General features: G+C 55.0%; 66 protein-coding genes and 1 tRNA gene (2 of these 67 running past the window's edge). 42 read left to right on the top strand and 25 right to left on the bottom strand.

The window, feature by feature from the left end; all coding sequences use genetic code 11:
- The 3 genes from ldtC to B3X29_RS08800 all read right to left on the bottom strand — a co-directional run.
- Window positions 1-801, bottom strand: the 5' portion of a protein-coding gene (gene ldtC, locus B3X29_RS08810; protein ID WP_139156332.1) for a L,D-transpeptidase LdtC. It extends 156 nt beyond the left edge of the window; the window shows 801 of its 957 coding nt (coding positions 1-801); it begins with the start codon at window positions 799-801; its stop codon lies off the left edge, out of view.
- 152 nt (window positions 802-953) lie between these two features.
- Complete coding sequence (mfd, locus tag B3X29_RS08805; protein ID WP_290522169.1) at window positions 954-4,400, bottom strand: transcription-repair coupling factor; 3,447 nt, start codon at window positions 4,398-4,400, stop codon at window positions 954-956.
- 120 nt (window positions 4,401-4,520) lie between these two features.
- A complete protein-coding gene (locus B3X29_RS08800; protein ID WP_159339142.1) occupies window positions 4,521-5,594 on the bottom strand; it encodes an acyltransferase family protein in 1,074 nt (357 codons plus the stop codon).
- 270 nt (window positions 5,595-5,864) lie between these two features.
- Between B3X29_RS08800 and lolC the strand changes: the two genes are divergently transcribed.
- The 6 genes from lolC to B3X29_RS08770 all read left to right on the top strand — a co-directional run bounded on the left by lolC (window position 5,865) and on the right by B3X29_RS08770 (window position 11,173).
- Window positions 5,865-7,064, top strand: coding sequence for a lipoprotein-releasing ABC transporter permease subunit LolC (gene lolC / locus B3X29_RS08795; protein WP_159339141.1), 1,200 nt, complete (start codon window positions 5,865-5,867; stop codon window positions 7,062-7,064).
- Window positions 7,057-7,758 (top strand): lipoprotein-releasing ABC transporter ATP-binding protein LolD, encoded by a 702-nt coding sequence (gene lolD, locus B3X29_RS08790; RefSeq protein WP_103179117.1) that lies wholly within the window; start codon window positions 7,057-7,059, stop codon window positions 7,756-7,758. Before lolC ends, lolD begins: the two co-directional genes overlap by 8 nt.
- Window positions 7,758-9,002 carry a lipoprotein-releasing ABC transporter permease subunit LolE gene (gene lolE / locus B3X29_RS08785; RefSeq protein WP_156654291.1) on the top strand — a complete coding sequence of 415 codons (1,245 nt, stop codon included), beginning with the start codon at window positions 7,758-7,760 and terminating at the stop codon, window positions 9,000-9,002. The genes lolD and lolE overlap by 1 nt, the downstream gene beginning before the upstream one ends.
- A gap of 51 nt (window positions 9,003-9,053) precedes the next feature.
- A complete protein-coding gene (gene nagK / locus B3X29_RS08780; protein WP_103179119.1) occupies window positions 9,054-9,965 on the top strand; it encodes an N-acetylglucosamine kinase in 912 nt (303 codons plus the stop codon).
- A gap of 15 nt (window positions 9,966-9,980) precedes the next feature.
- Window positions 9,981-10,802: a Sir2 family NAD+-dependent deacetylase gene (gene cobB / locus B3X29_RS08775; protein ID WP_114387410.1), complete on the top strand. Its 822-nt coding sequence runs from the start codon at window positions 9,981-9,983 to the stop codon at window positions 10,800-10,802.
- Window positions 10,803-10,867: 65 nt separating this feature from the next.
- Window positions 10,868-11,173 carry a hypothetical protein gene (locus tag B3X29_RS08770; protein WP_159339139.1) on the top strand — a complete coding sequence of 102 codons (306 nt, stop codon included), beginning with the start codon at window positions 10,868-10,870 and terminating at the stop codon, window positions 11,171-11,173.
- 88 nt (window positions 11,174-11,261) lie between these two features.
- On the opposite strand, the gene B3X29_RS08765 is transcribed toward B3X29_RS08770, so the two are convergent.
- The 5 genes from B3X29_RS08765 to potA form a co-directional block, all read right to left on the bottom strand.
- Window positions 11,262-12,197, bottom strand: a complete 936-nt coding sequence (locus B3X29_RS08765) for a DUF6708 domain-containing protein (protein WP_159339138.1) — start codon at window positions 12,195-12,197, stop codon at window positions 11,262-11,264.
- A gap of 131 nt (window positions 12,198-12,328) precedes the next feature.
- Window positions 12,329-13,375 (bottom strand): spermidine/putrescine ABC transporter substrate-binding protein PotD, encoded by a 1,047-nt coding sequence (gene potD, locus B3X29_RS08760; RefSeq protein ID WP_103179123.1) that lies wholly within the window; start codon window positions 13,373-13,375, stop codon window positions 12,329-12,331.
- Window positions 13,375-14,163 (bottom strand): spermidine/putrescine ABC transporter permease PotC, encoded by a 789-nt coding sequence (gene potC, locus B3X29_RS08755; RefSeq protein ID WP_103179124.1) that lies wholly within the window; start codon window positions 14,161-14,163, stop codon window positions 13,375-13,377. Before potC ends, potD begins: the two co-directional genes overlap by 1 nt.
- The gene (potB, locus tag B3X29_RS08750; protein ID WP_103179125.1) at window positions 14,160-15,017 is read right to left on the bottom strand and encodes a spermidine/putrescine ABC transporter permease PotB; all 858 of its coding nucleotides are present in this window, start codon (window positions 15,015-15,017) and stop codon (window positions 14,160-14,162) included. The genes potC and potB overlap by 4 nt, the downstream gene beginning before the upstream one ends.
- Window positions 15,001-16,137 (bottom strand): spermidine/putrescine ABC transporter ATP-binding protein PotA, encoded by a 1,137-nt coding sequence (gene potA, locus B3X29_RS08745; protein WP_159339137.1) that lies wholly within the window; start codon window positions 16,135-16,137, stop codon window positions 15,001-15,003. Before potA ends, potB begins: the two co-directional genes overlap by 17 nt.
- A 248-nt stretch (window positions 16,138-16,385) precedes the next feature.
- On the opposite strand from potA, the gene pepT reads away from it, so the two are divergent.
- Window positions 16,386-17,609, top strand: coding sequence for a peptidase T (pepT, locus tag B3X29_RS08740; RefSeq protein WP_159339136.1), 1,224 nt, complete (start codon window positions 16,386-16,388; stop codon window positions 17,607-17,609).
- 88 nt (window positions 17,610-17,697) lie between these two features.
- Window positions 17,698-18,189 (top strand): REP-associated tyrosine transposase, encoded by a 492-nt coding sequence (locus tag B3X29_RS08735; protein WP_103179129.1) that lies wholly within the window; start codon window positions 17,698-17,700, stop codon window positions 18,187-18,189.
- 139 nt (window positions 18,190-18,328) lie between these two features.
- Here B3X29_RS08735 and B3X29_RS08730 read toward each other — a convergent pair whose 3' ends face one another.
- The 8 genes from B3X29_RS08730 to rluE all read right to left on the bottom strand — a co-directional run bounded on the left by B3X29_RS08730 (window position 18,329) and on the right by rluE (window position 26,135).
- Window positions 18,329-19,450: a cupin domain-containing protein gene (locus B3X29_RS08730; RefSeq protein ID WP_103179130.1), complete on the bottom strand. Its 1,122-nt coding sequence runs from the start codon at window positions 19,448-19,450 to the stop codon at window positions 18,329-18,331.
- An 89-nt stretch (window positions 19,451-19,539) separates the two neighbouring features.
- Window positions 19,540-21,003 (bottom strand): two-component system sensor histidine kinase PhoQ, encoded by a 1,464-nt coding sequence (phoQ, locus tag B3X29_RS08725; protein WP_159339135.1) that lies wholly within the window; start codon window positions 21,001-21,003, stop codon window positions 19,540-19,542.
- Window positions 21,004-21,675: a two-component system response regulator PhoP gene (gene phoP / locus B3X29_RS08720; protein WP_039028964.1), complete on the bottom strand. Its 672-nt coding sequence runs from the start codon at window positions 21,673-21,675 to the stop codon at window positions 21,004-21,006.
- A gap of 124 nt (window positions 21,676-21,799) precedes the next feature.
- Entirely contained in the window at window positions 21,800-23,170 is a 1,371-nt protein-coding gene (purB, locus tag B3X29_RS08715) for an adenylosuccinate lyase (RefSeq protein WP_103179175.1), read from the bottom strand.
- A gap of 19 nt (window positions 23,171-23,189) precedes the next feature.
- Window positions 23,190-23,819 (bottom strand): high frequency lysogenization protein HflD, encoded by a 630-nt coding sequence (gene hflD, locus B3X29_RS08710; RefSeq protein ID WP_263950977.1) that lies wholly within the window; start codon window positions 23,817-23,819, stop codon window positions 23,190-23,192.
- Between the two features lie 27 nt (window positions 23,820-23,846).
- On the bottom strand, window positions 23,847-24,956 hold the full coding sequence (gene mnmA / locus B3X29_RS08705; protein WP_159339133.1) for a tRNA 2-thiouridine(34) synthase MnmA: 1,110 nt from the start codon (window positions 24,954-24,956) through the stop codon (window positions 23,847-23,849).
- A gap of 41 nt (window positions 24,957-24,997) precedes the next feature.
- Window positions 24,998-25,471 carry an NUDIX domain-containing protein gene (locus tag B3X29_RS08700; RefSeq protein ID WP_103179178.1) on the bottom strand — a complete coding sequence of 158 codons (474 nt, stop codon included), beginning with the start codon at window positions 25,469-25,471 and terminating at the stop codon, window positions 24,998-25,000.
- The gene (gene rluE / locus B3X29_RS08695) at window positions 25,464-26,135 is read right to left on the bottom strand and encodes a 23S rRNA pseudouridine(2457) synthase RluE (RefSeq protein ID WP_103179179.1); all 672 of its coding nucleotides are present in this window, start codon (window positions 26,133-26,135) and stop codon (window positions 25,464-25,466) included. The genes B3X29_RS08700 and rluE overlap by 8 nt, the downstream gene beginning before the upstream one ends.
- A 117-nt stretch (window positions 26,136-26,252) precedes the next feature.
- On the opposite strand from rluE, the gene icd reads away from it, so the two are divergent.
- The gene (gene icd, locus B3X29_RS08690) at window positions 26,253-27,503 is read left to right on the top strand and encodes an NADP-dependent isocitrate dehydrogenase (protein WP_103179180.1); all 1,251 of its coding nucleotides are present in this window, start codon (window positions 26,253-26,255) and stop codon (window positions 27,501-27,503) included.
- A 117-nt stretch (window positions 27,504-27,620) separates the two neighbouring features.
- Here icd and B3X29_RS08685 read toward each other — a convergent pair whose 3' ends face one another.
- From B3X29_RS08685 to B3X29_RS08650, 8 genes are all read right to left on the bottom strand, one after another.
- On the bottom strand, window positions 27,621-28,748 hold the full coding sequence (locus B3X29_RS08685) for a site-specific integrase (RefSeq protein ID WP_032617595.1): 1,128 nt from the start codon (window positions 28,746-28,748) through the stop codon (window positions 27,621-27,623).
- A complete protein-coding gene (locus B3X29_RS08680; RefSeq protein ID WP_032617596.1) occupies window positions 28,729-28,974 on the bottom strand; it encodes an excisionase in 246 nt (81 codons plus the stop codon). The genes B3X29_RS08685 and B3X29_RS08680 overlap by 20 nt, the downstream gene beginning before the upstream one ends.
- 52 nt (window positions 28,975-29,026) lie before the next feature.
- On the bottom strand, window positions 29,027-31,615 hold the full coding sequence (locus B3X29_RS08675) for an exonuclease (RefSeq protein ID WP_290522162.1): 2,589 nt from the start codon (window positions 31,613-31,615) through the stop codon (window positions 29,027-29,029).
- 137 nt (window positions 31,616-31,752) lie between these two features.
- On the bottom strand, window positions 31,753-32,094 hold the full coding sequence (locus B3X29_RS08670; protein ID WP_032617597.1) for an Rrf2 family transcriptional regulator: 342 nt from the start codon (window positions 32,092-32,094) through the stop codon (window positions 31,753-31,755).
- A 3-nt stretch (window positions 32,095-32,097) separates the two neighbouring features.
- The gene (locus tag B3X29_RS08665; protein ID WP_039028967.1) at window positions 32,098-32,433 is read right to left on the bottom strand and encodes a hypothetical protein; all 336 of its coding nucleotides are present in this window, start codon (window positions 32,431-32,433) and stop codon (window positions 32,098-32,100) included.
- A 165-nt stretch (window positions 32,434-32,598) separates the two neighbouring features.
- A complete protein-coding gene (locus B3X29_RS08660) occupies window positions 32,599-32,781 on the bottom strand; it encodes a DUF1482 family protein (protein ID WP_032651367.1) in 183 nt (60 codons plus the stop codon).
- Window positions 32,778-32,900, bottom strand: coding sequence for a hypothetical protein (locus B3X29_RS08655; RefSeq protein ID WP_256369318.1), 123 nt, complete (start codon window positions 32,898-32,900; stop codon window positions 32,778-32,780). The genes B3X29_RS08660 and B3X29_RS08655 overlap by 4 nt, the downstream gene beginning before the upstream one ends.
- A gap of 276 nt (window positions 32,901-33,176) precedes the next feature.
- Entirely contained in the window at window positions 33,177-33,581 is a 405-nt protein-coding gene (locus B3X29_RS08650; RefSeq protein ID WP_032617649.1) for a helix-turn-helix domain-containing protein, read from the bottom strand.
- Window positions 33,582-33,703: 122 nt separating this feature from the next.
- Between B3X29_RS08650 and B3X29_RS08645 the strand changes: the two genes are divergently transcribed.
- Genes B3X29_RS08645 through B3X29_RS08620 form a run of 6 tightly spaced genes read left to right on the top strand, consistent with a single transcriptional unit; the run spans window position 33,704 to window position 36,943 of the window.
- The gene (locus B3X29_RS08645; protein WP_072010774.1) at window positions 33,704-33,934 is read left to right on the top strand and encodes a transcriptional regulator; all 231 of its coding nucleotides are present in this window, start codon (window positions 33,704-33,706) and stop codon (window positions 33,932-33,934) included.
- Window positions 33,935-33,936: 2 nt separating this feature from the next.
- The gene (locus B3X29_RS08640) at window positions 33,937-34,491 is read left to right on the top strand and encodes a toxin YdaT family protein (RefSeq protein ID WP_032617602.1); all 555 of its coding nucleotides are present in this window, start codon (window positions 33,937-33,939) and stop codon (window positions 34,489-34,491) included.
- Window positions 34,492-34,545: 54 nt separating this feature from the next.
- The gene (locus tag B3X29_RS08635) at window positions 34,546-35,775 is read left to right on the top strand and encodes a DUF1376 domain-containing protein (RefSeq protein WP_072250885.1); all 1,230 of its coding nucleotides are present in this window, start codon (window positions 34,546-34,548) and stop codon (window positions 35,773-35,775) included.
- Window positions 35,687-36,232 carry a replication protein P gene (locus tag B3X29_RS08630; RefSeq protein ID WP_224214518.1) on the top strand — a complete coding sequence of 182 codons (546 nt, stop codon included), beginning with the start codon at window positions 35,687-35,689 and terminating at the stop codon, window positions 36,230-36,232. Before B3X29_RS08635 ends, B3X29_RS08630 begins: the two co-directional genes overlap by 89 nt.
- A gap of 15 nt (window positions 36,233-36,247) precedes the next feature.
- Window positions 36,248-36,667: a PerC family transcriptional regulator gene (locus B3X29_RS08625; RefSeq protein ID WP_032617605.1), complete on the top strand. Its 420-nt coding sequence runs from the start codon at window positions 36,248-36,250 to the stop codon at window positions 36,665-36,667.
- Between the two features lie 3 nt (window positions 36,668-36,670).
- Window positions 36,671-36,943: a DUF977 family protein gene (locus B3X29_RS08620; RefSeq protein WP_032617606.1), complete on the top strand. Its 273-nt coding sequence runs from the start codon at window positions 36,671-36,673 to the stop codon at window positions 36,941-36,943.
- Between the two features lie 352 nt (window positions 36,944-37,295).
- Here B3X29_RS08620 and B3X29_RS08615 read toward each other — a convergent pair whose 3' ends face one another.
- A complete protein-coding gene (locus B3X29_RS08615; protein WP_032617651.1) occupies window positions 37,296-38,909 on the bottom strand; it encodes a restriction endonuclease in 1,614 nt (537 codons plus the stop codon).
- A 451-nt stretch (window positions 38,910-39,360) separates the two neighbouring features.
- Here B3X29_RS08615 and B3X29_RS08610 point away from each other — a divergent pair, with 451 nt between their 5' ends.
- The 27 genes from B3X29_RS08610 to B3X29_RS08480 all read left to right on the top strand — a co-directional run.
- Window positions 39,361-39,594 carry a DinI-like family protein gene (locus tag B3X29_RS08610; RefSeq protein ID WP_032617607.1) on the top strand — a complete coding sequence of 78 codons (234 nt, stop codon included), beginning with the start codon at window positions 39,361-39,363 and terminating at the stop codon, window positions 39,592-39,594.
- 41 nt (window positions 39,595-39,635) lie between these two features.
- Window positions 39,636-39,881, top strand: coding sequence for a hypothetical protein (locus tag B3X29_RS08605; protein WP_072010775.1), 246 nt, complete (start codon window positions 39,636-39,638; stop codon window positions 39,879-39,881).
- Window positions 39,882-40,011: 130 nt separating this feature from the next.
- Window positions 40,012-40,218 carry a hypothetical protein gene (locus tag B3X29_RS08600; protein WP_032617608.1) on the top strand — a complete coding sequence of 69 codons (207 nt, stop codon included), beginning with the start codon at window positions 40,012-40,014 and terminating at the stop codon, window positions 40,216-40,218.
- On the top strand, window positions 40,215-40,571 hold the full coding sequence (locus tag B3X29_RS08595) for a RusA family crossover junction endodeoxyribonuclease (RefSeq protein WP_032617609.1): 357 nt from the start codon (window positions 40,215-40,217) through the stop codon (window positions 40,569-40,571). The genes B3X29_RS08600 and B3X29_RS08595 overlap by 4 nt, the downstream gene beginning before the upstream one ends.
- Complete coding sequence (locus B3X29_RS08590; protein ID WP_032617610.1) at window positions 40,571-41,611, top strand: DUF968 domain-containing protein; 1,041 nt, start codon at window positions 40,571-40,573, stop codon at window positions 41,609-41,611. The genes B3X29_RS08595 and B3X29_RS08590 overlap by 1 nt, the downstream gene beginning before the upstream one ends.
- Window positions 41,612-41,624: 13 nt before the next feature.
- Window positions 41,625-42,239 carry a hypothetical protein gene (locus B3X29_RS08585; RefSeq protein WP_032617611.1) on the top strand — a complete coding sequence of 205 codons (615 nt, stop codon included), beginning with the start codon at window positions 41,625-41,627 and terminating at the stop codon, window positions 42,237-42,239.
- 283 nt (window positions 42,240-42,522) lie between these two features.
- Window positions 42,523-42,599 (top strand) — tRNA-Arg (locus tag B3X29_RS08580).
- Between the two features lie 89 nt (window positions 42,600-42,688).
- Complete coding sequence (locus B3X29_RS08575; RefSeq protein WP_032617612.1) at window positions 42,689-42,874, top strand: hypothetical protein; 186 nt, start codon at window positions 42,689-42,691, stop codon at window positions 42,872-42,874.
- 160 nt (window positions 42,875-43,034) lie between these two features.
- Window positions 43,035-43,358, top strand: coding sequence for a four-helix bundle copper-binding protein (locus B3X29_RS08570; RefSeq protein WP_072010776.1), 324 nt, complete (start codon window positions 43,035-43,037; stop codon window positions 43,356-43,358).
- Between the two features lie 529 nt (window positions 43,359-43,887).
- Window positions 43,888-44,118 (top strand): class II holin family protein, encoded by a 231-nt coding sequence (locus B3X29_RS08565; RefSeq protein WP_168192050.1) that lies wholly within the window; start codon window positions 43,888-43,890, stop codon window positions 44,116-44,118.
- A 6-nt stretch (window positions 44,119-44,124) separates the two neighbouring features.
- Entirely contained in the window at window positions 44,125-44,622 is a 498-nt protein-coding gene (locus tag B3X29_RS08560) for a lysozyme (RefSeq protein WP_197431848.1), read from the top strand.
- Complete coding sequence (locus B3X29_RS08555; protein WP_156654310.1) at window positions 44,612-45,064, top strand: lysis protein; 453 nt, start codon at window positions 44,612-44,614, stop codon at window positions 45,062-45,064. Before B3X29_RS08560 ends, B3X29_RS08555 begins: the two co-directional genes overlap by 11 nt.
- A 10-nt stretch (window positions 45,065-45,074) precedes the next feature.
- Window positions 45,075-45,368 (top strand): DUF7681 family protein, encoded by a 294-nt coding sequence (locus B3X29_RS08550; RefSeq protein ID WP_290522144.1) that lies wholly within the window; start codon window positions 45,075-45,077, stop codon window positions 45,366-45,368.
- 343 nt (window positions 45,369-45,711) lie between these two features.
- A complete protein-coding gene (locus tag B3X29_RS08545; RefSeq protein ID WP_290522142.1) occupies window positions 45,712-46,062 on the top strand; it encodes an HNH endonuclease in 351 nt (116 codons plus the stop codon).
- Window positions 46,059-46,259, top strand: coding sequence for a hypothetical protein (locus B3X29_RS08540; protein WP_032617619.1), 201 nt, complete (start codon window positions 46,059-46,061; stop codon window positions 46,257-46,259). The genes B3X29_RS08545 and B3X29_RS08540 overlap by 4 nt, the downstream gene beginning before the upstream one ends.
- Window positions 46,260-46,452: 193 nt before the next feature.
- Window positions 46,453-46,926 carry a phage terminase small subunit P27 family gene (locus B3X29_RS08535; protein WP_164529882.1) on the top strand — a complete coding sequence of 158 codons (474 nt, stop codon included), beginning with the start codon at window positions 46,453-46,455 and terminating at the stop codon, window positions 46,924-46,926.
- Window positions 46,926-48,683: a terminase large subunit gene (locus B3X29_RS08530; protein WP_085451494.1), complete on the top strand. Its 1,758-nt coding sequence runs from the start codon at window positions 46,926-46,928 to the stop codon at window positions 48,681-48,683. Before B3X29_RS08535 ends, B3X29_RS08530 begins: the two co-directional genes overlap by 1 nt.
- A complete protein-coding gene (locus B3X29_RS08525; protein ID WP_290522136.1) occupies window positions 48,683-49,987 on the top strand; it encodes a phage portal protein in 1,305 nt (434 codons plus the stop codon). The genes B3X29_RS08530 and B3X29_RS08525 overlap by 1 nt, the downstream gene beginning before the upstream one ends.
- Window positions 49,988-49,995: 8 nt before the next feature.
- Window positions 49,996-50,850, top strand: a complete 855-nt coding sequence (locus tag B3X29_RS08520) for a head maturation protease, ClpP-related (protein ID WP_290522134.1) — start codon at window positions 49,996-49,998, stop codon at window positions 50,848-50,850.
- Between the two features lie 12 nt (window positions 50,851-50,862).
- The gene (locus tag B3X29_RS08515) at window positions 50,863-52,083 is read left to right on the top strand and encodes a phage major capsid protein (protein ID WP_114317019.1); all 1,221 of its coding nucleotides are present in this window, start codon (window positions 50,863-50,865) and stop codon (window positions 52,081-52,083) included.
- A 52-nt stretch (window positions 52,084-52,135) separates the two neighbouring features.
- The gene (locus B3X29_RS08510; protein WP_290522130.1) at window positions 52,136-52,321 is read left to right on the top strand and encodes a hypothetical protein; all 186 of its coding nucleotides are present in this window, start codon (window positions 52,136-52,138) and stop codon (window positions 52,319-52,321) included.
- A 9-nt stretch (window positions 52,322-52,330) separates the two neighbouring features.
- The gene (locus tag B3X29_RS08505; RefSeq protein ID WP_247866749.1) at window positions 52,331-52,657 is read left to right on the top strand and encodes a head-tail connector protein; all 327 of its coding nucleotides are present in this window, start codon (window positions 52,331-52,333) and stop codon (window positions 52,655-52,657) included.
- A gap of 70 nt (window positions 52,658-52,727) precedes the next feature.
- Window positions 52,728-52,907 (top strand): hypothetical protein, encoded by a 180-nt coding sequence (locus B3X29_RS08500; RefSeq protein WP_247866750.1) that lies wholly within the window; start codon window positions 52,728-52,730, stop codon window positions 52,905-52,907.
- 2 nt (window positions 52,908-52,909) lie between these two features.
- On the top strand, window positions 52,910-53,242 hold the full coding sequence (locus tag B3X29_RS08495; protein WP_290522126.1) for a phage head closure protein: 333 nt from the start codon (window positions 52,910-52,912) through the stop codon (window positions 53,240-53,242).
- Window positions 53,235-53,720, top strand: coding sequence for an HK97-gp10 family putative phage morphogenesis protein (locus tag B3X29_RS08490; protein ID WP_290522124.1), 486 nt, complete (start codon window positions 53,235-53,237; stop codon window positions 53,718-53,720). The genes B3X29_RS08495 and B3X29_RS08490 overlap by 8 nt, the downstream gene beginning before the upstream one ends.
- The gene (gene gp17 / locus B3X29_RS08485) at window positions 53,717-54,082 is read left to right on the top strand and encodes a tail completion protein gp17 (RefSeq protein WP_290522123.1); all 366 of its coding nucleotides are present in this window, start codon (window positions 53,717-53,719) and stop codon (window positions 54,080-54,082) included. The genes B3X29_RS08490 and gp17 overlap by 4 nt, the downstream gene beginning before the upstream one ends.
- A gap of 47 nt (window positions 54,083-54,129) precedes the next feature.
- Window positions 54,130-54,481 carry the 5' portion of a phage tail tube protein gene (locus tag B3X29_RS08480; protein WP_290522121.1) on the top strand. 146 nt of this gene lie beyond the right edge of the window, so 352 of the gene's 498 nt are visible here — the first part of the coding sequence; it begins with the start codon at window positions 54,130-54,132; its stop codon lies off the right edge, out of view.

Below are 54,481 nucleotides of genomic sequence, written 5' to 3'. Positions count from 1 at the left end.
CGCTTTCGACAGCGGCTGATGAACCTCCACCAGGCGCACGCCGCCAGGCTCTTCTGACACCTTAATCGGCGTGTTCATGATATTCACTTTGGTACCGGGCTGGACCACACGGAACAACGTCTCGATGTCATTGTCCCGCAGGCGAATACAGCCGGAGCTGACGCGCATGCCGATGCCAAAATCGGCGTTAGTGCCGTGCAGCAGATAGACCCCACCGTAGGCCGCCAGGCGAATGGCGTGATGACCCATCGGGTTATCCGGTCCGGCGGGAACCACCGCTGGCAGATCGATACCCTGGGCTTTATAGCGGGCGCGGATGTTGGCGGTTGGGGTCCAGGTCGGATTGGCGCGTTTGTCCGACACCGTAGTGACCATGGTTGGCGTCAGGGTATCGCCCCCCAGCTGACCAATACCGATGGGGTAAACCGTGACCTCGTTTTTACCCGGCGGATAATAGTAGAGCCGCAGTTCAGCCAGGTTGATCACAATCCCTTCCCGCGGGGCATCGGGGAGGAGGGTCTGAAGCGGGATGGTCAGAACACTGCCTGCACGGGGGACGTAGGGATCGACGCCCGGGTTAGCCTGCAGCAGCGCCAGGAAACCGACGTTATATTTTTTGGCAATCGCCTCCAGCGAACCACCATCGTTTTCCACCACATGAAAACGATTTTCGCCCACCAGCCGACTACCCGCCGGGGGCAGGGGCCAGGTATTCGCCTGGGCGGGCAGGGCAAGCGCTACGGTCGCGAGGAGCGCAACCACCGATATCCAACGGGTAAAACGCGACGTTTTTATCATCACCAGAATCCATAGCAATAAAGATTATTATTATCTGAACGTTAATTGATAATTATGGCGAATGAGTGTGTCGGGAAGTCCAGGGGGATTGCAAAGAGTTGTAAATTGCGCAGGGAAAATCATGCCGGGCAACCCGATGGTAGCCCGGCACAGGGTCAGGCTACGGCATTCTCTTCAAGCTGACGCATAAAGTTACGTACCCAGTCCATGCGGGTTTTGCGCTCCGCCAGATCCTGGGTGAATTTCAGGCGCGTCGGTCCATCGAGCCGGAAGTGCTGGGGCTGTTTTTGCAGCAGGCCGATCAGCCACATCGGATCGACGTGGTTCTTCTCGGCAAACTCAATCATGCCGCCTTTTTCATTCCCCTCCAGCTTGCGGATCCCGAGCTTCTGCGCCTGCTGGCGTAAACGGGCGATATCCAGCAGGTTACGCGCTGCATCCGGCAGCAGGCCAAAGCGGTCAATCAGCTCCACTTTTATCTCTTCCAGACTGGCTTCGTCTTTGGCGCTGGCGATGCGTTTGTAGAACGACAGGCGGGTGTTAACGTCCGGGATAAAATCATCCGGCAGCAGGGACGGCATCCGCAGTTCCACTTCCGTTTGCTGGCTGGTGAGATCTTCCAGCGACGGCTCGCGCCCCGCCTTCAGGGCATCGACGGCGTTTTCCAGCAGCTCCATGTAGAGCGAGAAACCGATGGTTTCCATCGAGCCGCTCTGATCTTCCCCAAGCAGTTCGCCCGCGCCGCGGATCTCCAGGTCGTGAGTGGCCAGCGCAAAACCGGCGCCCAGATCTTCCAGCGAGGCGATGGCTTCGAGACGCTTCTGCGCATCGGGGGTCATCGCTTTCGGGTGTGGGGTCATCAGCCAGGCATAGGCCTGATGGTGCGAACGTCCGACACGGCCACGCAGCTGGTGGAGCTGGGCCAGGCCGAAGTGATCCGCTCGCTCAATAATGATGGTATTGGCGGTAGGAATATCGATACCGGTTTCGATGATGGTGGTGCAGACCAGCACGTTAAAGCGCTGGTGATGGAAATCGTTCATCACCCGTTCCAGCTCGTGCTCGCGCATCTGCCCGTGGCCGATGGCAATACGCGCTTCCGGCACCAGCTCCGCCAGACGGTCCGCCGCTTTCTGGATATTCTCGACATCGTTGTAGAGATAATAAACCTGGCCGCCGCGCAGCACTTCACGCAGGATCGCCTCGCGCACCACCAGGTTATCGTACTCACGGACAAAGGTCTTCACCGCCAGACGGCGGGCAGGCGGCGTGGCGATAATCGACAGATCGCGCATGCCGCTCATCGCCATATTTAACGTGCGCGGGATCGGCGTGGCGGTGAGGGTCAGGATATCGACATCGGCGCGCATCGCTTTGATGCGCTCCTTGTGGCGCACGCCGAAGCGGTGCTCTTCGTCGACAATCAAGAGCCCCAGATCTTTCCACTTCACGTCACTCTGCAGCAGTTTATGGGTACCGATCAGAATGTCGATCTTGCCCTCGCTTGCCTGCTCCAGGATCTGCGCCTGCTCTTTGGCGCTGCGAAAACGCGACATCATCTCGATGCGCACCGGCCAGTTGGCAAAGCGGTCGCGGAAGTTGTCGTAGTGCTGCTGTGCCAGCAGGGTGGTGGGCACCAGCACCGCCACCTGCTTGTTATTCTCCACCGCCAGGAAGGTGGCGCGCATCGCCACTTCGGTTTTACCGAAGCCCACATCGCCGCAGACCAGACGATCCATCGCCAGCGGCTGACACATGTCGCTCAGCACGGCGTTAATTGCCTGGGCCTGATCCGGGGTGGTTTCAAACGGGAAGCTGTCGCAGAAGAGCTGATACTGCTCTTTATCATGCTTGAAGGCGTAGCCCGCCTTCGCCGCGCGCTGGGCGTAGATATCCAGCAGCTCCGCGGCTACGTCGCGCACTTTCTCCGCCGCTTTTTGCCGCGCCCGCGCCCACGCATCGCCGCCGAGCTTGTGCAGCGGGGCATTCTCTTCCGCACCGCCCGCGTAGCGACTGATCAGGTGCAGGGACGACACCGGCACATAGAGTTTGGCGTCGTTGGCGTACAGCAGCATCAGGTATTCACCCTTGATGCCGCCCGCTTCCAGGGTGGTCATCCCGGCGTAACGGCCTACGCCATGCTCCAGATGGACAATCGGCTGGCCGGGATGCAGTTCCGCCAGGTTGCGGATCAGCGTGTCCGGGTTGATGGTGCGGCGGCTGTCCTGACGGCGGCGCGCCACGCGCTCACCCAGCAGATCGCTTTCGCAGATCAGCGCCAGATTATTGAGCGTATCAATAAATCCATGTTCGGCGGCGCCGATCATCAGGTAGCGTCCGTTGCCGCTGGCGTCGTCCAGGCGCAGGATCCGCTTCGGTGCGACCTTAATGCGGCCAAGCAGCTCGCCCAGCGCCTCACGGCGCCCTTCGCTTTCCACAGAGAAGATCACCGGGCCGGTAAAGGATTCGAGGAACTTACGCAGGTTATCCAGCGGCGATTTGTTCTGCGCCTGCACCGCAAGATCCGGCAGCGGCTGGTAGGCCAGGTTGGTATTGGCAGCTTTCTCCGGCAGGCTGTCGGTTTTGAGCTGCATGCGCGGCCAGCGTTTCAGCTCGCTGAACAGCTCATCGGTGCGCAGCCACAGCAGCTCGGGCTCCAGCAGCGGGCGCATCGGATCAACCCCCCGGTTTTCAAAGCGGGCGCGAGTTTCACTCTCGAAACGGCTGGCGCTGGTCTCCAGATCGCCGGTGTTGAGCACCAGCGTGTTGGCCGGGAAATAGCTGAACAGGGCTGGCAGCGGCTCGCTGAAGAACAGCGGCTGCCAGTATTCGATCCCTGACGGCAGGGTGCCTTTGCTCACCTGCTGGTAGATATGTTCGGCGTCGCGCTTGACGTCAAACTTATCGCGCCACTGGCTGCGGAAGAGCTCAATAGCGGTTTTGTCGGTCGGGAATTCGTGGGCCGGCAGCAGGTTGATGGCCTCCACTTCCTCCAGCGTGCGCTGGGTATCGGCATCAAACAGGCGCAGGCTGTCGATTTCGTCGTCGAAAAAGTCCAGACGATAAGGTTGTTCACTGCCCATAGGGTAGAGGTCGAGCAGCGCGCCGCGGGTGGCGTACTCCCCGTGCTCCATGACCTGATCGACATGGCGATAGCCCGCGCTGTCGAGCTGCACGCGCAGGCCGTCCCTCGAGAGGCGCTGGCCTTTTTTCATCACCAGCGCGTGGCCGTGCAGATAGCTGTGCGGGCAGACGCGCTGCATCAGGGTATTGACCGGCACAATCAGCACGCCGCGCTGCATGGAGGGCAGCTGATACAGCGTGGAGAGGCGCGAGGAGATGATCTCCTGGTGCGGCGAGAAGCTGTCGTAAGGCAGCGTCTCCCAGTCGGCAAGGCTGGTGACCAGCTGATCGGTGAACTGGCGGATCTCATCATGCAGACGCAGGGCGTTTTGCATGTCCGGCGCGACCAGTACCACCGGGCCCTGATGACGCTCTGCAATTTCCGCCACCAGCGTGGCGCAGGCTGCCCCGGTCAGTTCACCTAACTGGCGTTGGTCGCCCGCTTTGACGGGCAGGGAAAAACGATTTTGTTCAGGCATGGCTTTGTCAGGATCTCGTATGGGCATATCACTGATACACAATGTCTTTATTATCCTTGATCGTTTTACATTAGCAAACCGTAACCGCACGCAGCGCAAAGCCCCCCTCTCACAGGCGCGCTAGCGTGTCGCCTGAACCAGCGTCAGCCGGGCGGGTGGGGTAAAGAAAATATCACCGGCCAGCGCGCGGGAGAGGTTACGCGCCCCCAGCCCCACCAGGGTGCAGATCAGCAGGCTGGCAAACGGGTAGAAGAGCACCAGCGTCAGCTCTGCCCACACCGGCCAGGTACCGCCATTCAACTGGTGGATCATTAACAGGCTGACCCCTTCGATCAGAATGCGGTGGGTGGTGTAAATCGCAATGGTATTGGAGCCAACCACGTTCAGCACATTGTCAGGGCCCACGGCGAAGCGCTGCTCCAGGCGGTAGAACAGGGCCATAATCAGCAGGATCGACAGCAGCGACAGCGGCAGGGGAACCCCGACGAACCACAGCACGACGGAGACCGCCCCGAACGCCGCTACCGCCAGCGCGTCACGGCGCCACACCCGGCTTTGCATCCACGCCATCAGCTGCACGCCGTACCAGGCCCCGAGGCTGTAATAGATCATATTACGCACCACGCTGTTCATCCCCCACCACGGCAGCGGCATAAAGTTGATGGCGATGCTGGCGAGCGCCAGCAGCACGACCAGCGGCGTCCGCCAGCGGCTCAGCAGCTTGCAGAGCGTAAAATAGACCACCAGAGCGTAGAGATACCACAGGCTGGTGCTGGCAGTGAGCATGCCGGTGATAAAGCCGCTTAACGAGTCGGCATAGGCGGCGTTCGACGCGGTATTGAGATCCCGCTCCGGCGCCAGCCACGCATTGAGATGGGTCAACGCCTGCCACTGTAATACTCCCCACAGCGCCAGCACCCAGATAATGCTCCAGAGCCGTTTGTCCAGGCAGGTTTTCCAGTCGACCTCGTCAATGTAGCGCCGGACCAGATACCCCGAAATAAAGAAGAACACCGGCATACGGAAGGGGGCGAGATAGAGATTGAACGTTACCCAACATTTGGCGAGCAGCACCGAAAGGGGAGCATGCAGCGCCTCGAGATGGGGATAAAAGGTGATCACCGAGTGGTAAATCACCACCAGGCAGATGCAGAGTCCTTTTATCTGGTTAATCCATAGTGCTTTTTGTTTCATCGCGTTCCGGGTCCTGTTATTACCTTAATCGAGCGGGTAAGTGTGTTGCGCGGCGGGCGGGATGTAATGGGTAAGAGTCTGTATCCGGATGTTTTTCAGAAAAGCTGCAAACACCTGCGCGGGGCAGGTCGTCTTACGAAAGGGGGTATTACGCTGATTTACCGCGCTTTTTCAGACAAATGATAAGCAAAGCTTACGGTTTCAGTCATTTACCCTTAGCGGATTCGCTTATATACTCGTGGGTCTGCTATCAGCAAACAGACGGATTTCATGTACCAACCTGTCGCACTATTCATAGGCTTACGTTATATGCGTGGGCGCGCCGCGGACCGCTTCGGTCGCTTCGTCTCCTGGCTTTCAACCATTGGCATTACGCTTGGCGTGATGGCGCTGGTGACGGTTCTCTCCGTCATGAACGGCTTTGAGCGCGAGCTGCAAAATAACATTCTGGGGCTGATGCCGCAGGCGATCCTCTCATCCAGCAGCGGGTCGGTGAATCCGCAGCAGCTGCCACAAAGCGCCGTCAAGCTCCAGGGCGTAAGCCGCGTGGCGCCGATCACCTCCGGTGACGTGGTGCTACAGAGCGCCCGCAGCGTGGCGGTCGGGGTGATGCTCGGCATCGACCCGGCGCAAAAGGATCCCCTGACGCCGTATCTGGTCAACGTCAAACAGGGCGATCTGGCTCCCGGCCAGTACAACGTTATTCTCGGCGAACAGCTTGCCGGCCAGCTCGGCGTCAATCGCGGCGATCAGCTACGGGTGATGGTGCCGTCTGCCAGCCAGTTTACCCCGATGGGGCGGCTCCCGAGCCAGCGCCTGTTTAATGTGATCGGCACCTTCGCCGCCAACAGCGAAGTGGACGGCTATCAGATGCTGGTCAATATCCAGGACGCGTCGCGCCTGATGCGTTACCCGCTCGGCAATATCACCGGCTGGCGTCTGTGGCTCAACGAGCCGCTGAAGGTCGATGTGTTAAGCCAGCAAACCCTGCCGGAAGGCACCCAATGGCAGGACTGGCGCGAACGTAAGGGCGAGCTGTTTCAGGCCGTGCGGATGGAAAAAAACATGATGGGCCTGCTCCTGAGCCTGATTGTGGCGGTTGCCGCCTTTAACATCATTACCTCGCTGGGCCTGATGGTGATGGAGAAGCAGGGCGAAGTGGCGATCCTCCAAACCCAGGGGCTGACGCCGCGGCAGATCATGGCGGTCTTTATGGTGCAGGGCGCCAGCGCCGGGATTGTCGGCGCGCTGCTCGGCGCGCTGCTCGGTACGCTGCTTGCCAGCCAGCTTAATAATTTAATGCCGATTATCGGCGCGCTGCTCGACGGCGCGGCACTGCCGGTGGCCATTGAGCCGCTGCAGGTAGTGGGCATTGCGCTGGCTGCGATGGCCGTTGCCTTACTCTCTACGCTTTATCCTTCATGGCGCGCTGCCGCCACCCAACCCGCTGAGGCTTTACGTTATGAATAAGATCCTGTTGCAATGCGACAACCTGTGCAAACGCTATCAGGAAGGCACGGTGCAGACGGATGTCCTGCACAATGTCAGCTTCAGCGTCGGGGAAGGGGAGATGATGGCGATCGTCGGCACCTCCGGCTCCGGGAAAAGTACCCTGCTGCACCTGCTTGGCGGGCTGGATACGCCGACCTCCGGCGATGTGGTCTTCTCCGGCACGCCGCTGAGTTCGATGTCATCGAGCGCGAAGGCCGATCTGCGTAACCGCGAGCTGGGCTTTATCTATCAGTTCCACCACCTGCTGCCGGACTTTACGGCGCTGGAAAACGTGGCGATGCCGCTGCTGATCGGCAAAAAGAAACCGGCTGAAATCAACGCCCGCGCCAGCGATATGCTGAAAGCGGTCGGGCTGGGCCACCGCGGTAATCATCGGCCTTCCGAGCTCTCCGGCGGCGAGCGCCAGCGTGTGGCGATTGCCCGGGCGCTGGTGAATAATCCGCGCCTGGTGCTGGCGGATGAACCGACCGGTAACCTGGATGCCCGCAACGCCGACAGCATCTTCCAGCTTCTCGGCGAACTGAATGCCTCCCAGGGCACCGCCTTCCTGGTGGTGACGCACGATCTGCAGCTGGCAAAACGCATGTCCCGCCAGCTGGAGATGCGTGACGGTCGCCTGAATACCGAACTGACCCTGATGGGGGCAGATTGATGGCTTCACCGTTATCGTTACTCATCGGCCTGCGTTTTAGCCGGGGTCGCCGCCGCAGTGGCATGGTGTCGCTCATATCGGTCATCTCCACCGTCGGTATCGCGCTGGGCGTGGCGGTACTGATTGTTGGCCTCAGCGCCATGAACGGCTTCGAGCGTGAGCTGAACAACCGCATTCTGGCAGTCGTGCCGCACGGCGAAATTGAGCCGGTTAACCAGCCGTGGAATAACTGGAACGACGCCCTGAATAAAGTGGAAAAGGTGCCGGGCATTGCCGCGGCTGCGCCCTATATCAATTTCACCGGGCTGGTGGAGAGCGGCGCAAACCTGCGCGCTATCCAGGTGAAAGGGGTGAACCCGCGCCAGGAAGAGAAGCTCAGCGCGCTGCCACAGTTTATCCAGAAAGAGGCCTGGGCCAATTTTAAAGCTGGCGATCAGCAGATTATCCTCGGTAAGGGGGTGGCCGACGCGCTGAAAGTGAAGCAGGGCGACTGGGTGTCGATCATGATCCCGAACGCCAGCGCCGATCATAAGCTGCAGCAGCCGAAGCGCGTGCGTCTGCACGTGACCGGTATTTTGCAGCTAAGCGGTCAGCTCGATCACAGCTTTGCCATGGTGCCGCTGGAAGATGCGCGCCAGTATCTCGATATGGGCAGCAGCGTCACCGGGATCGCCATCAAGGTTAACGACGTCTTCAACGCCAACAAACTGGTGCGCGACGCCGGGGAAGTGACCGACAGCTATGTCTACATCAAGAGCTGGATCGGCACTTACGGGTATATGTATCGTGATATCCAGATGATCCGCGCCATTATGTACCTGGCGATGGTGCTGGTGATCGGCGTGGCCTGCTTTAACATCGTCTCCACGCTGGTGATGGCGGTGAAAGACAAGAGCGGCGACATCGCGGTGCTGCGCACCCTCGGCGCAAAAGATGGTCTTATTCGTGCCATCTTCGTCTGGTATGGTCTGCTGGCGGGGCTGCTGGGCAGCCTGTGCGGTGTGGTTATCGGCGTGGTGGTTTCATTGCAGCTGACGCCGATTATCAACGGTCTTGAGGCCCTGATCGGGCATCAGTTCCTGTCGGGCGATATCTATTTTATTGACTTCCTGCCGTCTGAATTGCACTGGCTGGATGTTTTTTATGTGCTGGTTACAGCACTTTTACTGAGTCTGCTGGCAAGCTGGTATCCGGCGCGTCGCGCAAGCCGAATTGATCCGGCGAGGGTATTAAGTGGCCAGTAATTACGTCATGATCCGGTGAGCGTTGCCGCCGGGTCAAAAGAGGAATGCACTATGTATTACGGATTTGATATTGGCGGCACCAAAATTGCCCTTGGCGTATTTGATACCAACCTGAAATTGCAGTGGGAAACCCGGGTTCCCACTCCTCACGAAAGCTACGATGAATTTTTAACCGCCATTGCCGCGCTGGTGGCCCAGGCCGATGAACGCTTCGGCGTGAAGGGCACGGTGGGCATAGGCATTCCGGGGATGCCGGAAACCGACGACGGTACGCTGTACGCCGCCAACGTCCCGGCGGCAAGCGGTAGGCCGCTGCGCGCCGACCTGACCCGCCTCCTTGAGCGCGACGTGCGCCTCGACAACGACGCTAACTGTTTTGCCCTCTCCGAAGCCTGGGACGATGAGTTCCAGCAATACCCCCTGGTGATGGGGCTGATCCTCGGCACCGGTGTCGGCGGCGGGATTGTGGTGAATGGCAAACCGGTGACCGGACGCAGCTATATCACTGGCGAGTTTGGTCATATTCGCTTGCCGGTGGATGCGCTTGAGGTGGTAGGGCGTGATTTCCCGCTCCTCCGTTGCGGTTGCGGCCAGCACGGCTGCATTGAGAACTACCTCTCCGGCCGTGGATTTGCATGGCTTTATGAACACTTCTATCATCAAAAACGTCAGGCTCCGGAAATCATTGCCCTGTGGGAGCAGGGGGATGAACAGGCTGTAGAGCACGTTGAGCGCTATCTCGATCTGCTGGCGGTCTGTCTGGGGAATATCCTGACCATTGTCGATCCTGACCTGCTGGTGATCGGCGGAGGATTATCGAACTTTACGGCCATCGCCGAACGGTTGTCCGGTCGGTTGCCGCGTCATTTGTTGCCGGTTGCCCGTGTCCCGCGCATTGAGCGCGCGCGACATGGCGATGCCGGAGGAATGCGCGGCGCCGCATTCCTCCATCTCACCCGTTAGCCATACGAGGTTTTTATGCTGTCGCGACGGTCACTTCGACTCAGCCGTTTTCGCAAAAACAAACGCCGCTTGCGTGAGCGCTTACGCCAGCGAATTTTCTTCCAGGATGTGGCAATGCCGGAATTGATGGAAAAACCAAGAGTACTGGTCCTGACCGGGGCGGGGATCTCCGCCGAGTCGGGCATTCGAACGTTTCGCGCGACCGACGGGTTGTGGGAAGAGCATCGGGTTGAAGATGTGGCGACGCCGGAAGGTTTTGCCCGTAACCCGCAGCTGGTGCAGGAATTCTACAACGCCCGCCGCCGTCAGTTGCAGTCGCCGGAGATCGCCCCTAATGCGGCGCATCTGGCGCTGGCTAAACTCGAAGAGGCGCTGGGGGATCGCTTCCTGCTGGTAACGCAGAATATTGATAACCTGCATGAGCGCGCGGGCAACCGCAACGTGCTTCATATGCACGGTGAATTGCTGAAGGTGCGTTGCTCCAGCAGCGGCCAGGTCTTTAGCTGGACCGGCGATGTCACCTCCGATGACAAATGCCACTGCTGTCAGTTCCCGTCGCCGCTGCGCCCGCACGTGGTGTGGTTCGGCGAAATGCCGCTGGGAATGGATGAGATCTACAGCGCCCTGGCGATGGCGGATCTGTTTATCGCCATTGGCACCTCCGGGCATGTCTATCCGGCGGCGGGATTTGTCCACGAAGCGAAGCTGCACGGGGCGCATACGGTGGAGCTGAACCTTGAGCCGAGCCAGGTGGGCAGCGAGTTTGAAGAGAAAACCTACGGACTGGCGAGCGAAGTGGTGCCGCAGTTTGTGGATAAGCTTCTTAAGGGATTGTAAGTGGTTCACTGCGCGAAGAGCAGACGCTTTTCGCGCAAATTTCAAGGGAACGACAGGAACAGGTTATGGATAACCCGCTAATTGTATCGGCCATTATTTTTATTGTGGCGGTAGGGATAGGGCTGTGGAGCCAGTGTTGCCTGCCTCGCCTTTCTGACAGCAGAAATATCCTGTTCATTCTCTTTTTATACCTCGGCATTGTCTCCGCTGGCTCGTGTATATTTAACCTGGTATACCTGCTGTTTACCGGACAACTTGCGCATGGCGATGTGCAGCAGTTCGGCACGATTGTTACGCTGGTCGTGCTGTGGAAACCGCTGATGTATGTGATTGGCAAAATTGATGACGCGTTGCAAAAAATATCGGAGTAAATAGTTGAGCGGGGCGAATTAACGCCAGATTACCCGCAAAGCCCTGACGACAACGCAGGACCTTACGCAGTTAAAATAAATAATTAATCTATTGTTTATCTGTTGTTGATTCGCTCTGCGCCTCATCAGACCACGGCGTCTCCGGCAGCCTGCGCATAATTTGCCTCATTGCCAGAGCGTCCAGTAAAATGGTTGGCACCATAATAAAAGAAATGAGCCAGAAAAAAGGATTCCTGACGGGGAAAATGGTTGTCCATTTATCCTGTTCATTGACTCGCGACAACATCCGGCTGCTCAATCTCGTCACGCAATATTTAAAGGAGTAGTTATTTTCTATCGATATTAAATGAACGGGTGTCATCAGGCCATTCATATAGTTTCTGCACCACGCCCAGGATTCCGCATAACTCAAAAGAGTATCTGCGATATCGGTAGAGAAGCGAGAGACTTGATAAAATAAAGGCGCGTTATCATCGCTGATGATTATCCAGTTTTTTTTCCCGTCAGTCGAGGGTGCTTGCCACTTATACCATGTCCGGGAACCCGCGGTTCCGGAACCGTTACTAAAATGGGCTTCAATGTCCTTCCAGTCATAAATCAGCGTTTCGACAGGCCATTTCGCAAAGATATTACGCGTGGGACGATACGTTTGAACATACACCCGTTGGCGCTTGCGATTCAGCCTGACGATTAACGTTTTGGGGTGGGTAATGACGACACGCAGTGCGTGGATGCTGCTATAGAACATCAGGATAAGTATAATCTCAACCAGAATAAATACGGGAGAATACCCAATAATTGGGCCAATAAATAAAATAGATAACAGAAATGGGAATATGGTCAGAAGCGGCATCGTTACGCCAAGCCATTCGCTTCTGGGGACGTTTTTTATGATATCGCAATAAATATCATTGACGGCGACTACACCGAATAGCGGCGGCGCTTTTCTCTGCGTTTTTTTGACATAATGCGTCCTTTTATGATGTTGCCTGTAATCCTTTAAATCAGGAAACTCAATGCCCATGTCTTGTTAACGGTAGTAAAAATAATGTCGATGCAGAAAAAAGAGAATAAAGAAGATTACTGTTCAGCTTCATATGTACTTATCCTTGTACCATTGAGTTATGCCGGGTCGAAACCCGGCATAGTATTGCATTAACGACCTGCCTTCAACTTCTGGTAATACTCTTCATACAGGCGGCTGGCGTCGCCCACATCGTTCTGCCACTCGCCTTTACTGATGGTCTGCGCATCCGGGTAGAGCGACTTGTCATTTGCAACGGTCGGGCTCAGCAGCTTGCGGGCGGCGAGGTTTGGCGTCGGGTAGCCGATGGTCTCTGCCACCTGTTTTGCCACATCCGGGCGCAGCAGGAAGTTAATCAGCTTCAGGGCACCGTCCACGTTTTTAGCATTGGCCGGAATAGCCAGGCTGTCCATCCAGAAGATCCCGCCCTCTGCTGGCCACACCACTTCCAGCGGCGTACCGGCCTGACGCGCGACGTATGCCGACCCGTTCCACACCATCCCCACGTTGACTTCCCCTTCCATATACGGGTTCGCCGGATTATCGGAGTTGAAGGCGGCCACGTTAGGCATCAGTTTTTGTAGCTCATGGTAAGCCGCTTCAATCTCTTTCGGATCGGTGGTGTTGCCAGAGTAGCCCAGCTTACGCAGCGCAATCTGGAACACTTCGCGGGCGTCGTCGGTCAGCAGCAATTCACCTTTATAGTCTGGTTTCCACAGGTCAGCCCAGCTCGTCACCGATTTAGGATCCATCGCTTCGCTGTTGATCCCGATCGCCGTTGCGCCCCAGATGTACGGAATAGAGTAATCGTTATTTGGGTCAAACGGCTTGTTGAGCATCTCCGGATCGAGGTTTGAAAAATTGGTTAGCTTCGATTTGTCGATCTTCTGGATCATGCCCTCTTTGCGCATCTTGTCGACGAAATAGGTCGACGGGACCACCAGGTCGTAGGCGCCATCTTTATAGGTTTTGAGCTTGGCATACATGGTTTCATTCGACTCGTAGGTCGAGTAGATAACCTTGATGCCGGTCTCTTTAGTAAACTGCTCCAGCAGGCCTGGCGGCACATACTCGGTCCAGTTATAGAAGTAGAGCGTTTTACTGTCGTCCGCGTGCGCAGCGCTAATACCCATTGCGAGAGCGCCTGCCGCGAGCAGGTGGCGTGACCATTTTTTCATTAATACGTCCCCTGAGATTTTGTTTTATCACGAGCAATAAGCTGACTGGCGATCACCAGGACCAGCGATAACATCAACAGTATGGTCGCCAGCGCGTTCACCTCCGGTGAGACGCCAACTTTCACCATCGAATAGATCTTCAACGGCAGAATTTCATAGCTCGGCCCGGTGACGAATGACGAAACCACTACGTCATCCATCGACAGGGTAAAGCTGAGCAGCCATCCCGCGGCCACGGCGGGCATCGCCAGCGGCAGGATAATTTTGCGCAGGATGGTCATCTCGCTGGCACCCAGATCTTTTGCCGCCTCCAGCATCCGCACGTCAAAGCCTTTCAGACGGGAGTAGACCGTCACCACCACAAACGGCAGGCAGAAGGTGATGTGTGAGAAGAGCAGGGACCAGAAGCCCAGCTGTACCCCCAGCAGCATAAAGAGCACCAGCAGCGAGATAGCCATTACGATGTCCGGAGACATCATCACCACAAACAGCATGCCGCTGACGAAGGGTTTACCGCGAAAACGGTAGCGATAGAGCGCCACCGCCGTCAGGGAGCCAATCAGGGTGGCGAGGGTGGCCGAGAAGATCGCCATCGTCAGGGAGTGCTGCGCCGCCTGCAGCAGGCTGTCATTATTCACCAGCAGGCTATACCACTGGGTGGTAAAACCCTGCCAGTTAATGCCAAAGCGCGAGCTGTTAAAGGAGTTCACGATCAGGATAATGATCGGAATGTAGAGGTACGCATAAATCGCGGTCATAAAACCGCCGCGGAGCAGTCGACCGATCATTCAAGTTCCCCTTTACTGTTAAGCAGCCGCGACGCGCGCCAGTAGACCAGCAGCATCAGGCCCATCACCAGGGTCAGGGTGATACTGGTGGCCGAACCGAACGGCCAGTCGCGAATATTGAGGAACTGGCTCTTGATGACGTTACCGATCAGCAGGTTTTTAGCCCCGCCCATCAGGTCGGAGACGTAAAACAGCCCCATCGCCGGCAGCATCACCAGCAGGCAGCCGGCAATGATCCCCGGCATGGTCAGGGGGATGATAATGCGGATAAAGGTCTGGAGTTTGCTGGCGCCAAGATCCCTTGCCGCCTCCAGCAGGGGTTTATCCAGCTTCTCAATGCTGGAGTAGAGCGGCATTACCATAAACGGCAGCAGGATGTAGACCAGCCCCACAATCACCGCGCCGGGAGTGAACATGATGCGGATCGGGGTGTCAATGACGCCCAGCCACAGCAGAAACTCGTTCAGGTAGCCTTTGGTGCTGAGAAAGATCTTCAGGCCGTAGATGCGAATCAGCGAGTTGGTCCAGAAGGGCACAATCAGCAGGAACAGCAGCAGCGGTCGCACTTTCGTCGGCAGCTTCGCCAGGAACCAGGCAAAGGGATACCCCAGCACCAGGCAGGCGACGGTGGCTATCAGCGCCATATTGAGCGAATGGAGCAGGACCTGGAAATAGAGCGGGTCCAGCAGGCGCGCGTAATTTTCCAGCGTAAAGACCAGCGAGACAAAATGGGCGTCGTCACGGGTCAGGAAGCTGGTCGCGATGATCATCAGGTTGGGTAAAAAGACAAATAACACAAGCCAACCGACGATAGTGGCGATCACCACATTCTGGAATTTACTTGTGTTCTTCATCAGCCAGCACAACCTCCCAGCTTTCAACCCAGTTAATGACCATTTTTTGATTGAGCGAGTGGTCGAAATCGGGATCGTCTTCGTTAAAGAATTCGCTGACCATCACCATCTTGCCGTTTTCCAGCTCAACGACCGACTCAAGCGTCATGCCTTTGTAGTTGCGCTCGCGGATATAGCCGATTAGCCCTTCGACTTCGGTTTCGTCGTGAATCTCTTCAACGCGCAGATCTTCCGGACGCAGCAGGACGTTCAGCTGCTGTCCCGGCTCAACGGCAAAATTGACGAAGATGTTGCAGGCGCGGCCCTCGACGTTAGCCAGCACCCGCTGGTCGTCAAGTCGTTCAATAACGGTAGCATTGAAGATGTTGATTTCCCCAATAAAGCTGGCGACAAACAGGTTTTTCGGCTCTTCGTAGATCTCGCGCGGCGTACCGTCCTGCTCGATTTTGCCCTCGCGCATCACCACGATGCGATCGGACATGGTCAATGCCTCTTCCTGGTCGTGGGTGACAAAAACAAAGGTGATCCCGAGCTTACGCTGCAGCGCCTTTAATTCGTTCTGCATCTGCTTGCGCAGCTTGTAGTCGAGTGCGGAAAGGGACTCATCCAGCAGCAGCAGGCGCGGTTTATTAACCACGGCACGGGCGATGGCGACACGCTGTTGCTGTCCACCCGAAAGCTGGTGCGGTTTACGCTGGGCGAACGCTTCAAGCTGAACCATGCGCAGGGCCTCGGTGACGCGTGGCGTGATTTCGCTGGCGGGCGTTTTTTGCATCCGCAGGCCAAAGGCGACGTTTTCGAAAACCGTCATGTGCGGGAAAAGTGCGTAACTTTGAAAGACGGTATTGACGTGGCGGTGTTCAGCAGGAACCAGGGTAATGTCCTGGTTGTCCAGATGGATGTGACCGCGATCGACGTTATCCAGCCCGGCGATAAGGCGAAGCACTGTCGTTTTACCACAGCCTGAAGGGCCAAGTAGTGTAAGAAATTCGCCGTTGTTGATCGTTAAATCCAGGTCGGAAATGACGGTTTTTCCGTCAAAGCTTTTACGAATTCCGGCCAGTTGCACCAACGGTGACAGTGAAGCTGGTTGTGTATTCAATTTTTGATTCAGTCCCATATCGACGCTGCAAATGCTTATCGCAGCGGGGTTTGTGGTTAACCACCTTGGTGAAACGTAATGAGGGCGGACATTCTACGGGAAAGCGCTGCAATCGCCAATCCTTGTTACCCATTGATAAGCTACATTTATTAGCAAACGATGAGAGAAACGGAAATATTCTCGTTTACGGGATAAAAGTGACCTGACGCAATATTTGGGTTTTGCTGCTTACTGATAATGTTGTCACGAAAAGTGAGGGTGACTGCATGGATAAATTACTTGAGCGTTTTTTACAGTACGTATCGCTGGATACCCAATCTAAGCCGGGTGTCCGCCAGGTGCCAAGCACCGAAGGGCAGTGGAAGCTGTTGCAGCTGTTAAAAAGCCAGCTGGAGGAGTTGGGGCTCGTTAACGTGACCTTAAGTGAAAAAGGGACGGTGATGGGCACACTACCTGCGAATGTGAGCGGTGATATTCCTGCCATTGGTTTTATTTCCCATGTCGATACCTCACCGGATTTTAGCGGTAAAAATGTCAATCCGCAGATTGTTGAGAATTATCGGGGCGGTGATATCGCCCTTGGCGTCGGTGACGAAGTGCTGTCGCCGGTGATGTTCCCGGTATTACACCAGTTGCTTGGCCAGACCCTGATCACCACCGACGGCAAAACGCTGCTGGGGGCTGATGACAAAGCGGGCGTTGCCGAGATCATGACCGCGCTGGCGGTGCTGAAGAACAACAACGTGCCGCACGGCGATATCCGCGTGGCCTTTACCCCCGATGAAGAGGTGGGCAAAGGGGCGAAGCATTTTGATGTTGAGGCGTTCGATGCCCGCTGGGCCTACACCGTCGATGGCGGCGGCATGGGGGAGCTGGAGTTCGAGAACTTCAATGCGGCGTCGGTGAATATCCGCATCGTTGGCAACAATGTCCACCCAGGCACCGCGAAAGGGGTGATGGTGAACGCGCTGTCGCTGGCGGCCCGCATTCATGCTGAAGTTCCGGCGGATGAAAGCCCGGAAAAAACCGAAGGCTATGAGGGCTTCTACCATCTGACCAGCATCAAAGGGACGGTGGACCGCGCGGATATGCACTACATCATCCGTGATTTCAACCGCGAAGGGTTTGAAGCGCGCAAACGCAAGATGATGGATATCGCAAAGAAGGTGGGCAAAGGACTTCACCCGGACTGCTACATTGAGCTGGTCATCGAAGACAGCTATTACAATATGCATGAAAAGGTGATCGAGCATCCCTACATCCTTGAGGTGGCACAGCAGGCGATGCGCGACTGCGACGTCGAGCCGCAGCTCAAGCCGATCCGCGGCGGCACCGATGGCGCGCAGCTCTCCTTTATGGGGCTGCCGTGCCCGAATCTGTTCACCGGGGGATATAACTACCACGGCAAGCATGAGTTCGTGACCCTGGAAGGAATGGAAAAAGCGGTGCAGGTGATTGTGCGGATTGCGGAGCTCACCGCAAAACAATAGTCGCCGTTTGACGCCTTACCCGGTCTACGCGTAGGCCGGGCAAACAACGTGCCGCCCGGCATTTCCACACATGAGGAGGGAACCTCATATGTCAAACTACCGTCGACATTATGTGCCAGGCGGAACCTGGTTTTTCACCGTTAACCTGCAAAACCGGCGCAGCGATCTGCTGACGCGACATATCGATACGCTTCGTGCGGCAACGCAAGGTGTTAAACGCCGCAAACCCTTTCTGATTAATGCCTGGGTGATCCTGCCGGAACATATGCACTGTATCTGGACGTTACCCGAAAATGACGCGGACTACTCCGGCCGCTGGCGAGACATCAAAAAGACCTTCACCCGCGTGCTGGGGATGCCAGGCATCTGGCAGCCACGCTTCTGGGAACATACCATCCGGGACGACAACGACCTGCGGCGACATACGGATTACATCCATATCAACCCGCTGAAGCATGGCTATGTGACGCGCGTGAAAGCGTGGCCCTATTCCACCTTTCATCGTGATGTACGGGAAGGGATATACCCGGAAGATTGGGCTGGGGAGATAGAGGATTTTGACACCGGAGAGCGGCGATAAAAAGCCGGGTGGCGGCTACGCCTTACCCGGCCTACGGTTGCGATTTTGTAGGCCCGGTAAGCGAAGCGCCACCGGGCATTGTCACAGACAACGTTGTAGGCCGGGCAAACGCAGTGCCGCCCGGCAACCCACTAACGTCTCAGTCCTCGAAGAACCAGTACCCGCTGTTCACCAGGGCGGCCATCATCGCGAGGAACGACGGATCGTCCAGCGCATCGCCGAAATGATCGGCAGTCAGCACCATATGGCTGGCAAGGGCCTCCAGTGCCGGACGGTGCGGGGAATCCAGCTGCTCGCCATTGACATACACCGCTTCGCCAATACGTAACACCCGCAATCCACCCAGACGCGCCAGCTTGTCGCCCTGCTGAAGGGCATCGTAGATTTCATCCGGCTGATACGGCGGCTCCGGCAAGGAGACGTCCAGCTCGTGTCGGGACTGGCTGATAAACTCCCCGAACCACTGGTTGAAATGTTCCGGCTGGTTGATCATCTCCAGCATCATTCCGCGCAGCTGATCCAGCTCCTGCGGCAGAATATCGGCCGGATGTTCGCGGGAAGGGACCGCCGGATCGCTGAAACGGTGGCTGCCCAGTTCGCGCTGCAGAACGTAATCGGCAAACCCGCTGATCATCTCGCGACCGCTTGGGGCGCGGAAACCAACCGAATAGTTCATTGAGTTCTCAAGGGAGTAACCCTCATGCGGGAAACCCGGTGGAATATAGAGAATATCGCCCGGCTCCAGCTCTTCGTCGATGATGCCGACAAACGGATCGACCTGCAGCAGGTCGGGGTGCGGACAGTGCTGTTTCATCGGCACCTTTTCACCCACGCGCCAGCGGCGGCGGCCGGTACCCTGGATAATAAACACATCGTACTGATCCAGATGCGGGCCAACGCCGCCCCCGGGCACGGAGAAGGAGATCATCAGATCGTCCATCCGCCAGTCGGGCAGGGCGCGGAATGGCAGCATCAGGGCTGCGGCGGGCTGGTGCCAGTGGTTAACCGCCTGCACCAGTAACGACCAGTTGCTCTCACCCAGGTGGTCGTAGCTTTCAAACGGGCCGTGGCTCACCTGCCATTTACCGTCCTGATGGCTGACGAGACGACTGTCGACTTCGCTCTCCATGGCCAGGCCAGCCAGCTCATCGGGAGAGATCGGATCGACGAAATTGGTGATGCCGCGTTTCAGGACAACCGGACGTTTTTGCCAGTAACGTTCGATAAAGTCGGGCCAGTTAAGGGCTAATTGATAATCCATATTTATATTCCGCAGGCTTTTAATGACTCGGATTATAACGGAAGCTCGGCAGCCTGCGTGTGAGAATCACGCTTTTTTCACCCTGGCGTTTAACTATCGTCGCTTGTCAGATGCTGGCGACCAAAAATTACCTCCATTCGGGCACCGCCCAGCAGGCTGTCGCTGGTTTCGATTCTGCCGCCATACTGCTCCACAATGTCCCGGGCGACCGAAAGACCGACCCCCTGACCCGGGCGCAATGTGTCGGCGCGCTGGCCGCGATCGAAGACCTGGTCACGTTTGCCCTGAGGGATCCCGGGGCCATCATCCTCAACGATAATATGCAGCTGGTCCTCTCCCTGACGGGCAGAGACTTCAACGAACTCCAGGCAATATTTACAGGCGTTATCCAGCAAGTTGCCCATCACTTCCATAAAGTCATTTTTTTCGCCGACGAAACTGATTTCCGGGGAGATATCGAGAGTAATGTTCACCCCCTTGCGCTGGTAAACTTTGTTCAGCGCCGAGGTCAGACTGTCGAGCAGCGGGGCGACGGGGTGCAATTCCCTGCTCAGCAGGGTGCTGCCGGTGCGCATGCTGGCGCGGTGCAGGTAGTAACCAATCTGCTGCGAGATACGGCTGATCTGCTCCAGCATCACGGGTTCTGCCTCCTCGGCGCTCAGCTTCGCGCTGCGCAGGGATCGCATCGTGCTCTGCATGACTGCCAGCGGGGTTTTCAGGCTGTGGGTCAGATCGGTGAGGGTGGTGCGGTACTTATCGTAACGTTCGCGCTCGCTTTTCAGCAGACGGTTAAGATTGCGCACCAGACTGGTGAGTTCCCGGGTGGTGTTCGGGTCGAGTTTTTCACGGTGATGTTCTTCCAGCTCGCGCACCTCTTTCGCCAGCGACTCGATAGGGCGCAGGCTCCACCAGGCGGCCAGCCAGAGCAGGGGGATCACCAGCAGCAGGTTGGCAGCGAGCACGTAGACGAACCAGTTCCACACCATATAGGAGCGTTTAAGCTCAACCGGAATGGTGTCGATGACCACAATGGTCAACTGGGGCATCTGGAGGGTCGCGGGGTAGATATTTACCGCCACCGAGTGGGTCAGCTCGCTGTCGTCGTCATCCTCGCGGATCTCGGCCAGCTCCCGCTGCATGTTCCGATCGTTACCGACCAGCACGCTGGTGGCATCAACATTGGCTTCCAGCTCATGAAAGCCGTTGGCTCTTAACCACTCCGGGCGGATGCTTTTAATCAGCCACGGCACGTCGCGCTGGGCCCACAGCAGCTTGCCTTTTTCATTATAAATCAGCGACATGGTTGGGCTCTGGCGATCCAGATGCTCCGGCATATCGATGCTGATTTTATTGTCTTCCCATCTGGCGAGGGTATAGAAGAGATTGCTTTCGCCGCGCAGCAGGCGGAAGGTGGTTTTGTCGAAACTGACGCTGTAGCCCACCAGCGCCACCATGCCGTAGGCCAGGGAGAGCACCAGCACCACTACTGCTGTCGCCAGCAGGAATCGAAACCGCAGCGACAGCGGCAGAAAGTGACGAAACAGTTTTTTCATTTAACGTAATTCGAAAAGATAGCCCTGCCCGCGCACGGTGGTGATGACATCCTCCGGGTACTGCGCCTGAATTTTCTTACGCAGACGGCCCATCAGAACATCGATGGTATGGCTTTCGCGCAGCTCCGCATCAGGGTAGAGCTGGAGCATCAGGGAATCTTTGCTCACCACCTTGCCGCTGTTACGGATCAGCGTCTCCATAATGGTGTACTCAAAGGCCGTCAGCTTAATCACCTCGTCATTTATCGCCAGTTCGCGACGGGAGAGATCGACCTGGAACGGCGGAATGGAGATCACCTGCGAGGCCAGACCGCTGTTGCGGCGCATCAACGCCTGCATGCGGGCGGCAACCTCTTCAATATGGAAGGGTTTGGTGACGTAGTCATCGGCACCGGCGCTGAGCACTTCAACCTTATCCTGCCAGCCTTCGCGGGCGGTTAACACCAGCACCGGCAAAGAGACATCGTGGCTGCGCCAGCGGCGGATCAGCGACAGACCATCTTCATCAGGCAGACCCAGGTCAACGATGGCGATATCGGGCAGATGTTCATTGAGATAGTAATCGGCTTCTTTGGCATCTTCAGCATCATCCACCTGATGCCCCATTTCCTGAAGCTGAACTTTCAGGTGATGACGTAGCAACGCATTATCCTCAACAACCAGTACGCGCATCATCGCTTCTCCCTAATATGAATGGTCAGAGTAGTTTAACGCTGATTATGTTGCGGAGGGGATAAACATTTCGTAAACCGGGGGAAAGGAACCCTCTTTCCGGGCGGAAAGAGGGTAAAAAGCGTTATTTCAGCTCATCAACCATCGCGATAGCGCGACCGATGTAGTTTGCCGGGGTCATCGCTTTCAGACGGGTTTTCTCCTCTTCTGGCAGGGCCAGACCGTCGATAAACTGCTTCATGCCTTCGGCATCGACGCGCTTGCCGCGGGTCAGCTCTTTCAGTTTTTCGTACGGCTTCTCGATACCATAGCGACGCATTACGGTCTGGATTGGCTCCGCCAGTACTTCCCAGTTGTGATCCAGTTCGTCGAGCAGACGCTCGCGGTTCACTTCCAGCTTGCTCACGCCCTTCAGGGTGGATTGATAGGCGATCAGCGCGTAGCCAATGCCCACACCCAGGTTACGCAGCACGGTGGAGTCGGTCAGGTCGCGCTGCCAGCGGGAAACCGGCAGTTTGCTGGCCATGTGCTGCAGCAGCGCGTTTGCCAGGCCCAGGTTGCCTTCGGAGTTTTCGAAGTCGATTGGGTTGACCTTGTGCGGCATGGTGGATGAACCGATTTCGCCGGCGATGGTCTTCTGCTTGAAGTGGTTCAGGGCGATGTAACCCCAGATGTCGCGGTCGAAGTCGATCAGAATGGTGTTGAAGCGCGCGATGCAGTCAAACAGCTCGGCAATGTAGTCGTGCGGCTCAATCTGGGTGGTGTACGGGTTCCACTGGATCCCCAGAGAGGTGACAAACTCTTCGCTAAACTGGTGCCAGTCCACTTCCGGGTAGGCGGCGATGTGGGCGTTATAGTTACCCACGGCGCCGTTGATTTTACCGAGGATCTCCACCTGCTCAAGCTGGCGGTACTGACGTTCCATACGGTAAGCGACGTTCGCCATCTCTTTGCCGATGGTGGACGGAGTTGCAGGCTGGCCGTGGGTACGGGAGAGCAGCGGGATATCGCGATACTCCACCGCCAGGGCTTTCACCGCGTCGATGATTTTGCGCCAGTAAGGAAGTACGACTTCTTCACGCGCGGTAGAGAGCATCAGCGCGTGGGAGAGGTTATTGATATCTTCTGAGGTGCAGGCGAAGTGAATAAATTCTGACACCGCGTGCAGGGCCGGAACGCTTGCCACTTTCTCTTTCAGGAAATACTCAACCGCTTTCACGTCGTGGTTGGTGGTGCGCTCAATGGTCTTAATGCGTGCGGCATCTTCTTCATTGAACTCTGCGACGATTTTATCGAGGTAATCGTTTGCCTGGCTGTCAAAAGCAGGAACTTCCTTGATTGCTGCCTGCGCGGCCAGCTTTTGCAGCCAGCGTACTTCAACCTGTACACGGAATTTCAGCAGACCATATTCGCTGAAGATCCCGCGCAGCGCGCTGACTTTATCGCCGTAGCGTCCATCGACAGGGGAAACGGCGGTCAGTGAGGATAATTCCATAGTTCGCAACTCCGGGAGGTTAACAATGAGCAAGAATTTGTTTTGCCTGAGTGGTCAGGCGATTACGAGAAAACATGAGCTGCAGGCGGCCACCGCCGACCTGTTGCCACAGTACCGCGGCACGAATACCGGCGAGCAGGGAGGCGCGTACTTTGGCCTGCACCTGCGGGCTTTGCAATACGGCAGGGGAGCCGGTCACCTGGATACGCGGCCCCAGTGGGCTGATGACATCCACATAGATGCCCGCCATGGCGCCGAGTAAGGTATCGGACTGCAACTCGAAATGGTCCAGCTGGCGCTGCAGGCCGGTAATGCGCTCGCCGAGGGTATCCATCGCCCCTTTGGCGGCATTCAGCTTGCGCTCCAGCACCATCATGCTGAGGGTATAACGCGTCAGTTCGGCGTTAAGCCCCTGACGGTTGCTGGCATTTAACACGCCGAGCAAGGTTTCCAGACCAAGACGAAGATTCGCTTCGCTACCACCAAACACGCCGAGGGTGGAGCTGGGGTTCAGATCCACGACGCTGTTGAGCGAAACGTGCAGCGCGTCAGCATCGCAGTGACCCTGATGCGCCAGCTGTTGCACCAGACGGGCAGACTGGCAAATTCCTGCCAGCGCCAGGGTGATGTCATAATAGTTCTTCGCCACACTTGCTCCTTTCTGTGTGTTATCGCATTAAACCGCGGTCAGCGGCAGGCGTTGTTCGATGATACCGCCGCCAAGGCAGATTTCACCGCTGTAGAAGACAGCAGACTGACCCGGGGTCACGGCGGCGACCGGCTCGTCGAAACGCACCTCAATGCGTTCATCATCAAGCGCAGTCACGGTGCAGGGGATATCGGTCTGACGATAGCGGGTTTTCACCGTGCAGCGCAGCGTGCCTTTCAGCGGCTCGCGGTCGACCCAGTGCAGCTGTTGGGCAATCAGCCCGACGGACATCAGACGCGGATGGTCATGACCCTGGGCCACAATCAGAATATTGTTTTCAACATCTTTATCGACGACGTACCACGGATCTTCGCTACCCTCTTTGATACCGCCGATACCGAGGCCCTTACGCTGGCCCAGGGTGTGATACATCAGACCCTGGTGCTCGCCGATGGTATCGCCATCCACGGTCACGATCTTACCCGGCTGGGCAGGGAGATAGCGGCCCAGGAACTCACGGAATTTGCGCTCACCAATAAAGCAGATCCCGGTTGAGTCTTTTTTCTTCGCAGTAATCAGATCCAGCTCTTCGGCGATTTTACGCACTTCTGGTTTTTGCAGCTCGCCCACCGGGAACAGGCTTTGGGCAATCTGTTCGTGGCCGAGGGTATAGAGGAAGTAGCTCTGATCTTTGTTACCGTCGAGCCCGCGCAGCAGCTGGCTTTTGCCGTCGACATCCGCGCGGCGCACGTAGTGGCCGGTGGCGATGTAGTCAGCACCCAGATCTTCAGCGGCGAACTCGAGGAAGGCTTTAAATTTGATCTCTTTGTTGCACAGAATATCCGGGTTTGGCGTGCGGCCGGCTTTGTATTCAGCCAGGAAATGCTCGAACACGTTATCCCAGTATTCTGCGGCAAAATTGACGGTGTGCAGTTCAATGCCGAGCTTGTCGCATACCGCCTGGGCATCAGCCAGATCCGCGGCGGCGGTGCAGTATTCCTCGCCATCGTCCTCTTCCCAGTTCTTCATGAACAGGCCTTCAACCTTATAGCCCTGTTGCAGCAACAGCCAGGCAGAGACGGAAGAATCGACGCCGCCGGACATGCCGACGATCACTTTTTTTTGGCTTTCAGACATTGGAATACTCACGACATTGAACTTCAAGGCGGCGTATTCTATCACGCGCCCCCGGCATTGACACCCTCTGTAAACGGCCAGTTAAATTCGCCGATGGTCTCCAGCGGCAGACGCTGGCCGGTCAGGTAGCTGCGAATGCTCTCCGCAACCAGCGGGGAGCGCAGATGTGTTGCGTTAAGGATGGTGTCGGCATCCACCCACAGGCAACGATCGATGTCGCTGTCGTGCGGCTCAGTGGCGCACGTTTCGTTAAGCTCAATGGCGAACAAAAAACGGATAAACGGCGTTTTGTCCGGCGCGATCCATTGATGGAGGCGGATGAAATGCTGCGGCCTGGCATGAATGCCGGTCTCTTCCCACAGCTCACGCTGCGCCGCCTGGACCAGCGTCTCGTCGGCTTCCAGGTGGCCCGCAGGCTGGTTCCAGAGCGCTTTGCCGTTGATGGTCTCTTCCACCACCAAAAATTTGCCCTGGGCGTGGACAATTGTGGCCACTGTGACATGCGGTTTAAACATGAGGCTCTCCTTGTTCGGTAACGTCCCGCCACTCACCGTTGGCGAGGTTATCCAGCGTGTAACTGCCCATGGCGTAGCGGATCAGGCGCAGCGTCGGATGGCCGACATGCGCCGTCATGCGCCGTACCTGGCGGTTACGGCCTTCATAAAGGGTGACTTTGATCCACGAAACGGGAATCGATTTGCGCTCGCGGATCGGCGGATTGCGCGGCCAGAGCCACTCTGGCTCATTCACCAGCTCAATGCCTGCGGGCAGGGTAGGGCCGTCGTTCAGCGTAACGCCGTTACGCAACGCCGTTAACGCCGCGTCGTCCGGGACGCCTTCAACCTGCACATAGTAGATTTTGCCGGTGCGTTTGCCGGGCTGGGTGAGCCTGGCCTGGAGCTCGCCGTCGTTGGTGAGCACCATCAGCCCTTCGCTGTCGCGATCGAGTCGGCCTGCGGCATAGACCCCCTGAACGGGGATGTAATCCTTCAACGTGCTGCGTCCGGCTTCGTCGGTAAACTGCGGCAGGACATCGTAAGGTTTATTGAACAAAACGACGCGTGTTGGCGCGCGTTGCTTGCGCGGTCTGGACGCTTGTCGGGTGCTGAATCGTTCAACCCGGTGATTTCTAAAAGAAGTTTTCTGCATGGTATTTTCAGACGTTATCAATTGCCGCATTATAGCCTAATAACGAATGCCTTTCATGGCGCCAGACATTCAGGTACTATCGGTGGGCTCATTACAAATTATTAACATAAGATCAGTAACAACCAGAAGCGCTCGAAGGAGAGGTTAATGGAAAGCAAAGTAGTTGTTCCGGCGGAAGGTAAAAAGATCACCCTGCAAGACGGTAAGCTGAACGTTCCAAACAATCCGATTATCCCGTTCATCGAAGGTGACGGTATCGGTGTTGATGTAACCCCAGCGATGCTGAAAGTGGTGGATGCCGCTGTTGAGAAAGCCTATAAAGGCGAGCGTAAAATTTCCTGGATGGAAATTTACACCGGTGAAAAATCTACCCATGTTTACGGCCAGGACGTCTGGCTGCCAGCTGAAACGCTGGACCTGATTCGTGACTACCGCGTTGCCATCAAAGGCCCGCTGACTACCCCAGTTGGTGGCGGTATTCGCTCCCTGAACGTTGCTCTGCGTCAGGAACTCGACCTGTACGTCTGCCTGCGCCCGGTACGTTACTACCAGGGTACCCCAAGCCCGGTTAAACACCCAGAACTGACCGACATGGTTATCTTCCGTGAGAACTCCGAAGATATCTATGCGGGCATCGAGTGGAAAGCGGACTCCGCAGAAGCCGAAAAAGTAATCAAGTTCCTGCGCGAAGAGATGGGCGTGAAGAAAATTCGCTTCCCTGAACATTGCGGTATCGGCATCAAGCCGTGTTCCGAAGAAGGCACCAAGCGCCTGGTTCGTGCAGCGATTGAGTATGCAATCACCAACGACCGTGACTCTGTGACCATCGTTCACAAAGGCAACATCATGAAGTTCACAGAAGGTTCGTTCAAAGACTGGGGTTACCAGCTGGCGGCGGAAGAGTTCGGTGGCGAGCTGATCGACGGCGGCCCATGGCAGAAGATCAAGAACCCGAACACCGGCAAAGAGATCATCATTAAAGATGTCATCGCCGATGCGTTCCTGCAGCAGATCCTGCTGCGTCCGGCTGAATATGACGTTATCGCCTGTATGAACCTGAACGGTGACTACATCTCCGACGCCCTGGCGGCGCAGGTTGGCGGTATCGGTATCGCACCAGGCGCGAACATCGGTGACGAGTGCGCCCTGTTCGAAGCGACCCACGGTACCGCACCGAAGTATGCTGGCCAGGATAAAGTGAACCCAGGTTCTATCATCCTCTCCGCAGAAATGATGCTCCGTCATATGGAATGGTTCGAAGCCGCAGACCTGATCGTTAAAGGTATGGAAGGCGCGATTAACGCTAAAACCGTAACTTACGATTTCGAACGTCTGATGGAAGGCGCTAAACTGCTGAAATGTTCAGAGTTTGGTGACGCGATCATCGAAAACATGTAATCCGGATTCCGGGTTGTATGCGAACGGGAGCCTGATGGTTCCCGTTTTTTATTATTAGCTTTTGAACGGTTATCAAAAATTTATCAAAACAAGTTATCAAAACCCCACCCCAAAATCCTATATCGCGATTGTCGTCCAGTCCTTCCCGCGGTCGTCGTTGTAGCGATCGGTCTGCTGCTGTGACTTGTGACCGAGCAACTTTTTAGTGTCAATTCCCTGTTCCTTATAAAGACGTTCCGATAGCGATCGCTGCTCATGGAATGTCGCCGGCGTTCCTTCCCTCCAGTCGATCCCTGCCTTATCCCTGGCCTTACTAAAATTCATTGTGAGCGTGTTCGCTTTAACCTGGGCGCCACGCTCTGCTTGCGAAGTGGCCCTGAAAAAATGGACGAGGTAAGGGCTTACCGCGTAATCCCGACAGCGCGATATAACATCCCGCAAACTCCAGTTAATGGCGTTCAGGCGGAGCGATAACGGGATCGCGATTTTGCTTCCCGTTTTCTCCTGAATAATGTGCAGCTGGTCATCCCAGACATCGCTAAATTTCATTCTCGAAATATCACCTAGGCGTTGGCCGGTTACTAAAGCCAGCAACATAGCATTACCCATATACTGGTGGTTTGCGTCTGCAATCTCGAATATCCGCTGCCATTCCTCAAGGCTAAGTCGCTGCCGGGTGATTCTACGTCTGGGCTTTTTAGTGGCTGATGCAGGATCGTAACCCGGGGGAACTTCACCTGCGTGTTGCGCCTCTTTAAATATATCGACCAAAACGGTTCGAATAACCTGAGCCATTCTCGCCTGACCCGCCGCAATATATTCATCAAGAATTTGGGCGATATCGCGTACATCAACGGATGGCAACAATTTCATACCAACACGTTCACGCAGAAGAGCCGCTGGCTTATTTTTTTGTTTAAATGTGTTTAATTTAATGTCACCTGAAGCCAGGCGCTCTTCCTGAATTTTCCAGTATCGGTCGAGCCATGTTGAAACCGTGATCGCTTTGCCTTTGCTTGTGGCGATCCTGTCACTGATTGCCAAAATCTGCCGGGTTCTCTGTTCTGCCAGGCGCGCGTTTGCCTCAGTAGCAATCGCAATAGCCTCCAATTCGTCGGTGCCCAGCGCATGGAACTTGCCGGTGATTGGATGTTTATAGCGCCAGTAAACCTTGTTCACCTTCCTGCTGTAGAGAGGGTATAGGTTCGGAACAGAGACATTGTTTTTACGTGGTCTGGCAGCCATCGTTCAAAATCCTTTGCAGCAATATGGAGTCGTTCTTCTTAACTACCGGTGCGGCCAGTTCACCTACCAACTCAGCATCTTCACGAACGCGCCATAAGCGGCCCTGCTTCATTGCTGGTGGAGAGAACTGGTTCTGTTTCGCATAACGTCGAAGTGTCGACACGCTTGGAGGGTTGCTTCTGTATTTTTCAGCGGCCCACTCTTCGAGAGTTAACATCTGGATCATATGCTTTACCTCATAATGGCCCAGTAACGGGCCATTGGCTGAAATATTCTAATCAGATTGCTGTCAGGCGCTGCCAGATAGCCGAAACGTATTTGACCTGATGACGGGCGTCCGCCAGAGCGTTGTGCTGATCACCCTCAAAAGGGATTTCATAACGAGAGTTCAGCCCAACAGCTTTGCCCAGTTCGACGACGGTACGCACGTCACGGTAGTTCCAGTGCGGGATCGGGAATGGCGTGTCGGCCAGTTCGAATGCTGCCTCCAGAAGTGAACAATCAAACGAACTACCATTCCCCCAGAGCTGAACAGTCCTCGAGCCGTTAGCCGCGTTTTCAGCAATGAAGTCGAGGAACAGCTCCAGTGCCTCCAGCAGACCGACCGTATCATCCACCACGATTGCAGATCTGGCTTCCGATGATTGCTTCAGCCACCAGAGGATGGTGCTGGCGTCCGGCCTGGCACCGAAGGACATCGACGATTCGAGGTTAATCACCTGGTAAAATTCAGCGCCGGTTTTCCCGCTGGACGGGTCAAAGAATACGGCCCCGATTGAAACGATCGGCGCGCCCGGCTTTTTGCCCATGGTTTCGAGATCCACCATCAGGTGCGTGAACATGGTTTTCGTGTTTGAGGTATCAGGGCCCAGCTCCTCTTTCAGACCCGATTCCATCGCTGCATAGGTTGCGTCTCCAGCCACGGCGCCACAGTCTGGGCAGCCACTACAGCCGGTGCAAACAGTCTCAGCTACGGCATCTGTTTGCGGATCAGCTGCATCAGCGCTTTCGCCTGGTGGAACCGCGCCAATATTTTCTCCTTCCGTCGGGTCAGTCTCTTCCATCTGCACATCGCTGGTGGTCTCCTCATTAACCGATGAACGGTCATCATTTTCTGATTGTTTTTCGTTCATCAGGTCATCGATGGCGAATACGCCTCCGCCGAGGTTCGCGACCTGCGGCTGACTGTTGGCCTCATCCGCACGACGGCGTGCTCCCTCTTCACGTACGCGTTTCAGGTTTTCCTCGTGAGTGCAGAGGGGGGCTCGAGAAGATTTTTCATCTGCAGGATTGATGGTTATTTCATTCACAACCGGAGCGGCGGAGGCTGCTTGGATCGGCAGCAGTTCGGTTGCAGAATTAAATTCAGCCGTCATTGTCCGGTTAACGAACTCAAGGTGAGCAGCAGGCGTCAGGTGGATATTCTCCGGCGCGATGCGCACCAGGTTGAAGATGGCCGCGCGGTTCACTGCCAGAACGCCGGGCTGGTTGCGCAGGATTTTGCTCCACGATTTCCATGGCTCTTCCTTTTTCGCGATGATTTCTTTGGCGCGGCGTGCGATGCTCACCGGAATTTCACGATAGTTGAAGTCCATCGGCAGCAGGGCGCTGGCGATCTCCAGATCGAGGGTTTCCAGAGTGTGATGCGCGCCTTCACCGCGATCAGTTACATACCCGCCGTCGGCATTGGTGCCAGCGTCGGTGCGCTGCACGAGGTTAATGCGGTTACCGGCAGCCCATTCACGCGTCAGGATCCCACGGTCGATATATGGGGTAGCTACCCAGGCCTTTGTGAACTGCAAAAGCAGGCCCAGCTCATGGCGCTTATCCATGCTGAACACTTTGCGAATTGCGTTCGTGTAACGCCACAGGTCTTTGGTATCGAAAGCCTTAACTTCCGGGAAATTTTCAGCGGCGAGCAGCAGATCCTGGATATAACCATTATCCGTATCCATTTCCAGCGCGTGCAGTTCCGCATTCTCGCTGCGGGTGATGTGGTGGCGCAGTTCGTCCACCGTCAGCTGGGCCAGCAGCTGTTTGCGGAATGGCATTTTGCAAACGGGGTAGTGGGCTCCTCCGGTATCGTGTTCGCTGATCTGCAGGCCATGTTCATAAAGGGGTTTAGGGGCCTCATCCCTGGCTGGAAGCTTGCCGCTCTTCCAGTCCTCAACCAGCTGATTGCGATCTTCGGCTTTAATCCAGCCCGACATGAAGGCAGCCAGCAGCGCGGATTCGTGTTCTTTGTCCTGCGGGAAAACGTCTTTGACGGCCTGCACCAGTTTCCACTCAGCATGCAGGCTGAGATCGCCAATATCAGCAACGTCATTTTTGGCCTGCAGCATGTTCTGGAAGTAAGCATTCACCTCATCGGTCGCCAGTTCGTTGGCGACAATCTGCTGCTCCTGGCTGATCTCCGAAAGGTACTTGTCACCCAACAGATGGACGGCGAAGCGGACAGCCGGGGTGCGATTTTCAAGCAGGGAGGTGTTGTCGGCGACTGCTGTGTCAGTAGAAGTTACAGGCGCGGCAGGCAGATCTGCATCGCTGGTGACCACCGGGGTGGGGGTGGTTTCACCCTGAGTTGCGGCGCCGGGGATCACCTTCCAGGTGCGCTGGTCGTCGGCCAGGGTGTAGCGCTTGCAAAACTCAAAGCAAACAACGCCTTCTTCGGGCAGATCATCCACAACCGGCATGTCTGTACGGATCGGCTTGAGGTAGTCTTTCCCGCGGCCAGTTTCAATGCCTGCATCTTCGAGTGCAACATCCAGTGCAAGATTGGCGCGGGCTTCTGTTTTAAATGTCCCCCAGTAGACGGCGTCAGGTTTGCCTGATTTTTGGGTAGCCTTAATATGATTAAAAAATTCCATCTTGGAGCCTCGTTTGGGTGTAAGATACCCAACAGCTAATGAGCGCTGCTTAGGTAGTGGTCATTGGTCAAAACTCGATTCCGGAAAGCTTTGGTCGGCTGACCGGGTACTTAACCCGCCTTGCGCGGGTTTTGTGCTTATTGGGCGCCGGGCTTATTCGCCAGCTGAGAGATAAGCACTCCATCAAGTGCATCAAGCACCGGGTCGAACGTGGTATTCGACGGGATCTTGCTGACTGCGCGGATGACTGCTGAAACTGAGATATCACCTTCACGAAGGCTATATCCGCCGCCCGGGCCTCTGTGCGAGGTGACCAGCTTGCCGCTGCGCAGTCGCTTAAAAATTTGCTCCAGGTAGGAAACTGAGAGCTTCGATTCTTTACTCAGTGTGGCGAGGGGCACTGGCTTGCCGCAGTAGATTCTTTCCAGAACCGCAACAGCCTGGACAGACGCCATGACTCGTTTCATTCCAAATTCCATGGTCTATCCCTTCACCGGATCCCGGCCGTAGCCAGGGTTATCTTCAATGGCATCCTGCAGAACCTGAATCGCTTCGCCGTATGGAAGGGTCAGTGCCAGCTTAATCGCCGTCCCGAACGTCTCCGCTACCAGTTCAAACTTCTGAGCCAGGCGGTTCGCTTCCTCGGTCTGCTCCTCCACTGCCTCCATTTCAAACTGGTGCTCCTGCCAGACTTCATCCATAACGTCTTCTTCAACTTCACCGCGCAGCGCTTCTTTAACTTCAAGAACAGGCAGGATGCCGATTAACTCCTCTGCCGGTGCGGTGCTGTATCGCAATGCCAGTTCGTTCGCTGACATAAATCCTCCGGAAAAAAGGCCCGCCACGTGCGACGGGCAAAGAGAACTTTTCCAATTTAACCAGAACAGGTCATCGACTCCTGTCTGGTTGAGATGGCGGGATTACCATCACGATGCCATGTGCACCTGGCATCAGGCTGGCAACAGCCATTGGTCGAAACTCGATTAAAAATGTAACGCTGGCTGTTGGTCGTCAGCCGGTTTGTACGGGTAACACTGTCCTTTCACGTGCTGCTCTGCGGCAGCTGCTTCACAAACCGCCTCGGTGTTATAAACGCCGAGCATGATGTCTGAGCATTCCCCCGTGAGGGCGCAGACGGTAACGATTAAGGCGAAAAACGAGGTCATGCGTTGAGCTCTGGATTACCTTTCTGCGCCATGAAGTAGCAGAACTTGCGGATCAAGACTTCAACGATGTTGAGGCGAATAGCCTGCTGTCTTACTGGGTTACGTGCGTAGTCGATCATGGTTATCTCCTTGTTGCCCTTTGCGTCTGGCCGACGGAACGGTAAAGCCTGCTGCGCGTTAGTTTTTGTCATCTCATCCGGTGTTTCATATGCCGCCGGCAGCTACTGCGTGGGCGTCCTGCCTTGATGACTGAATTTGTGAAATCAGACTACAAATAAATTTGTCATCAGTCAAATTGATTATGACATATTTTATTTCAATGATTGTTTTAGAAGAGGTTTTAGGTTGGCGAGATACAAAAAAAAAGCCGCTAAAAGCGGCGTTTTTGTTCTGTCTTAGTCTTTGTTCGGCGTCGGTTCTATTTTTCTTTTGCTCAAGAACTCTGCCATAAATCTATCGAGCTCTTCGAGACGATCACTAGCCAACTGAACGAAGCGTGTTTGCTCTACCTCTGGGAGTTGATCAAACACCTCTAACAAAGCAGCCTGCTTTTCAGTTAACACAGTTTTGCTGGCTGTAGTGGCCTTAAGTTGAGCCTCTTCTTCATCAGTCATAAAGAACCAATACAGAGGTTTTCCAAGGGCTTGAGGGAATAATGCAAGCTTTTCCTTGCGAGGAAAGTTACCTGTATTGCACCAGTTACTGACTGTTTGAGAATTGACGCCAACTCTCCTGCCTAACTCAGATTGAGATATGCCAGCTTCCTCAAGAGCTCTTAATAGTCGTTCTTCGAAGTTCATATTCGGATCCAAATTAAACCTATCAGCAAGCATACAAAGTTTCTTTTCAGTTGTGACTGATTAAGTTTCTTGACATTGACAAATTATTTATCAATCATGTGATTCCTAAACTGGGAGGAACCATGAACGAAGCTATTCAACAAAAAATTATTTCTTTGTGTGGAAGTCAGTCTGAACTAGCTCGCCGCTTGGGTAAGAATTCGCAGACAGTATCAGTCTGGTTTCGTACTCAAGTTGCCAGCACTGAAGTTCTTAATGCCTGCAGGGCTCTGGACTGGCAGGTAACTCCGCACGAGTTGCGCCCTGATCTCTACCCGAACCCCACTGATGGTTTGCCTCAAAAGGAAGCCTAATCATGCAATCAGTAACGTTTGAACATCTTAACCGACAGAACGCCGCTCCGCTGAAAACTCGGAATCAGATTGAGCATCGGCGCCGGGACTCAACGCGCCATCGCGCGATTCTGTCTGCCGTTCGTGAGTGGGAGGCAACTATCCCGGGCCAGGCGCAGGACGTTGTTACGCAGCTGGTGGCCGAGCAATGGGCCAAGGATGGCGGGCGAGGGATCACTGTGAACAAACAGAACCTTTATCGCTACCTAAAAAACGAAACCAACTCCAGCAAATACACGGGTTATGTCATGCAACTCGCAAACGCGATCAGCGTGGCAATGCCCATTGAGATCGCCAGAAAGCATGGCCTTCGACAGGGTAAAACCGATATCGAGCTGGTGGCCGATGCAATAAAAGAGACCGGCGAGCATCACCAAGCAAAGTTGCTGGGCTTGCCGAACGCGAAGCAAGCGAAGGAGGGTTTTGAAAACCTCCTTGCCAACGCTGCATTGTTACCAGGGGAACTAGCTGGCGTGATGATCGCCCACCTTCAGGCATTAGCACCACTTTTTACGTAATCGAGTTTTGACCAATGACCATACGACCCGGTACGCCGGGCAACAGGAGTAAACATGGCAGCGCTGCCCTATATGCAACTCTACATTGCTGATTACCTGGCGGACACCATGCATCTGTCTACGGAAGAGCACGGCGCTTACCTGCTGCTGATGTTCAATTACTGGCAGACAGGTAGACCCATCCCTAAAAACAGGCTGGCGAAGATCGCTCGCGTGTCGGATTCGCGCTGGGCTGAGCTTCACACCGTTCTTGCAGAGTTCTTTGAGGATGATGGCGAAAGCTGGATCCACCTGCGGATTGAGCGCGATATCGAAACAGTGCTCACTTCCCCTCGCGGGAAAAAATTGCCCGGTGGAGATTCACTGAAGGGTTTTAACGGTTATGTCTATTTTATCAAAAACCCCGCCTCGGGATTGATAAAAATTGGTTACTCCAAAAATCCATGGGCGCGTCTTTCCGAACTACGTAGGAACTACGGTAGTGAATTGGCCGTAGTAGCTACGATAAAGACCGTAGAAAAATCGGAAACCACAATCCACGCCGCCTTTGACCAGTATCGGGTTGAGGGTGAGTGGTTTACTGAAAGCGAATGTATTAAAGCGGTCATTTTGGCTGTTGTAGCAGGGGAAATAACGACTGTAGATGCTACGCGTAGCTACGTAGATAACTACTGTAGTGCTCCTACGGCTACTACAAATACAGATCCAGATAAAGATACAGATCTAAAAGAAAACCCCTCTCTTAGCGCAGGAAAAAATAAAAATTCAGGAGGGGTGATACCACCAACTGAATCAACACCACCGCGATATCTGGATGGCCTTGATGAGCCGATCGGCAAATTCACAATGACCAGCGTGTGGCTGCCATCCAGAGATTTTCGCCAGCGCGCTGCGATGTGGGGGATCGCATTGCCTGAACCTGTTTATCTCCCGACAGAGCTTGCAGAGTTCGCATCGTACTGGGAATCCGAAGGGAAAGTATTCACGCAGGTCCAGTGGGAACAGAAATTCGCACGGCACATCGTGCTGGTGAGATCCAAAAAACAACCGGAAACCGGAGGTAAGGACAATGCAGGAGTTCGGGGAGAGCCTACAGCATCCAGGGCTGTTCAGCAGATTCAGTCAGCCCACGCAAAGTGGAGACGCCGCAATGGACTTGATGGCGACGGAAACGGCCTGGCACCTGTGGCAGGTCATGGGGGAAATATTCTCGAACCGGTGGACGCAGAAGAATGGGGCCGAACCTTCGGCGCTCTGGATAGCCCAGATAGGTTCGATGACTGAAAAGCAAATCAAGATGGTCTGCCAGCAGTGCATGGAGCGCTGTGCAGGTGGGAACACGTGGCCGCCGGATCTGGCTGAGTTCGTATCGCTCGTTTCAGAAAGTGGCGCAAACGCCTTCGGCCTTACGTCCGACAGTGTCATGGGTGAGTATCGCCGCTGGCGCAATGAGTCCTATCGGTTTTCAGGCAGCGACAAATATCCGTGGACGCAGCCGGTGCTGTATCACATCTGCATTGAGATGCGCAGAACGGGCGTGGAGCGTCAGATGACCGAAAGTGAGCTTAAGAAACTGGCGGAAAAATTGTTAACGAAATGGAGTAAGCATGTCAGTAACGGCCTGTCGGTACCGCCGATTCGCCGCCAGCTTGCAGCACCGCAGCACCCGGCAGGGCCAACTCCGGCGCAGCTGCTTATGGAAGAGTACAAACGCCGCAAAGCGGCAGGTTTAACCAACTAAATCGAGTAATGACCAATGACCAAACCATTAACCCAGAAAGACCAGGTGGCGATTTTTGTGCGCTATCAGCCGAACTGCGCCGTCGGCGATGTTTCCGAAGCGCTGGATATGTCAGGTGCAACAGCAGGCAGACTGCTTCGCGAGCTGAGTGACGATGGGGTGATCACCCGATCCCGCAACAGCGTTCAGTACATCTACACGGCGGTGCCGCACGCCGATATTCCGGATGCAATACTCCCGTGCATGGAGGAGAAAAGCGACCCGGTGAAGATGCAGGCGGCTGAGCAGAAAGCGAAGGCGCTGGAAGAAAAGGGGCTATGGCGTCGCGCCGCAGCGGTGTATTCGGACATGTTCGGGATCGCCTGCAGTGCTGTCGAAGTTGCCCGGATCGCCAAACGGCGTAAAGAGTGCCTGCGCATGTCGGGGAGGGCTTAACTGATGCCGAGACCAAAAACTCACAGGGAGCGCACCCTGTTTATCGCCTGGATTATCGAGATGGTGAAAAAGCATGGCCATGCTACGACCAATGACGTAGTCGCCATGTTCGGCCTGCACCGCAATACTGCCGAGAAATACATCCGGGCTGCCGTGAAGCAGGGCCATCTTATTCGCCACGGACGCTGCGGCGTCTTTCGCGACCAGCGGGCAGTTATTGACTTTGACATGGAGCGTTACACCCATCGTATGACGGCGAATGAAACTAAAGCTTGAGAATTAACTATCACCAAGCCGCCCGGAAAGGATTTTTAGGGCGGCTATAAGCGAAGAGCGGACGTTCGCTAAATCTTGAAATCATTAGGAATGTGCGAAGGCACATAGATCTCCATGCTCGCTTCCAAAGTAGCGTTATCTACTCTCTAAAGAGAATATGCGGATTTGAGGGGTATTTACAGGTATTGCGATATAGTAATCAACGGGGCGCAGGCTAGTTTAATGGGATAACAAAAAGGGCAGGAAATTCTGCCCTAAGTTAATATCCTTGAATTATTCGACTAGAAATCTTGTGCTGAATTTCTAATTTCAAACATTCGCGATAAACATTAGACCGAGTCTGGAACAGTAATTAAAAATTGGGGTTGATACGTGCTGATACCCCAGCATGCTCTTTTAAGAGGTAGAGAAGTCCACCTCCATCTATGAGTTCGATTGGTTTGTCTTCGCAGAAACGATATGCATCTTTACCGTATTGACTTGTACACACCAGAATACCTTTGTTAGCACCTTCATTCATCATTGTTCCATAAAGATCTCTTACAGAACTAACACCGACAGTGTCTTTATATCTCTTAGCCTGAATCACCACTTTGCCACCGAGTATCGGGCGTGTGTCGAATGCCACCGCATCAACGCCACCGTCTTTTGTACCTCTGGTGAGTTTGGTATCTAGTCCCATTTGGGTGAAAAGATTTGATACTAATACCTCAAATTCTGACGGTGAAAGTTCCATAAGGTTTGGTCGTGTTTCAAGGGCAGATAAAGCATCACCTTGTTCAATAAAGCGTTTATCAACCATGTTGAATTCGATAATAGGCTTTACTGCCTGAAGTTCATCTGGCCGCCCTGAAACTTGTGCACCTAAACTTCTAAGGCATGCACTCTTTTCGACCCTTTCGAGTTTTATTTGCATAAAATCGTCCTTGTAAGCACGGGCAGATACTAATGTGACTTTAGTGTCATGCCCGCTTGTAGGATCGATCGTTTCGATTACACCGTTAAAAAGAACTGATGTTAAAGCAGATGCCTTGTCAGCTTCGAAAAGCTCATGCATTGTGCGGAGTGTGATCGCGGCGATTATGTTTTGATAGAGTTCTTTGATCTCGCCAATCTTTCGCGCCTTGGCATCAATGGCATCTCTCGTTTTGACATATCTGTATTCCAACTCGCGCGGTACTATTGCAATATCAGGTAAGTTGTATTCAACCAACAACTCCTTACTGTCAGGTAAATAGGCCAACCTAAAGGCTTGTGGGAAGCCGTTCTCAGGATATTCAGACCGTGTCAACACCATTTCGCAATATGCCAACACGCTGTCAGGATCGCAGTTGAGGTAGTCTTGCTCAAACAGGTCAACTTCGTCGTGCTGACTTTTTATTTCTTCGAGGTAAGCAGTTCTTCGGGCCTGATAATCAGCAACTAAAGCATCAAGCTCAACTTTCTGGCTTAAAAGTTTAATTGAATGATCTTCCTTACTTTTATTGAAAGATTCTTCTGCCTGCTGCAATTCTCGATAATATCTGTTCTTTACCCACGGGAAAATAGTCTTCCATGCAGCTGGAGCATGCACAACTTTTATCTCTGGCTCCGGGTCTGGTAAGAGATGCTTAGGTGTTTTGAAGTCTTCGAATTTTGGGTGTTTTTTCAGCGCCGAAAAATCAATTGAATCATCAAATTCGAGAGTATGTTCCAGAAGTGTTGAAAGCGCGGAAATAGTCTCGTTCAGCTCAGCGTTAAGATCGGAAACTTCATCTTGACGTTCTTCCAAATACATGGCTTTTGCTAACTTATCAGCCTCCTTTTGCTCGCGAAGTCTCTGAGCATTATCACGTTTTATTTCGCGCTCTATTCGGCGAGCCTCGGCAAACTGATGGCGCTCTGCTCTCTTACGCTCACGCTCTGCTGCTGCTACGGCTCTGCCTGTAGCACGTATAAAACCTTCAAATCCTGATCTCCGTCCCATCCCAATCCCCAACATAAAGTTCAGTTTGCAACAAGGGAAGTTGCCTCAAGCAACCGTCCATCTAATTAACCTGTAATTAATCTACTTTATTAGCACCAACTCAATCTATAACATTTTAAAAAAGCAATTAGCCCACATCTTAAAATATGCAGGTTTCTTTTCGCTTATCCAATCAACGGAGTGCTGGTCATGATCACTAACTGATTGAGTGCTGTTTTATCAACGTCCGCTTCTGGCACAAAACGGAAGTTACTCTTCCCTTGTAAGCGGGACTCTGTTGGGGCGTATTGAACTTTACAGACTTAAACGAGCGCTTTGCACACAGTGCGGCAAGCGGGCTTATGCTCTCATTTTTCATAATTCTTATCGGCATTTTGTGTGCCTAAAGCATTGATCAAAACGGCCCATAGGTATACTGTGTATTCATACAGTTAATGCAGCGGAGGCTATTATGAGAGTTGAGTTAAGCATTGATAGAACTAAAGAACTTCCTAAGGGCGCTGTCCCGGCTCTGGAAAAAGAACTGTTAACACGACTGCAGGATCAGGTAGGCGATTGCACCCTGGTTATACGACGAACAGGCTCAGATGGGTTAAGTGTTCTGGGCGGTGAAAAGGACGCGAAGAAGAAGGTAGAAAAGATCTTCCAGCAGACCTGGGAAAGCGCTGACGACTGGTTTTATTAATTCAGCATGTAATTAGTTTCCTGGGTGGAAGGGGAGGTTTGGTGAAACAAAAAGAAGAATTTCCAAAAAAGGGTTATGCAGTCATCAGATGTCACGATGGGGTTATCGTTGCACGACTGCACTCATTTCCTGAATGTGACCGTGCGCTGATGTACAGGCGAGGTGATGTGGTGTCGTTTACGCCGCTTCTGGATGATGAGATTGTAGGGTCGCCAACTCTCTTTACGCAGATGCTGGAGCGGGCAGGTTACCGTGTTTCGCTTAATTCTGTTAAACTCCCGTCATAGGCCTGAACAACCTATACCTGCTGCGCCACTGGAGAGATACCATGGCGCAAAAACCTTCCAAACAAGCACTTAAACTGGTTCCTTTCGGAATCAGCGATTTCTTTTTGCCTGCGCACTTACTGGTGACGGCATGAAGAAAACTAGCTTCATTCACACCCAGCTCACGACGAAAGAAGTGGACGAGCTCGAGGCCCGCTATCGCGCTAATGACGTGCGGACTGTGCGCAGCCTTGATTTCGATCTCATCCACTGGACGCTCACCGCTTATCTGCCCGAGGCAAACAGAGCCCCGCGTCAGGATAAGACCTTCCAGCAAAAGCTCTGGAGGGAATCGTGAAGACCTACAACATCACCCCGATGGGCAAACCCAGAATGACCAGGGCGGATAAGTGGAAAAAGCGCCCGGAGGTTCTCCGGTACCGTGCATTCTGCGATCACGTTCGGCTGCTGGGCGTCGAACTGCCGGAAGCAGGCGCGCACATTACGTTCATCCTCCCGATGCCCCCGAGCTGGAGCAAGAAGAAGCGCCAGGAGATGGCAGGGAAACCGCACCAGCAGAAACCCGACAAAGATAACCTGGAGAAGGCCCTGATGGATGCCATCTATGCGGATGACGCCCATATCTGGGATTCCCGCGTGACGAAGCGCTGGGGTGAGTTAGGGCAGATCATCATCGGGGTGATCGACTGATGCGCGCCTTGCTGAAACCGGTTATTGCCCGGGAGCTGGGCGTTGTGCTGCTGAAGCCGGGCAGCGAGCTGATGCCCATGTTCATCTCAGGGCGCGTGCTGGTGGAGAGCCAGCCTGCCAGCATGGCCAGCTTTGAGACCGGGCGAGTGCCAGACCTTCGCCAGCCGCTGGCGGCCAACCCGGCGCTGCGTCCGTTCTTCCTCCACGAAAAGGTGATCACCGCTGCTGGTGGGCTGGCTGGCCTGGAATACTGGTTGCTGCGCCACGGCGGCGGCACCTGCCAGTACCAGCACAGCAATTACCACTATCACGAACTGACCACCATGCGGCACGAGCCCGGCGCGATCCTTCTCTGTGGCCACTGCGACAACCGGCTGCGCGAGCAGTACACCGAACGTCTGGCGGAACTGGCGCGTCAGAACGTCATCGACTGGGTGCTGGACATCGCCCGAGTAGCGCTGGCGCTCGACAAAGCCCGTGAACTATCACTGGCTGAATTGTGCTGGTGGGCTGTTCGTGCCGGTGTCACCGACGCGCTGCCTGAATCCGTTGCCCGAGATGCATTGCGCCTGCCGGCGGAGAAACAAACGTACCGCGAGAGCGAGATCGTACCGTCGGTACCGGCCACCAGCATCATCGCCGACAAGGCCCGCGCGCTACCTGCAGCACCTGCAACACCTGCAGGCGCTCCACCAGCCATTAAGCCAGTTGTGGGCGTGCTTGTGGATCCAGAATCACCGCAGACCCTGATGAAGCGGCCAAAGCGGACCCGTTGGGATAAACCCAAATACCTGGCATGGGTTAAGACACAGCCCTGTGAGTGCTGCGGCAGACCGTCAGATGATCCACACCATCTCATCGGCTGGGGCCAGGGAGGCATGGGAACGAAGGCGCACGACAGTCTCGTGATCCCCCTGTGCCGCCAGCACCATACCGAACTACATAACGATCCGGTGAAATTCGAGCGTAAGCACGGTACTCAGCCGGAAATGATAATCAGAGTGCTGGACCGGGCCTTTGCGCTCGGCGTTCTGGCTTAAGGAGCAGTACAGGATGACACCACGTCAACGCCGCATTCATATCGAAGGTCTGGGTAAAGCAGCTGCAGCACCGAGGAAAAGTTACCTCGGGAAGTTCACGCCTCTTAAAAGTGTTCAGTCTGCCTGGATCAAATCCTTGCTGACGGTCTGGGGGGAATGCGTAGGCGGTAAAACCCGCGCGCAATACCGCCTGGAGAACTGCAGCCAGTTCTGGTCTGAGGTAAAGCAATCAGAGTGGTCAGACACTCAGCTTACGCGCATTACTGAGGCGCTGGGGCAGGCAAGGGAAGAGGGGTTCCGTGGCGTACAGGCAGCATTGCGCGCCCGGTCCATTCTGTGGCCGGTAACCCTGTCTGAATTGATAGAAGAGAGCGAGCGCCATGATGATGCCGACTTTATCGAACAGATCATGCTGAAAACCTTTGACCAGCGCGATCCGGTTTATGTGGTCGGCCTGCAGTTTTACACCACCCGCAAGAAGATATCCGACATCACCCGGGAATTGCAGCACGTGGCCCCCTGGCTTACTGACGGAGAAGCGCGTAAGCGGGTGCGCTGGTGCCTTGAAATCTTCCAGGCGAAGGTATTTCTGGCTGTTCGCCGACAGATAGAAGCCGAGCAAAAGTGAGATGTATGTTAAATATTTTTAAGAAGGAGTTGAAAACGGGCCAGAAAAATGAATAATCCATTCATGCTTGGCAGAGCTGCGCCACGATGGCAGCGACGAAAAGCCTTTATCAAACAAATTCTGAAACCTCGCTTTGGCGGGGTTTTTTATTGCCTGCATTCCCCATCCCGTCGCTTGGGAGAGTGCTATAATGATCTTGAAACATAATTAGAGTGACGCGGGCAAACGCCCAATGTGTATACAACGGCATTTACGACCAGCATTCACTGCTGGTCTTTTTTTTCCGCCATTAGCTCAACCGGAGAGAGCACGGAGCTTCTACCTCTGTGGTTCGGGGTTCGAATCCTCGATGGCGGACCATTGCATCGCTTCATTCTTAATTAAGTATTTCTCACACCAGCCCGTAACCACAATGGCTAGACTCTCCTCACAGTGAGGGAGGGAATGGCATGATAGAGGGATTTTACTGGATACAGCACAATGGCAGAGTTCAGGTTGCCTACTATACCCATGGAGAAACGGAAGATCTTGAAACGGGTAAGACCGTAATCGGTATTTGGCACCTGACGCAGGGTGATCCCATTTGTGATGACGGCGAAGCAGAAGTTCTGGAAGGTCCTCTTACACCATCATGATCTCGTCGGTCGTTCCGGGTTTGATGAAGGTGGTCGTTATTCGAATGCGTTCCCTGTAATTACAATTTAGGCGAATTTGGAATAACGCTCCTATTAACTGGCATCATCGCACTCCTGTAACCAGACTTAGTTTTCTGCTTACGACTGAAAGGAGCGAACTATGCCAGTTAACCATGCTGAATGCATCGAAGCCTGCTACAAATGCGCGGCTGCCTGTGATTATTGTGCTGCTTCATGTCTGAAAGAAGAACAAGTGGATATGATGCGTGAGTGCATAAGACTCGATATGCAGTGCGCGAATATTTGTCGGCTCGCAGCGCAATTTATGACCTTTGATAGTGAATTTGCCAGATCGCTATGCCGGGTCTGCGCAGAAGTCTGTCAGAAATGCGGTGAAGAATGTGGGAAGCACGAAGCAGAACATTGTCAGAAATGCTCTGAAGCCTGCCTTCGTTGTGCAGAAGCGTGCCGCTCGATGGCTTAATGGAGCTTTCTCCCAGTTTTCTGTTTGAGCATCGACACTTAGAATTCTGACAAATTTTTGCTATGGTTATGAGTCAGGTGAATCCCCCTATGCGGCGGGGCAATCCAGTTAACTGCTAAGTGCAGATATGCTTGCGGCTCGTATAACTGGTAACGAGTCACCGGGAGGCACCCGGCACCTGTCTTATTCTCCATTTCTGAGTTAAATATCGCCTGCTAGTAAAGCAGGCTTTTTTATATGCGCTTCGTTAGTAGTGCTATTATTTAATCGTGAACCAAGCCATAACCATTAACCGGACATCCTGACCGGCCAGTATCGCTGCTCGACACAGCTACTATTTGGATGATGGCGACGTATCACGCCTACCTACTTAAATTTCCAACTCATTTAGGCCTGCGTAAAAGCGGGCCTTTTTTTATTTCAGGTTCCCGGAACCCCCCATCAATCGTCTTGTCGTTAATTCGTCCGGAGAGCCTGATCCCTATCCACACTACACCCGCGAACCAGCGAGGTGAGAGAAATGTCCCGTATGAGCAAACTTGTCACCGGAGTCGCCCTCGGCACCTCAGGAGGAACCATCCTGAACGGCGTCCTCACAAAACTGAGCCCTGACGAATGGAGCGCCATCGGCGTACTGGCTGGTATTGCCGGGATCATCGTTACAGGGCTCATTAACTGGTACTTCAAACGCAAGGTCGCCAATGCACAGGTAAAGGCGCTTGAGAAGTATGGCCCAGCAGTCAAAGTCGGAGATGATTAAATGCCAATGACCAGTAGCCTGCGTAACAAACTCATCGCCGCTGCTGGTGGCGGTGCAATGCTGATCGCCTCGCTGTTTCTCGGTGGGCAGGATGGTGTCGAAGGGCGGAAGTATGAAGCCTATAAAGACGTCGCCGGGGTGTGGACTGTCTGCGATGGCCATACGGGCCGGGATATCGTAAGAGGGAAGAAGTATACCGATCGCGAATGTGACCAGCTGCTGTGGGAAGACCTCCAGCCAGCCAAGCGAACGGTAGATAACCTGGTCAAAGTACCGCTGGGCGAATATCAGCGTGCTGCACTTTACAGCTTTGTTTTTAACGTTGGGTCTGATGCGTTCTCTAAGTCCACGCTGCTGCGCAAGCTGAACAAAGGCGATCACGACGGAGCGTGCGAAGAGATGCGGCGCTGGGTTTACGCTGGTGGCATGAAGTGGAAAGGCCTCCAGAACCGAAGAGAGATGGAGCGATCGATGTGCCTGGCGGAGAGTAAACATGACCTCTAAAGCCTGGCTGATAATCGGCGTGGAACTGCTTTTATCCTTCTTTGTTATTTATTTTCTGATTGGCCAGGTAGGCAATGAGAAGAAGCGTGCTGACAACGCCGAACAAAACCTGAAACTGGCGAACTCCACCATCACCGATATGCAGGTGCGCCAGAGTGATGTTGCTGCGCTCGATGCCAAATACACTGGAGAACTGCGGGATGCAAAAGCCACTATCGATCAGCTTGAGCGCGATGTTGCTTCTGGCAAGCGTCGGCTGCAGCTCAACGCCAGATGCACCACGAACGGAACGACCACATCCTCCGGCATGGATGATGGCACCGGCCCCCGACTTACTGACTCCGCTGAACGGGATTATTTCACCCTCAGGGAGCGAATCGAAACCGTCAACAAGCAACTGAGCGGTCTGCAGGCGTATGTGCGCGAGCAGTGCCTTAACTAACGAGGAAGATATGAGCGAAGCAAAACCGCAGGATGGAAGCACCGTAAAGGGGTACCGCACGTTAACACCTGGCGACATTGAGCGTATGAACCGCCTGAAAGGAGTAAGCCGCCATTTCTGCAGCCTGCTCGATACCGAACGCGGAGAGCTGCTGGCTGTCCGTCATGGGCCAGCAATGCTGAACACTGAGCAGGCACGTGAGATTGATGACGCTATACACAGCCTGTCTATTGCCCGCACTAAAATGCAGGAAGCCTGTATGTGGGCTTGTCGTGCTGTTGCCCGGCCTGACGCTGACTGTTAGCCATTCCAAAGCTCATCTGCGGATGTGCTTGATAATGGGAAAAGAAGCCCTCAAAGGAAGGGAATCCAAATTCTTTTGAGGGCATGCAAATGCATATTCGTTACACCTTGAATTTAGCAGCGTGACATTAAGTGGGTATGGGAAGTTTCCCATAAGCGAAGCTGCCAGGTTGGAGTGTTCAGCCACATCAAAAAAACAGTGAGCCACTGGGCTGGTGGTTCTCTATTGCTATCACCATGGGCAGACCCATCGTAATGGCTACAGGGGATAAATCGAAAATATACCCTATAGGGAATAAACCACAGCCTCGCTCACGCGGGGCTTTTTTATTGGAGCCAACAATATGCCTGCAGCTATCCCTCGCGCCTGTCGTAAGCGCGGGTGCTCCGGCACCACCACTGACCGTTCCGGCTACTGCGAAACCCACCGTAACGAAGGGTGGCAGCAGCATCAGCGCGGCCTGAGCCGCCACCAGCGTGGCTACGGCAGTAAGTGGGACATCATCCGTGCCCGCATCCTTAAGCGTGATCGACACATCTGCCAGCAGTGCCTGCGCAACGACAGACCTCGTCCGGCTGAAACCGTCGACCATATCATCCCGAAAGCTCACGGCGGCACAGACGAAGACAGCAATCTCGAATCGCTGTGCTGGCCATGCCATAAACGCAAGACCTCGACGGAGAGAACCCGATGAGCTATACGCGTTGCACCTACTGCGGATCGACGCTGCACACCGTAGCGAATTGCCCAAAGACATGGGGTGGCTCAGCCCGCCGTGCGAACCTGCGCTGCGGCTACTGCGGTCAGTCGGGCCATAACTCCAGCGCCTGCCCGCACAATGCCAGTAGCGCGCGGCGCCGCAACCTCAGTGATGACTTCCATCTTGACTGATGTAATGCGAAATGATTTCAAACTTAATCATTTTGATGTGAATGATATTGATTATCACTACCGGGGGAGGGCGGGTCAAAAGTTCAGGCCCCTGCCTGCTAAGGACCGCCGCCTAACCTCTTTTCGCATCGCCGCAGGTTAGAAAACTTTTTTATGGGGTCCCCCATCCGATGATTAATAGGAGTTTTCGATTATGTCAGGACCACCGAAAACCCCGACCCATCTGCGTCTGGTGAGGGGTAACCCATCAAAACGTCCGATCAATAAAGACGAGCCGCAACCCCCGGCAGGGGTACCCCCAACTCCGAAGCATTTCGACAAGCAGGCGAAGTACTGGTTTAAGCGAATGGCTGAAGAGCTTGATGCCGTCGGCGTCGTTTCTCAGCTGGACGCCCGTGCACTCGAACTGCTGGTCGAGGCGTACACCGAGTACCGGCACCACTGCGACACGCTGGAGATCGAGGGGTATACGTACCGGACTGAAACGCAGACCGGGGATGTGCTGATTAAAGCGCACCCGGCGGCAATCATGAAGGCAGATGCCTGGAAGCGTCTCCGTGCCATGCTGGCCGAGTTCGGCATGACGCCTGCCAGTCGGTCGAAGGTCAGCACCAAAACGCCGGATGCGGTTGATCCGCTGGCTGAGTTCATGAAAGCGAGGGATTAATGGCTAAGGTTGCAGAGGGTATCCGCTACGCCGAGCGCGTCGTGGCGGGGGAGATTATTGCCTGTGAGTTTGTCCGGCTGGCATGCCAGCGTTTTCTGGACGATCTGAAAAACGGCGAGGCGCGTGGGATCTTCTTCAGCGAACCCAGGGCGCAGCACATCCTGAATTTCTACAAATTTATACCCCATGTTAAGGGCGCGCAGGCCGGTCAGCCCATCGACCTGATGGACTGGCATATTTTCATTCTCATCAATATCTACGGGTTTGTGATCCCGCTGGTGAACGAGGAGACCGGCGACGTGGTGCTGCGCAACGATGGCAGCGGCCGCCCGGTTATGGTGCGGCGGTTCCGCACCGCTTACAACGAGGTGGCGCGTAAGAATGCGAAATCCACACTTTCCTCCGGCGTCGGCCTGTATATGGCAGGTGCAGATGGCGAGGGCGGCGCTGAGGTTTATTCGGCGGCCACAACCCGCGACCAGGCGCGTATCGTGTTTGAAGATGCCAAAAACATGGTGAAGAAAGCGAAAGCGACACTGGGCCGCCTGTTTGAGTTCAACAAGCTGGCGATCTACCAGGAGCAGAGCGCATCGAAGTTCGAGCCCCTTTCCAGCGACGCGAACAACCTGGACGGCCTGAACATCCACTGCGGCATTGTCGACGAGCTGCACGCCCATAAAACTCGTGACGTCTGGGACGTGCTGGAGACAGCAACCGGTGCGCGCCTGCAGTCGCTGCTGTTCGGCATTACCACCGCCGGCTTTAATAAAGAAGGCATCTGCTATGAGCTGCGCGATTATGCCATCAAGGTACTGCGCGGTTTCAACAGCGATGTGGAAGGAGCGGTTAAGGACGATACCTTCTTTGCCATCATCTACACCTTGGACGAAGGCGACGACCCTTTCGATGAAACGGTCTGGCAGAAGGCGAATCCGGGCCTCGGCATCTGCAAGCGCTGGGACGATCTGCGTCGCCTGGCGAAGAAGGCCAAAGAGCAGGTGTCCGCCCGAGTTAACTTTTTCACCAAACACATGAATATCTGGGTTACGGCAGAGTCTTCCTGGATGGACATGCTGAAGTGGGAAAAATGCGAACTCATCGCGCCGGCACATGAACTGAAAACCTATCCGCTCTGGGTGGGGGTCGATCTGGCGAACAAAATCGATATCTGCGCCGCGGTAAAAGCCTGGCGTTCTCCCGACGGGCACGTTCACACTGACTTTAAATTCTGGCTGCCGGAAGGGCGGCTTGAGAAGTGTTCCCGGCAGATGGCCGAGCTCTACCGCAAATGGGCGGAACTGGACAAGCTCATCCTGACCGACGGGGATGTGATAGACCACGCACAGATCAAGGAAGAACTTCAGGCGTGGGTGGCCGGTGAAAGCCTGAAAGAAATCGGTTTTGACCCGTGGAGTGCCACGCAGTTCAGCCTGGCGCTTGCCGAGGAAGGCCTGCCTCTGGTGGAGGTTCCACAGACGGTCCGTAACTTCTCCGAAGCCATGAAGGAAGTCGAGGCGCTGGTTTACGGTGGACGGCTCCATCACAGCAATCACCCGGTGATGAACTGGATGATGTCGAATGTGACGGTTCGGCCGGATCGTAATGACAATATCTTCCCCAACAAATCGACCCCGGAAGCCAAGATTGACGGCCCGGCGGCGCTGTTTACCGCAATGAGCCGTCTGCTTGTTAACGGTGGCAACGACCAGCAGGACCTGAGTGGATTCTTTGACAACCCCATCATGGTAGGTTTCTGATGAAGAAAAGTAAGCAGCCGGGCAAGGTAAAAAGCGCCTTGCTCAACTGGCTGGGCGTGCCCATCAGCCTGACTACCGGAACGTTCTGGCAGGAGTGGTATGGCACGAGCAGCAGCGGCAAGGTGGTCACGGCAGATAAGGCGATCCAGCTTTCGGCCGTCTGGGCCTGCGTCCGGCTCCTGAGCGAGTCGGTGTCCACGCTGCCGGTAAAGATTTACACCCGACAGGCTGATGGCTCGCGCAAGCTGGCGCAGAACCATCCGGTATACCAGGTGCTTTGTCGCCGTCCGAATCTGGAAATGACGCCGTCGCGCTTTATGTTGATGGTGGTGGCCAGCATCTGCCTGCGCGGAAATGCCTTTGTCGAGAAGCTGTTTATCGGCAGCAAGCTGGTGTCGCTGGTGCCACTGCTGCCCCAGAACATGGTGGTGAAGCGGCTTGATACCGGGCGGCTGGAATACACGTACACCGAGGATGGCAAGAAACGCGTTATTCCCGAAAAGAACCTGATGCACATCCGTGGGTTCGGCCTCGATGGTGTCTGCGGCATGATGCCGATGAGGACGGGTCGGGATGTAATCGGCTCCGCGATGGCGGTTGAAGAATCTGCTGCAAAGATTTTTGAACAGGGCCTGCAAAGCTCCGGGTTTCTCTCATCGGACAATGCGCTGGACGAAGATCAGCGGGAAAGACTTCGCGGTTATATGGCGAAGTTTACCGGTTCCAAAAACGCCGGAAAAATCATGGTGCTTGAGGGCGGCCTGAAATATCAGGGGGTCACCATGAACCCTGAAGATGCTCAGATGCTGGAAAGTCGCTCATTCAGTATTGAGGAAATTTGCCGCTGGTTCCGCGTGCCGCCGTTTATGGTCGGGCATACATCAAAGCAAAGCAGCTGGGCGTCGAGCCTCGAGGGAATGAACCTCCAGTTCCTGACGCATACGCTGCGCCCGCTGCTGGTGAATATTGAGCAGGAGATCTCCCGCTGCCTGCTGAACGGTGAAGAGGACCTCTTTGCCGAGTTCTCAGTAGAAGGCCTGCTGCGCGCAGACAGCGCTGGCCGGGCGGCGTACTACACCAGTGCGCTGCAGAACGGCTGGATGTCCCGCAACGACGTGCGCCGTCTGGAGAATATGCCACCTATCGAGGGCGGCGATATTTACACGGTGCAGCTCAACCTGACCCCACTCGATGATCTTAAGCAGAACAGCCAGGCTGCACAGGCATTCGCGCTGCGGCAGGTCCATAACCACGTATTCCCTGATATTCCCTTCGAACAGTCACCGCTGAAGAAAGCGGCTTAGGAGCATCCATGACCATTAAAAGCCTTCCGGCTGCGCCGGAGGGGCGGCCTTTTGCGCGCGAAAAACCTGATCTGCCGGCTGCGGCAATGGAGCGCTGGAACGGTGGCATCCGCGCCGCCCGCGAAGGTGACAACAGCATTTCCATTTTCGACGTGATCGGCGCTGATTACTGGGGAGAAGGTGTAACGGCCAGCCGCATTGCGGGTGCGTTGCGCTCGCTCGGTGGTGCTGACGTGACGGTTAACATCAACAGCCCCGGCGGCGACATGTTCGAGGGGCTGGCCATATACAACCTGCTGCGAGAATACGACGGCAAAGTAACCGTGAAGGTGCTTGGCCTGGCGGCATCGGCAGCATCGATTATCGCGATGGCCGGTGATGACGTGCAGATCGGACGAGGCGCTTTCCTGATGATCCATAACTGCTGGGTCTATGCCATGGGCAATCGCCACGACCTGGCGCAGATCGCTACGGATATGGAGCCGTTTGATAAAGCGATGAGCGATATCTACCAGGCGCGCAGCGGTCTTGATGCCGACACCGTCGATGCAATGATGGACGGCGAAACCTATATCGGCGGCAGCGAAGCGGTGGAAAAGGGCTTTGCTGACAGCCTCCTCTCAGCTGATGAAATTGCTGACGACGACGACAGCCCGGCAGCGGCGCTGCGCAAAATTGATGCCCTGCTGGCCAAAACCAGTACGCCGCGATCGGAGCGGCGAAAACTCCTTAAAGCCTTATCCGGCAGCAAGCCAGGCGCTGCTGCCACCCCTGAAGGTACGCCGAGCGCTGCCACCATCGAAAACGAAACTATTGACCGACTGGAAGCCGCGCTCAGCGGCCTGAAAGCGGCTGCCCAGTAAAACGGAGATGTTATGTCTGATGTAAATGAGATTCTGAAAAAAGTCAGCGCCAGCATTGAAGAGGCGACCGGCAAATTCAATGCCAAGGCAGAAGAAGCTCTGAAAGAAGCTAAGAAAAATGGCGAGCTGTCAGCGGCAACCAAAGATACTGTCGACAAAATGGCAGTGGAATTTAATGCCCTGAAAGATGCTGAGAAAACGCTTAAGGCGGCGCTCGGCGAACTTGAGCAGCAGGTTGCTCAGATGCCGCTGGCGAATGCTGCAAAGGTGATCGAGACCGTTGGCCAGACCGTTATCAGCAGCGAAGCACTGAAAGCGTTCGCGGCAAGCGTTGAAGGCGGGAAGCGCGTCAGCGTTCCGGTGAATGCTGCGCTGATCTCCACTGACGTGGCAACCGGCGTGGTTGAGCCGCAGCGCCTGCCGGGTATTGATACCGCGCCGAAGCAGCGCCTCTTCATCCGGGATCTGATTGCGCCGGGCCGCACCTCTGCACCGGCCATCTTCTGGGTGCAGCAGACCGGATTCACCAATGCGGCGAAAGTCGTGCCGGAAGGTACCGCCAAACCGTACAGTGATATTCAGTTCGCCACGCAGATCACTCCGGTGACCACCATCGCGCACATGTTCAAGGCGTCCAAACAGATCCTGGATGATTTTGCACAGCTGCAGTCCACTATCGACGCTGAAATGCGTTACGGCCTGAAATATGTCGAAGAGCAGGAGATTCTCTTCGGCGATGGTACCGGCGCGCACCTGAAAGGCATCGTCCCGCAGGCGTCTGCTTATGACGCTGCCTTTACCGTTGAGCAGCAGAACGGCATCGATGATCTGCGCCTCGCAATGCTGCAGGCGCAGCTGGCGCGCTTCCCGGCTTCCGGCCACGTCCTGCACTTCATCGACTGGGCGAAGATTGAACTCACCAAAGACACGCTGGGCCGCTATATCCTGGCGAACCCGGCGGCCCTGACCGGGCCAACCCTGTGGGGCCTGCCGGTGGTGGCGACCGAAGCTGCCGCATTCCAGGGCAAGTTCCTTACCGGTGCATTCAACGCCGCTGCCCAGCTGTTCGACCGTGAAGATGCCAACGTGGTGATCTCCACTGAGAACGCCGACGACTTCGAGAAAAACATGATCTCGATTCGCTGCGAAGAGCGCCTGGCGCTGGCGGTGAAACGCCCGGAAGCTTTCATCTACGGATCCTTCACTGCACCTGCTGCTGGTGGCGGTGCGTAATCCTTAACGGCGGCCTGCGGGCCGCTTTTCTTTTTCCTCAAAGGAGGCAGTCATGAAGCTGATCGCTATCAAGCCCATCTACTTTGAAGGCAACGTGCTTACTGAAGGCACCGGGTTTGAGACGCTGGAACAGCACGGCCGCGACCTTGTGGCCAGCGGTTACGCTCAGGAGCCTGGCGAGAAAAAGCCGGAACCTGAGAAAGACCCGAAGCCGAAAGGAAATGGCAAGACCAAATAAGGAGCGGGCATGCTGACCAAAGAGCAGGTTAAAACACACTGCAGGATCGATACCGACAATAATGCGGAAGATGGCTGGATTGAAACCAGCATCAAAGGGGCGACCCGGTACGTTCAGAGCTGGACCCGCCGCCGGCTTTACGAAAATGCAGCGGATCCACTATACCAGCTTGACCCTGACGGACTGCTTTATGGTGAAGATATCGAGATGGCCATGCTGATGCTTATTGCGCACTGGTACGCAAACCGGGAAGCAGTAATCACCAGCGGTACCTCTTCAACCGTTGATCTGGCCGTTGAATCGTTGCTTCAACCGTACCGTATTTATGGTGTCTGAGGGCAATTTATGACCTGCAGTGGATGCGCCGCCCGGCGCGAGTGGCTAAAAAAATGGATGAAAATCGCCTATGAACGAGCAACAGGTAAGCCAGCTGCTGGCAGCAATGGCAGCCCAGACAGTAGCGATGAACCGACTGGCGGAGTCAAACGAGGCTCTGGCGGCGGTGATCTACCAGTCAATGGTAGTAGAAGAGAGTGATGCTGAACTTCCACAGCATACTTATCTCAGCGGCAAGCCAAGGGGGTGATCATGCAGGCGGGGAAGCTCAATAAACGAATCACGCTTCAGAAGCCTGTTAAAACGCAAAGCCCGGTTACCGGCGCGGTGGTTAATGGGTGGGCTGACCTGGCCGAGCTGTGGGCTAACGTTACCGATTTGTCTGCGCGAGATTTTGTGGCCGCGCAGGCGGGACAGAGCGAGGTAACCACAAGGATCACTATCCGCTGGCGTGATGATGTCACGGATAAGCACCGCATTCTTTACCGTGGCCGCGTTTACGATATTCAGGGCGTGCTGGAAGACGATAAAAGCGGCCGGGAATATCTGACGCTGCCATGCTCGCGAGGGGTTAAAGATGGCTGACGGCATTGATTTCAGCATCATCGGTGTTGAAGCGTTGTTGGGGAAACTGTCCTCCGTCAGTGACGATCTGCGCCGTCGCGGCGGGCGTGCTGCTCTCAGGCGCGCCGGTAACGTAATCGTCGAAAAAGCAAAAGAGAACGCCAAACGTATCGATGATCCGCATACCGGACGCAGCATAGCTGATAACGTGGCTATGCGCTGGAACGGACGCCTCTTCAAGACTACCGGCAACCTGGGTTTTCGGATCGGCGTGCTGCATGGTGCGGTCCTTAAGAAGCATCCCGATCTTGGTGAGAATGCGCCCACGCCACACTGGCGACTGATTGAGTTCGGTACCGAGAACGTGCGGGCGCAGCCGTTTGTGCGCCCGGCGGCCGAAAGCAGCGTCGGTGAGGTGGTGAGCGTCTTTGCCACAGAATACGAAAAGGCTATTGACCGCGCTATCAAGCGCGCGGCGAAAAAAGGAGTGCCTCCATGATTGCGCCGATCTTTAGCGTCTGCGCCGCCAGCCCGCCAGTGGTGACGCTGCTGGGCGGCGACACGTTGCGCCTTTACCCGTTCGGCCAGCAGGATGACAACGTGGTTTATCCCTACGTGGTGTGGCAGAACGTGACCGGCTCTCCGGAGAACTACCTGGCCCAGCGTCCTGACGCAGACTCCTTCACCCTGCAGGTTGATGCGTATGCCGACACCGTGGACGAGGTGATCGCTGTTGCCGCCGCGCTACGCGACGCTATCGAGCCACACGCGTATATCACGCGCTGGGGTGGGCAGGAAAAAGACCCCGAAACCAGACGCTACCGCTATTCGTTCGACGTCGACTGGATAGTGAAGCGATAACTCTCTCACCGGCCCTGAGCCGGTTTTTTTATGACCGGAGATAACCCATGTCTGTATTAACTCAAGGCACGCAGCTCTATGTGCTCGCCAATGGCGCAGTGAGTGAAGTGGAATGTATTACAGCGTTTTCACCTGGCAGTAACCCTGCTGACCAGATTGAGGATACCTGCCTCTCTGAAAAGAACGATCGTACTTACAAGCGCGGGCTTCGTACCCCGGGCGCAGCATCCCTCACGCTGAATGCTGATCCTAAAAATGCCAGCCATATCATGCTCTATAATCTGTCGATTTCCGATGATGAAGCCGATCAGGATCTGACCTTTGCAATCGGCTGGTCCGATGGTGAAGCCGCGCCGACAGCAGCTACCAACGGAGCTGCCGGGGCGGTAGACGGACTGG

Origin of the sequence: Leclercia sp. UBA5076, assembly GCF_002416465.1 — a bacterium.
In the GTDB taxonomy this organism is placed as follows: Bacteria; Pseudomonadota; Gammaproteobacteria; order Enterobacterales; family Enterobacteriaceae; genus Enterobacter.
The sequence above is the reverse complement of the archived record's forward strand: the minus strand, read 5'-3'. Positions and strand labels throughout refer to the sequence as shown.

Bases quoted from the DNA above. Each gene is read 5' to 3' on its own strand.
- mfd (WP_290522169.1), bottom strand. From the start codon at position 4,400: ATGCCTGAACAAAATCGTTTTTCCCTGCCCGTCAAAGCGGGCGACCAA.
- B3X29_RS08800 (WP_159339142.1), bottom strand. From the start codon at position 5,594: ATGAAACAAAAAGCACTATGGATTAACCAGATAAAAGGACTCTGCATC.
- lolC (WP_159339141.1), top strand. From the start codon at position 5,865: ATGTACCAACCTGTCGCACTATTCATAGGCTTACGTTATATGCGTGGG.
- lolD (WP_103179117.1), top strand. From the start codon at position 7,057: ATGAATAAGATCCTGTTGCAATGCGACAACCTGTGCAAACGCTATCAG.
- lolE (WP_156654291.1), top strand. From the start codon at position 7,758: ATGGCTTCACCGTTATCGTTACTCATCGGCCTGCGTTTTAGCCGGGGT.
- nagK (WP_103179119.1), top strand. From the start codon at position 9,054: ATGTATTACGGATTTGATATTGGCGGCACCAAAATTGCCCTTGGCGTA.
- cobB (WP_114387410.1), top strand. From the start codon at position 9,981: ATGCTGTCGCGACGGTCACTTCGACTCAGCCGTTTTCGCAAAAACAAA.
- B3X29_RS08770 (WP_159339139.1), top strand. From the start codon at position 10,868: ATGGATAACCCGCTAATTGTATCGGCCATTATTTTTATTGTGGCGGTA.
- B3X29_RS08765 (WP_159339138.1), bottom strand. From the start codon at position 12,197: ATGGGCATTGAGTTTCCTGATTTAAAGGATTACAGGCAACATCATAAA.
- potD (WP_103179123.1), bottom strand. From the start codon at position 13,375: ATGAAAAAATGGTCACGCCACCTGCTCGCGGCAGGCGCTCTCGCAATG.
- potC (WP_103179124.1), bottom strand. From the start codon at position 14,163: ATGATCGGTCGACTGCTCCGCGGCGGTTTTATGACCGCGATTTATGCG.
- potB (WP_103179125.1), bottom strand. From the start codon at position 15,017: ATGAAGAACACAAGTAAATTCCAGAATGTGGTGATCGCCACTATCGTC.
- potA (WP_159339137.1), bottom strand. From the start codon at position 16,137: ATGGGACTGAATCAAAAATTGAATACACAACCAGCTTCACTGTCACCG.
- pepT (WP_159339136.1), top strand. From the start codon at position 16,386: ATGGATAAATTACTTGAGCGTTTTTTACAGTACGTATCGCTGGATACC.
- B3X29_RS08735 (WP_103179129.1), top strand. From the start codon at position 17,698: ATGTCAAACTACCGTCGACATTATGTGCCAGGCGGAACCTGGTTTTTC.
- B3X29_RS08730 (WP_103179130.1), bottom strand. From the start codon at position 19,450: ATGGATTATCAATTAGCCCTTAACTGGCCCGACTTTATCGAACGTTAC.
- phoQ (WP_159339135.1), bottom strand. From the start codon at position 21,003: ATGAAAAAACTGTTTCGTCACTTTCTGCCGCTGTCGCTGCGGTTTCGA.
- phoP (WP_039028964.1), bottom strand. From the start codon at position 21,675: ATGCGCGTACTGGTTGTTGAGGATAATGCGTTGCTACGTCATCACCTG.
- purB (WP_103179175.1), bottom strand. From the start codon at position 23,170: ATGGAATTATCCTCACTGACCGCCGTTTCCCCTGTCGATGGACGCTAC.
- mnmA (WP_159339133.1), bottom strand. From the start codon at position 24,956: ATGTCTGAAAGCCAAAAAAAAGTGATCGTCGGCATGTCCGGCGGCGTC.
- B3X29_RS08700 (WP_103179178.1), bottom strand. From the start codon at position 25,471: ATGTTTAAACCGCATGTCACAGTGGCCACAATTGTCCACGCCCAGGGC.
- rluE (WP_103179179.1), bottom strand. From the start codon at position 26,135: ATGCGGCAATTGATAACGTCTGAAAATACCATGCAGAAAACTTCTTTT.
- icd (WP_103179180.1), top strand. From the start codon at position 26,253: ATGGAAAGCAAAGTAGTTGTTCCGGCGGAAGGTAAAAAGATCACCCTG.
- B3X29_RS08685 (WP_032617595.1), bottom strand. From the start codon at position 28,748: ATGGCTGCCAGACCACGTAAAAACAATGTCTCTGTTCCGAACCTATAC.
- B3X29_RS08680 (WP_032617596.1), bottom strand. From the start codon at position 28,974: ATGATCCAGATGTTAACTCTCGAAGAGTGGGCCGCTGAAAAATACAGA.
- B3X29_RS08675 (WP_290522162.1), bottom strand. From the start codon at position 31,615: ATGGAATTTTTTAATCATATTAAGGCTACCCAAAAATCAGGCAAACCT.
- B3X29_RS08670 (WP_032617597.1), bottom strand. From the start codon at position 32,094: ATGGAATTTGGAATGAAACGAGTCATGGCGTCTGTCCAGGCTGTTGCG.
- B3X29_RS08665 (WP_039028967.1), bottom strand. From the start codon at position 32,433: ATGTCAGCGAACGAACTGGCATTGCGATACAGCACCGCACCGGCAGAG.
- B3X29_RS08660 (WP_032651367.1), bottom strand. From the start codon at position 32,781: ATGACCTCGTTTTTCGCCTTAATCGTTACCGTCTGCGCCCTCACGGGG.
- B3X29_RS08655 (WP_256369318.1), bottom strand. From the start codon at position 32,900: ATGATCGACTACGCACGTAACCCAGTAAGACAGCAGGCTATTCGCCTC.
- B3X29_RS08650 (WP_032617649.1), bottom strand. From the start codon at position 33,581: ATGAACTTCGAAGAACGACTATTAAGAGCTCTTGAGGAAGCTGGCATA.
- B3X29_RS08645 (WP_072010774.1), top strand. From the start codon at position 33,704: ATGAACGAAGCTATTCAACAAAAAATTATTTCTTTGTGTGGAAGTCAG.
- B3X29_RS08640 (WP_032617602.1), top strand. From the start codon at position 33,937: ATGCAATCAGTAACGTTTGAACATCTTAACCGACAGAACGCCGCTCCG.
- B3X29_RS08635 (WP_072250885.1), top strand. From the start codon at position 34,546: ATGGCAGCGCTGCCCTATATGCAACTCTACATTGCTGATTACCTGGCG.
- B3X29_RS08630 (WP_224214518.1), top strand. From the start codon at position 35,687: ATGGGGGAAATATTCTCGAACCGGTGGACGCAGAAGAATGGGGCCGAA.
- B3X29_RS08625 (WP_032617605.1), top strand. From the start codon at position 36,248: ATGACCAAACCATTAACCCAGAAAGACCAGGTGGCGATTTTTGTGCGC.
- B3X29_RS08620 (WP_032617606.1), top strand. From the start codon at position 36,671: ATGCCGAGACCAAAAACTCACAGGGAGCGCACCCTGTTTATCGCCTGG.
- B3X29_RS08615 (WP_032617651.1), bottom strand. From the start codon at position 38,909: ATGGGACGGAGATCAGGATTTGAAGGTTTTATACGTGCTACAGGCAGA.
- B3X29_RS08610 (WP_032617607.1), top strand. From the start codon at position 39,361: ATGAGAGTTGAGTTAAGCATTGATAGAACTAAAGAACTTCCTAAGGGC.
- B3X29_RS08600 (WP_032617608.1), top strand. From the start codon at position 40,012: ATGAAGAAAACTAGCTTCATTCACACCCAGCTCACGACGAAAGAAGTG.
- B3X29_RS08590 (WP_032617610.1), top strand. From the start codon at position 40,571: ATGCGCGCCTTGCTGAAACCGGTTATTGCCCGGGAGCTGGGCGTTGTG.
- B3X29_RS08585 (WP_032617611.1), top strand. From the start codon at position 41,625: ATGACACCACGTCAACGCCGCATTCATATCGAAGGTCTGGGTAAAGCA.
- B3X29_RS08575 (WP_032617612.1), top strand. From the start codon at position 42,689: ATGATAGAGGGATTTTACTGGATACAGCACAATGGCAGAGTTCAGGTT.
- B3X29_RS08570 (WP_072010776.1), top strand. From the start codon at position 43,035: ATGCCAGTTAACCATGCTGAATGCATCGAAGCCTGCTACAAATGCGCG.
- B3X29_RS08565 (WP_168192050.1), top strand. From the start codon at position 43,888: ATGAGCAAACTTGTCACCGGAGTCGCCCTCGGCACCTCAGGAGGAACC.
- B3X29_RS08560 (WP_197431848.1), top strand. From the start codon at position 44,125: ATGACCAGTAGCCTGCGTAACAAACTCATCGCCGCTGCTGGTGGCGGT.
- B3X29_RS08555 (WP_156654310.1), top strand. From the start codon at position 44,612: ATGACCTCTAAAGCCTGGCTGATAATCGGCGTGGAACTGCTTTTATCC.
- B3X29_RS08550 (WP_290522144.1), top strand. From the start codon at position 45,075: ATGAGCGAAGCAAAACCGCAGGATGGAAGCACCGTAAAGGGGTACCGC.
- B3X29_RS08545 (WP_290522142.1), top strand. From the start codon at position 45,712: ATGCCTGCAGCTATCCCTCGCGCCTGTCGTAAGCGCGGGTGCTCCGGC.
- B3X29_RS08540 (WP_032617619.1), top strand. From the start codon at position 46,059: ATGAGCTATACGCGTTGCACCTACTGCGGATCGACGCTGCACACCGTA.
- B3X29_RS08535 (WP_164529882.1), top strand. From the start codon at position 46,453: ATGTCAGGACCACCGAAAACCCCGACCCATCTGCGTCTGGTGAGGGGT.
- B3X29_RS08530 (WP_085451494.1), top strand. From the start codon at position 46,926: ATGGCTAAGGTTGCAGAGGGTATCCGCTACGCCGAGCGCGTCGTGGCG.
- B3X29_RS08525 (WP_290522136.1), top strand. From the start codon at position 48,683: ATGAAGAAAAGTAAGCAGCCGGGCAAGGTAAAAAGCGCCTTGCTCAAC.
- B3X29_RS08520 (WP_290522134.1), top strand. From the start codon at position 49,996: ATGACCATTAAAAGCCTTCCGGCTGCGCCGGAGGGGCGGCCTTTTGCG.
- B3X29_RS08515 (WP_114317019.1), top strand. From the start codon at position 50,863: ATGTCTGATGTAAATGAGATTCTGAAAAAAGTCAGCGCCAGCATTGAA.
- B3X29_RS08510 (WP_290522130.1), top strand. From the start codon at position 52,136: ATGAAGCTGATCGCTATCAAGCCCATCTACTTTGAAGGCAACGTGCTT.
- B3X29_RS08505 (WP_247866749.1), top strand. From the start codon at position 52,331: ATGCTGACCAAAGAGCAGGTTAAAACACACTGCAGGATCGATACCGAC.
- B3X29_RS08500 (WP_247866750.1), top strand. From the start codon at position 52,728: ATGAACGAGCAACAGGTAAGCCAGCTGCTGGCAGCAATGGCAGCCCAG.
- B3X29_RS08495 (WP_290522126.1), top strand. From the start codon at position 52,910: ATGCAGGCGGGGAAGCTCAATAAACGAATCACGCTTCAGAAGCCTGTT.
- B3X29_RS08490 (WP_290522124.1), top strand. From the start codon at position 53,235: ATGGCTGACGGCATTGATTTCAGCATCATCGGTGTTGAAGCGTTGTTG.
- gp17 (WP_290522123.1), top strand. From the start codon at position 53,717: ATGATTGCGCCGATCTTTAGCGTCTGCGCCGCCAGCCCGCCAGTGGTG.